This is a genomic window from Herbaspirillum autotrophicum (assembly GCF_001189915.1).
GTDB lineage: Bacteria > Pseudomonadota > Gammaproteobacteria > Burkholderiales > Burkholderiaceae_D > Herbaspirillum > Herbaspirillum autotrophicum.
Map to the genome: position 1 here is coordinate 1 of NZ_LFLS01000043.1, position 42,000 is coordinate 42,000.

Below are 42,000 nucleotides of genomic sequence, written 5' to 3' on the forward strand. Positions count from 1 at the left end.
CACGCTGGCCTTGGGAATCGACCCTACCGGCTTGCCGGTAAACGGATTGATCACATCGATCCGGCGCTCGCTGCCGACCAGCTTGCCGGCAATACGCATTTCCTGATACAGCGGTACCCCATCTCTGATTTTGCTTAATTCGTGCAGCATCGACATTTATGGCTCCTGGTGGCTGGCATGATACGTAAGACTTGCTGACTTATAGTGGCGATGCCGGTTTAAACGGCGGCCTGCATGGCGAAATAAAAAACATCGAAGTTGCGCAGGCGGTGATCGGATGGCGGCGCCTCGATGCGACGGTTGAACATCAATGGCACCCGCTGTTCCGAGATGCCGCCGTGCGAACGCAGCGGCAGTGTCAGTTCGGACAGGTCGTGACGTGCCGTCGAGGTACCGATCACGGTCAGGCGTTCGCTGACAATCACCAGGTCACCGATACGATCCGGCGGCAATTCAAAACGTGCGGCCGCTTCGGCGCGCGTCAATACCACTTCGATGCCTTGCAGCGCGGCTATCTGGCGGCTGACGCTGTCAAGGTTGGCACCGTCGTTGAGGTACACGGTGGCATACGAACCGAGCGCGCCGTGATGCACCACATACGGATCGGTAATCGGCAAGATCACGCGCGTTTTGCCGGCGCCGACGCGGGCGTCGAGCACGTCTTGCAGATAGATCACATTCGGTTTGCCGGCGCTGTCGGTCTTGGCGTTCATGCCATGATCGGCGGTCAGGCCAATCACCGCACCGAGCGCATCAAGCTGGGTCAGGTAGTGATCCATCATGGCGTAGAAGGCATTGGCACCGGGTGTGCCGGGGGCATATTTATGCTGAATGTAGTCGGTGGTGGACAAGTACATGATGTCCGGGCGCTGCGTTTCCAGCAGCTTGACGCCGGCGGCAAACACGAACTCCGACAGCTCGGCGCTGTACACCGATGGCAACGGCATGCCGGTCAGTTCCAGCAGATTGGTAATGCCATTCTGTTCCATCGTTGCCTGATCGGCTTTCTCGGCCGAGAAGCAGATACCGCGCATCTTGTGGCCGAGCAGACTGCGCAGCTTATCCTTGGCGGTGATCACTGCCACCTTGGCGCCGGCATCAGAAAATGCCGCAAACAGGGTGCCGGCGCGCAAATACTTGGCGTCGTTCATCATCACTTCCTGATTGGCCTCGCGGTCCAGGAAATAGTTGCCGCAGATGCCGTGTACTGCCGGCGGTACGCCGGTGACGATGGACAGATTGTTCGGATTGGTAAAGCTCGGCACCACACAATCGCCGCTCCAGGTAGTGCCCTGAGCCGCGATTTTCTTGAGGAACGGAGCGACGCCGGCTTGAATTGCCTGGTTGATATATTCCTGTTCGCAACCATCAACGCACACCACGACGACCGGGTGTTTCATCCACGGATAGTTGCGGCCATTGACCTGCAGAGTTTTGGAGCTGGACATGGGTTTGCCTTTCAGTTTGACTGCGGTTCGATTGAGGTTATGTTTGTGCTTGCTGCGGCTGCATCCAGCGCGCAGTGCATACGGTGACGGCCGGCCATGGCATGCTCGCGCATGAACTGGCCGGCTTGTTGCGGGTTGCCGGTAGCGATGGCATCGACAATCTTGTGATGTTCGGCGGTCGAGGTCGGCAAGCTGCCGGTCTGCGCCAGCGCCGAACGCCGGTAGAGATTCAATTCATTGACCAGCCGCCGGTAGGTGTTGATCAGCTTGTGGTTGTTGGTCATGTTGAGCAACAAATCGTGGAATTGCAGATTGGTCTGCAGATAACCGTCGACGTCGCCGGTGGCGGCCAGATTGTCCATTTGATCGAGCAGGGCGCGCAATGCGCTGACTTGCGTCGGCGTGATGGTGCTGGCCAGCTTGCGCCCGATCAACTCATCCAGCGCGCTGCGTACTTCATAAATATCGTCGGCTTCCGCCAGCGTGATCTGGCGCACGAAGACGCCGCAATTTTTTTCCTGTTGCACCAGACCGACTTGTTCCAGCGCCCGGAATGCTTCCCGCACCGGGCCGCGCGATACCCCCAGCATTTCTGCCAGAACGGCTTCATTGAGCTTGTCGCCGGCGGCCAGATCGCCGTCGAGGATCATGCGCTCAAGCTCTTTCTGCACCAATGATGGCAACGAGTGTTGTTGCAACAGGGCAATTGTGCTCATCGTGCGGTTGGTGGTCATGGTGATCTTTTTATTTATCGAACTTGGTCTGAACGTCCCGTCGCGGCAGTCACATCCTCTGAACACCGCGTACTGCCTGGCTGCCGCACCAGCTGAAACATTTTTTTGCGGTGCTTTATTCAATCAGTGATTGCACTTTAATTTAGTCGGGTGTAGATTGTCAACAATTTACAAAATATATAAATCGGTCACCGGGAAACAATGTTGCCCGGCAGACAGTGGCAGGAGGCAAGGCGTTAAGATGGATCAGGCAGGTGGGTTACGGCAGTAATACCGATTGAATGAGACAACATCTGAGGAGATGACATGAAAATTATAAAGAAGCCCCAATTTTTCCGGTTCTTGCGCAATACCGCGCTCATGAGCGCCATGGCGCTGGTGGCGGGAGCAGCAACGGCGCAGCCGAAAACGGCATTGCTGGTCTACACGGCGATTGAAAGCGACGCCATGAAAGCCTACAAAGATGGTTTTGAAAAGGCCAATCCGGACGTTGAAATCCGCTGGGTGCGCGACTCCACCGGCGTCGTGACCGCCAAGTTGCTGGCGGAAAAGAATAATCCGCAGGCCGATGTGGTGCTCGGCGTTGCCGCCAGCAGCCTGGCCTTGCTGAGTCAGGAAGGCATGCTGTTGCCATACGCACCGACCGGCTTCAAAGATCTGAATCCGGCCTATTCCGATACCGCACGGCCACCGGCCTGGGTCGGCATGGATGTGTGGGGCGCCACGGTCTGCTTCAATACCATCGAAGCCAAAAAACTGAACCTGCCGAAACCGGAAACCTGGAAAGATCTGGCCAAGCCGATTTACAAAGGCCAGATCGTGATGCCACATCCGGCTTCAAGCGGCACTGGTTATCTCGATGTCACCGCCTGGTTGCAGATGTTTGGTGAAGCCGAGGGCTGGAAGTACATGGATGCCCTGCATCAGAACATCGCGCAATACACGCACTCCGGTTCCAAGCCTTGTACCATGGCCGGCACCGGTGAATTCCCGATTGGCATTTCATTTGAATTCCGAGCGCATCAGGTCAAGCGCACCGGGGCACCGGTCGAACTGATCTTCCCGAAAGAAGGTCTGGGTTGGGATATCGAAGCCAGCGGCATCATGAAGGGCACCAAGAATCTGGCAGCCGCCAAGAAGCTGGCAGACTGGATGACCACCAAGGAAGCCAATCAAATCAGCGCCACCTGGTGGGCGATCGTTGCCTATCCGGGCATTGCCAAGAAGGTCGATGGCATTCCTGAAAATTACGAAAAAATGTTGGTGCCGAATAACGACTTCAACTGGTCAGCCAAGAACCGCGCGCGGATTCTGGCCGAGTGGAGCGGGCGTTACAACGCCAAGGCGGAAAAGAAGTAAATCTCGAGCGGCGGCCGGCAGCGCCTGACGGTGCGCGCCGGCGCCGGCAATCATGATCTGATCAAGAGAGGATTTTCCATGCCCAAGCAAAATCAATATCTGGTACTTGAAAACATTTCAAAATCGTTCGGCAGCTTTCATGCGCTGCGCGACATCAATCTGACCATCGCCGAAGGCGAGTTCGTCTGCTTCCTCGGCCCGTCCGGCTGTGGCAAGACCACCCTGCTGCGCATCATCGCCGGTCTGGAAAGCCAGGATCGCGGACAAATCAGTCAGGGCGGCAAAGACATTTCGTGGCTGCCGCCAATCAAGCGCGACTACGGCATCGTGTTTCAGTCGTATGCGCTGTTTCCGAATCTGAGCATTGCCGAAAACGTGGCCTACGGTCTGGTCAATCACGGCAAGTCACGCACTGACATTCGCGCCCGGGTGACCGAGTTGCTGGCGCTGGCCGGCTTGCAAAGCAGTGGCGACAAATATCCGGGACAACTGTCTGGCGGCCAGCAACAACGCATCGCACTGGCGCGGGCGCTGGCCACGTCGCCCGGTTTACTGTTGCTGGATGAACCGCTGTCGGCCCTCGATGCCATGGAACGGGTACGCCTGCGCGGCGAGATCCGGCAATTGCAGCAACGACTCGGCGTCACCACTATCATGGTCACGCACGATCAGGAAGAAGCGCTGACCATGGCCGATCGCATCGTGGTCATGAACAACGGCAAGATCGAACAGATTGGTACGCCGCAACAGGTTTATCTGCAACCGGGCTCACCATTCGTGGCGGCATTCGTCGGCAAGGTCAATATCCTGCAAGGCACTTCGCTCGGCGACGGTCGCTTCCGCATCGGTCAACTGGATTTCCTGAGCGAATCGCGGGTCGATCATATTCCCGCCGGCGATCCGGTCAAGGTGTATCTGCGGCCGGAAGATTTTGTCGTGCGTGACGCCGAAACGCGCACTGCCAACCGCGCCATGGGCGAAGTGCTGAAGATCGAATTCCTCGGTGCCTTCAGCTATCTGACGGTGGCGCTGGCCGGCATGGAACAGCAACCGGTGATTGCATCGATGTCGCTCAACCTGCTCAAAGAGTTGAAACTGACCGTGGGCAGCAAAGTGTTGTACGGCTTGTTGCCGGAACGGATCCGGGTGTACTGTCAGCACGAGCAGGCACCGGCAGCGTCACTTGCATTGGCGGAGGCCGCATGAACCGGGCCGACAATCTCAGCCCGCCGCTGGGCATGACGGCCGGGGCAACGCCGGCGCGCAATGTGCGGGGCCATCAACAGAGTCACTGGCATGACCGCATCGGTCACTTGTTGCTGTTGTTGATGTGCATCGGCCTTGCGGTCTTCTTGCTGATGCCGGTGCTGATGATTCTGATGCATAGTGTGCTGGACGCGCAGGGCCGTTACGTCGGCTTGCGTCAGTTCGCCGAGTACATGTCGACGCCGGCATTACGGCAATCGATTGGCAACACGCTGTTCATTGCCACCTCCGTGACCTTGCTGGTGATCCCGGCAGCGTTCACGTTTGCCTATGCGCTGACCCGCAGCATGATGCCGCTCAAGCGCGTATTCCGCACCATTTCACTGATTCCGATTCTGGCGCCGTCGCTGCTGGCCGCGATTTCCTTCATTCAATGGTTCGGTACTCAGGGTGTGCTCAAGGGTTTGCTTGGCGGGGCCTCGATCTATGGACCGATCGGCATCATCATCAGCGAATGCTATGGCGTCTTTCCGCACGCACTGATGATCATCATCACGGCGCTGACCCTGGCCGACGGTCGTCTGTATGAAGTCGCCGACTCGCTCGGCACCGGCACCATCCGCAAATTCTGGACCATTACCTTGCCCGGCGCCAAGTATGGCCTGATCAGCGCGGCGCTGGTGGTATTCACCTTTACCGTCAATGATTTCGGCGTACCGAAAGTCATCGGCGGTGAATTCAATGTGCTTGCCATCGATGTCTATCAGCAAGTGATCGGTCAGCAAAACTTCAACAAGGGCGCCGTAGTCAGTCTGCTGCTGTTGCTGCCGGCGCTGATGGCATTCGTGATCGACTTCACCATCCGTCGCAAACTGCAATCGCAACTGTCGGCGCGTGCGGTACCGTATGTGCCGAAGAAGAACCGGGTATTCGATGCACTGATGTTCGTCTACTGCGCCATCATCTGCGGCCTGATGCTGGCCGTGCTCGGCATGGCGGTGTATACCTCGCTGATCAAACTGTGGCCCTACAATCTGACGCTCAGTCTGGACCATTATTACTTCGGTCTGGTCGAAGGCGAGATGCTGGAATCGTATCTGAACAGTCTCAAGCTGGCGCTGTACGTAGTGGTGTTCGGTACCACACTGATCTTCAGTACGGCTTATCTGGTGGAAAAGACGCGCGGCATGAATGGCGTGCGTCCCGTGATCCGGATGCTGGCGCTGCTGCCGATGGGCGTGCCGGGCCTGGTGCTGGGTCTGGGCTACATCATGTTCTTCAACGACCCGGCCAACCCGCTGAGCTTTCTGTATCGCAGCATGTTGATTCTGGTGCTGTCGACCATCGTGCATTACTTCACCTCCAGCTATCTGACGGCGGTGACCGCACTCAAGGCCATCGATAACGAGTTCGAAGCAGTGTCGGCCTCGCTCAAGGTACCGTTCTACAAAACCTTTGTGCGGGTGACGGTGCCGGTGTGTCTGCCGGCGGTGCTCGATATCGGCCGTTACCTGTTCATCAATGCCATGACCACGATTTCCACTGTAGTGTTTCTGTATTCGCCCGATACCACGCTGGCTTCGGTCGCGATTCTGAATCTGGAAGCCGAAGGCAAGATCGGACCCGCCACGGCGATGGCGACCCTGATCGTGCTGACTTCGATTCTGGTGTGCGGCCTGTATGCCCTGGTGACCCGCGTGTTGCTGAAAAAAGCCCAGCGCTGGCGCAGCGCCACCTGATTGCAGATGTCGTCGTGATGACTTATCCGAACCAAATTTCGTCTCAATTCAACCACCAAAGGACATGCCATGAGCCTCGTTAGCCGCGATCCTATCCTTCTTACGCCCGGACCTCTGACCACTTCTCTTGCCACCAAGACCGCCATGCTGCGCGACTGGGGATCATGGGATGCCTCGTTCAATGCGATTACCGCCGACGTGCGCCGCATGCTGCTCGATATTGCCAACGCCAAGGAAACCCACGTCTGCGTGCCGATGCAGGGCAGCGGTACGTTCTCGATTGAAGCCGCCGTCAATACCTTGTTGCCGCGCGACGGCCACATGCTGGTACTGATCAACGGCGCTTACGGCAAACGCATGGCCAAGCTGGTCCAGATGATGGGTCGTCAAGTGTCGGTATTTGAAACGCCGGAAGATGTGCCGACCACCGCCGCCGACGTCGACCGCCTGCTGACTGCCGATACCAGCATCACGCACGTCGGCCTGATCCATTGCGAAACCAGCACCGGCATTCTCAATCCCTTGCACGACATTGCCGAAGTCGTGGCGCGTCACAAACGCAGTCTGATCATTGATGCCATGAGTTCGTTTGGCGCCTTGCCGGTGAATGCCAAAGAAGTGCCGTTCGATGCCTTGATCGCGGCCAGCGGCAAGTGTATTGAAGGACCGCCGGGTATGGGTTTCGTACTGGCGCGGCGCACCGTGCTGGAAAAAATGGAAGGCAATTGCACCTCCTTGTCGCTTGATCTGTTCGATCAGTGGACCTACATGGAGAAGACCACGCAATGGCGCTTTACGCCGCCGACCCATATCGTCGCCGCGTTCCATCAGGCGCTGTTGCAATTTGTTGCCGAAGGCGGACAGACGGCGCGGCTGGCGCGCTACCAGAAGAACTATGAAACCCTGATGGCCGGCATGGCGGAACTCGGTCTGAAGCAGTTTCTCGATCCGAAGATCCAGGCGCCGATCATTGTTACGGTGCATGCGCCGGCCAGTGATAACTATGAATTCAAGCGCTTCTACAATCAGGTGCGCGACAAGGGGTATGTGCTGTACCCGGGAAAACTGACGCAAGCGGAAACGTTCCGCGTCGGCTGTATCGGCGCCATCGGTGCCGACGAGATGCGCCAGGCAGTACATGCCATGGCGGATGCCTTGCGGGAAATGGGCATCAGCACCAAGGCGACCAAGGCACCGGCGACGAAAGCCGCAGCGCACGCGCTCTGAACCAGACCTGCATGCAAAACGGCGCCCAGTGATGTGCGCCGTTTTGCTTTGCTCGGCCTTACTGCCGGCATTGTTTAAGTCGGTTTGCTTTACTTGTTCGCCAACCACGGCAACGAATAGAATTTCTTGTTGCGCGCATAAGAAGCATCAATACGGTCACGCACCGCCGGCGATTCCTGATAAATCTTGATGAAACGCAGGATGCGTGGATCCGTGGCGTTGTTGTCGCGCGTAACGAAGTGGATCGCCCAGCGCCGGTCTTCGACCCCGCTGAAAATCAATCCGTGTTTGTCGGCGACATCGGCCTTGCCAGCCGCCACATAGTGCGACGTGACGCCTTGCGCCAGATCGACATCTTCAAGCGAACGCACTAGTTGCGGACCATCGATTTCAATCAATTTGAGCTTCTTCGGATTGGTCACGATATCGTTGATTGTCGCTTTCGCGCCGATCCCGGGTTTGAGCTTGATCACTCCGGCGTGTTCCAGCAACAGCAGGCCACGACCCTGATTGGCGGGATCGCTGGCCACCGCGACCTTCGCACCCTCCGGCAAATCGGCAAACTTGTTGTACTTCAATGAAAACAGACCGACGTTGGGCAGCAAGCCGACGGCAATCGGTTTGAAATGATAGTTGCCGACTTTCTCGGCATTTTCCAGAAACGGCAAATGCTGGAAGTAATTCACATCCAGATCGCCCGCTGCCAGCGCCGTATTGGGACCGGTCCATTCGGTGAATTCAATTACCTTGACGTCCAGCCCTTGTTTGCGGGCTTCTTGTGCGGCGACCTCGATGGAGTCGGCAATCGCGCCGGGCGTGACGCCGATGGTCAGCGGTGCGGCCAGCGCGGCGGTGCCGTTGGCGCAGATGGCGACGGTCAAGGTGGTGAGCGCCAGCAGACGCGGCAGAAATGCGGGGTAATGCATGAAGAAGTCCTTTGTGAAAATGATCAGGCGGCGATATGTGTTGGTTGGTCGGAGCTGGTGTCGCTGCCATCCCGCTGACGCCAGCGTGCCGCACCATGGCTGGCCGGCAATCGATTTCCAGCGCCGAAGAATTTGTTGCGCAACGCGCCTTCGGTATAGGAGGTGCGATAACGTCCGCGGTTTTGCAGCTCCGGGACCACGATGTCGATAAAGTCTTCGTAAGTTTCCGGCACCACGATGCGGGTCAGGTTGAAACCGTCGATATCGCCTTCATCAATCCACTGTTCCAGTTTGTCGGCAACTTGTGCGGCGTCTCCGACGATGGTGTTGTAGCGGCCGCCGAGCTTGTGTTGTTCCAGCAGCTTGCGACGCGTCATCTGGTTTTGTTGCGCCACCTGCGTTGCCGATTGAATCGAATTGGAGGTGCCGTATTCGATTGCTTCGTCCAGACCGTAACGGGAGAAGTCGATGCCGGTGCTGGCGGAAAAATGCGCCAATCCGCCTTCGGCGCTGGCATAGTGCAGATATTCGGCGTGCTTTTCCTGTGCTTCCTTTTCCGTATGACCGGGGATCACGGCGACCCCGACAAATATCTTGACGTCATGCGGATCGCGTCCGGCATCGGCGACTGCCTGACGAATCTTTTTGGCGCTGGCACGCGCCGTGGCCGGGTCGCTGGCATTGATGAAAATGCCTTCTGCATGTTGCCCGGCGAAGCGCTGACCGCGTCCCGACGAGCCAGCCTGAAACAGCAACGGCGTGCGTTGTGGCGAGGGTTCGCTCATGTGATAGCCGCGCGAGCGGTAATAGGGACCGTCATGCGTGATCGAATGGACCTTGGCCGGATCGGTATATATTCTGCGCGCACGGTCCGCAATCACGGCATCGTCTTCCCAACTGCCTTCCCATAATTTGTAGCTGAGTTCGAGAAAGTCATCGGCGCGGTCATAACGCTGATCATGGTCGGCCAGGCCATCCTGACCCAGACCACGGGCGCCGCTGTCGACATAGCCGGTGACGATGTTCCAGCCGATGCGGCCATTGGTCAACTGATCCAGGGTCGATATCTTGCGCGCGAAGGTGTACGGTGTTTCGGCGCTGATGGTGGCCGTCACGCCGAAGCCGAGATGTTTGGTGACGGCGGCCATCGCCGAAACCAGCAGCCACGGATCGTTGACCGGCGTCTGGATCGACTCGCGCAATGTCAGATCGATGTTGCCTTGATAGACGTCGTAATAGCCGATGATGTCGGCGATGAAAATGCCATCGAACAAGCCGCGTTCCAGTATTTTTGCCAGGTTGATCCAATAATCCAGCGTATTGTATTGATGCGACTGATCGCGCGGATGGGTCCACATGCCGTGATGAATGTGGCCGACGCTGTTCATGTTGAAAGCGTTGACGTGGATGATTTTCTTTTGACTCATGACGATGGCTTTTCGTGAAATGGAACGCGTCAGATGGCACCGTGGCGCGGCGGCTTTTTGCCATTCAGGGCATAGTTGCCGATGGCGTGATATTTCCAGCGCACCGGATCGTGCAAGGTATGGGTGCGGACATTGCGCCAGTAGCGATCAAAGCCGTGGCTGGCATCGGTCGCAGCGGTGCCTGCCAGTTCGAACAATTTGCTGGCAGCCAGCAAGCCGGCACTGGTGCTCAGGACTTTGGCTTCGGCCACGGCGACCGAGGCCTCGGCAACGCTGTTTGCATCAGGATTGCGCTGCGCGGCATCCACCAGTCGCGCCGCGCGCCTGATCAAAGCATCGGCCGCCCGCAGGCGCACATGCACGTCCCCGACTTGCTGCAACAGCAGCGGATCATCAGTCGCGCGTTCTACATTGGCATCGATCCACGGCCGCGCGTGCTGGCGCAGATACGGCAGCGTGGCTTGCAATGCGCCGTGTCCGATACCGACGTCAATCGCGCAGTGGATGATCTGGGCGAACGGACCAATGGTAGTCGGTGTATCAAACGAAGCCTTGAATGGCAGAATCCATTCCGGGTCGATGACGACATGATCGAATTGCACCGAGCCGCTGCCGGTAACCCGCTGGCCAAAGCCATCCCAGTCATCGGTGATGTCGACGCCGGCGGCAGTGCGTGGAATGAAAATCAGATAAGAAGTTTCGTCCGCACCTTCCTGCGCTACGGCGAGTACCGGTATCCAATGTGAAAACAGCGCACCGGTGCAATAGAATTTCTTCCCGGTGACGACATGCTGGCCATTTTCACGGGTCAGTGTCGTGCGGCGTTTGTAATCCTTGTGGCCAATCTCGGCCAGCGCATTGCCGAAGCGATCACCTTTGAGAACGCGGTCATAGAAGAAACGCTTCTGCGCTTCGGTACCACCGACGCGTAAAACTTCCAGCGCATAGAAATGGTTTTGTGGAATGTGGCCGAGCGAACCATCGGCAGCGGAAACAAGGGCGATGATTTGCGACAGCGTCCACGACGAAACGCCGGCGCCGCCATATTCGCGCGGCACGGTAATGCCCCATAGGCCGCTGGCGCTGTATTGTTCGACTTCGGCCCAGGGCAGCAGGCGATCACGGTCGCGCAGGCGGTCGTTCAGGGAAAAGTCCTGCGCCAGTTCACGCGCCCGCGCCAGCGCCTGCGCGTCGCTGGTGATCAGCGCCGGGATGCTGGCTGGTGCGGCAGGCGCAACCGGCGCCGCGATGCGCGCACCGGTTGCCGATGAAATGGCTTGCTGTTCCAGCGTGTTGGTTTGTGTCATATACGGTGTTCGCTTTGCTTCTGGAAATCAGGTTAAAACCGGGGTTGAATCAATTCCATTGATGCCGGCGCGGAAACACATCGTTGAGCAGGTAATTGCCGATCAAGTGATATTTCCAGCGCACCGGATCGTGCAGCGTATGTACGCGTGCATTGCGCCAGTGCCGGTCCAGATTGTGGGCGGCGCGCGTGGCAGAAGAACCGGCCAGTTCGAACAGCTTTTCAGAAACGCTGAGCGCCGCTTCGGTCGACAGGATCTTGGCTTCGGCAATGGCGACGGACGCTTGGGCGCTGATCGCTGCGGTGACCGGGTGTCGGCTCAAGTCATCCAGCAGACGCGCGGTCTCCGCCAGCACTTCGTGCGCGGCATGGACATCGATTTGCAGCTTGCCGACTTCCTGAATGATGTAAGGATCTTCGGTGGCGTGTTCGACGTGGGCATCGGTCCATGGTCGCGTCCGCTCTTGCACGAAACGGATGGCGTCGCGCAAGGCGCCTTCGGCGATGCCGACATCGATCGCGGCTTGAATCAGTTGCGATTTCGGACCGGACAGATTGGGAATGTCGGCGAAGCGGCTCAGATGGATGACAGCATCGTCGTCGACCGGCACCTCGTGCAGCAATACCGTGCCGCTGGCAGTGGTGCGTTGTCCGAAGCCGTTCCAGTCGTCAATCACTTGCAGGCCGGGCGCATCGCGCCGTACCCAGACCTGCACCGGCAGGTTGTCGTCATCGACCGAGCGAAACGGAATCCAGTGAGCGTACAGCGCACCGGTAGAGTAGAAGCGGGTACCCGAGACGCGCAAGCCGGCATCGGTCTTTGTCAATCGGGTAGTGGGCGTGCTGACTACCGCGGCCTTGGCTTTGCGCTCCGGACCGGCATTGCCGAGCCGGTAGCCATTCAGTACATCGGCAAACCAACGGGTCTTTTGCGATTCGGTGCCGAGGTCCAGCAGATTCTGAATCAATGCGAAATGATTTTGCGGAATCTGTCCCAGCGAGGGATCGGCGGCGCACAAGATCACAAACACCTCGGCGACCGTTTCATTCGATACTTCGGCGCCGCCGTAGCTGCGCGGAATGGTAATGCCGCCCAGTCCGCTGGCGGTATAGCGATCCAGCTCATCCCATGGCAGGCGGCGTTCGCGATCACGCAAGGCGGCGTCGACCGCAAAGTCGTCCGCCAGTGCGCGCGCGACCCGCAGCGCTTCGGCATCGCTGCCGATGCGGTGCGGTGTGACCGGTGGTGTTGGCAACCGGGCGGTTGCGGTTGGATGCGGTGTGGCAGTCATGAGGATACTTTCGATAGGGTTGCCGATGACGTCAGCGACTTTGCAAGCGACGCACATAAAAGTCGCCGAGCAGTTGCACCACGCTGACCAGTGCGACCAGCACCACGATCACGATCATCATCACTTCGGTATCGAAGCGCTGATAACCATAGCGGATGGCGAGGTCACCCAAACCACCGGCACCGACCGCACCGGCCATGGCCGACGAGCTGATCAACGCTACCAGCGTGATGGTGAAGCCACCGATGATGCCGGGCCATGCTTCCGGCAACAGCACATGCAGAATGATGTCGAGCTTCTTGCAACCCATGGCCTGCGCCGCTTCGATCAGTCCGGGATCGATTTCGCGCAAGCTGACTTCGGCGATGCGCGCAAAGAACGGCGTGGCGCTGATCGCCAGCGGCACGATGGCGGCCCAGACGCCGATGGTGGTGCCGGAGACAAACCGGGTGAACGGGATCAGCGCGACCAGCAATACGATGAATGGCGTGGCGCGAAAACTGTTGACCACCGCGCCGACCACTTTATTGATGCGCGGTGACGCCAGAAAGCCATTGGGCGCGGTGACGATCAGCAGGATCGCCAGCGGAATACCAGCCAGAAAGGCAATCGAACTGGATACCCCGACCATCATCAGGGTATCGAGAAACGCATGCCAGTAACGTTCAAATGACAGGGACATAGCCGATACTCTCGATATGGTGAGCCACTGCGCCGGCTCCGGTGGTTAATGTGGAAAAGTCCGGCAAGACGACGTTGCCCGGCACGGCCACCAGCAGGCGGCCATGGGCGTGGCCCTGGATACGGTCGATGCCGCCATGCAGCAGTTGCACGGAAGTCTGCAAGGCCTGGGTAATTTTGTTGAAATCGGGTTCCAGATAATTCTGACCGTTGAATACCAGTTGCAGCACTTGCTGATAGCGCTGGCCGGAGGCCGGTACTTCCTTGCCGAGACGTTGTTGCAAGTCATCCGGCAAGCCGTGCTGCAATGGTGCCAGCAGCGCCCGGGTGGCTTCGTGTTGTGGCGCGCCAAACACTTTCCATACTTCGCCGCTTTCGGCAATCCGGCCCTTTTCCAGCACCAGTACCTGATCAGCGATTTCCCGGATGACGCTCATTTCATGCGTGATCAGGATGATGGTGATGCCGAGCCGGCGATTGATATCGCGCAGCAATTGCAGAATCGAATGGGTGGTTTCCGGATCGAGAGCGGAGGTGGCCTCATCGCACAACAGGATTTCCGGATCGGTGGCCAATGCGCGTGCAATGCCCACGCGCTGTTTCTGACCGCCGGACAGACGCGACGGATAACTGTCATGCTTGTTTTCGAGGCCGACCAGCGCCAGCAATTCATTGACCCGCTTGGCGACATCTTTCTTGGCGACGCCGGCAACGCGCAGCGGCAGCGCAATATTTTCGTAGACGGTTTTGGCCGACAGCAGATTGAAATGCTGAAAGATCATGCCGATGCGACGACGCAGACCGACCAGATCATTTTCCGTCAGGGTGCTGATATCGACGTCATCGACCAGTACTTTGCCCGCGCTTGGCTTTTCGAGCAGGTTGATGGTGCGCAGCAAGCTTGATTTGCCGGCGCCGCTGCGACCGATGATGCCAAAGATGCTGCCGGCTTCGATTTGCAACGTGATATCGGACAGCGCATGGACCGCGCCAGCCGACGACTGGTAAGTTTTGGCAATGGCCTCAAAGTGCACGGTGCCGGCGCGCCGTGCTCCGACGCTGCGGGTCTGGTCGAGATCAACTGCAACATCGTATTCAGGTTCCCACGTGCGCAGCGCAGCGCGGGATGTCAGCGCCGAGGAGTATGTCATTGCAAAATGCCTTTCCGGATTGAATGCGGTAACAGGGGATGCGAACCGGAACGGCCTGGACGGCCATTCCGGGTCTCCATCATTTTTGCCATGCCAGCGTGTAGAGGCGACTGTCATTGGCGTAAGCCTTCTTGATCGCTTCTTTGACGGCCGGTGAATTCTGATAAATCTGAATGAACTTCTTGACCTCAGGATCGTTGGCTTTCTTCTCGTTCACGACAAAACGGATGGCGAACTTCTTGTCTTCAATGCCCGAGTAAAGCAAACCACTGGATGGGTCGAATGCTTTCGAGGCCACGATGAAGTGCGGATAACCGAGTGCCAGATCGACGTCGGCAGTAATGCGGGCCAGTTGCGGTCCTTCGACTTCAACAAAGGTCAGCTTCTTCGGATTGTCGATGATGTCGTTGAGCGTGCCGAGGAAGCCGACGCCCGGCTTGAGCTTGATGAGGCCGGACTTTTCCAGCAACAGCAAGCCGCGACCCTGATTGACCGGATCGTTGGCGATGGCGACTTTGCCATTGACCGGAATGTCCGAGAATTTTTTGTACTTGAGGGAATACAGACCGACATTGGCCAGAATACCGTTATCGACGCTCTTCAGTTTGAAGCCTTGCTTCTGAATCGCGTTGTCGAGAAAGGGCTGATGCTGGAAATAGTTGATATCGATATCGCCGGAATTCAATGCCACGTTCGGTGTGGTCCAATCCGTGAATTCGACAACTTCGACATTGATGCCTTGCGCCTTGGCTTCCTGGGTCGCGGCCAGAATCGAGTCGGCGTAGGCACCCGGCACGACACCAATTTTCAGGGTGCCGGCGTAAGCCGATGGTAATAGGGTCAGTGCCAGGGCTGCGGTGGCAATGAATTGATGGATATTTTTTTTCATGGTGACTCCCTGAGTGTGAAAGACGATGCGAAAGCGTGATGCAATGAGATGTTGTATGCCGGTCAGGCGGCAGCGCGATGTGGTGTATGCGAGACCCGACATCGTACGGTGCATGGCGATGCAGAAAACGCAGCAATAGCGCGGATCATTTTTTCCATGGCAGGCTGTAGAGTCTGGTGTCGTTCAGATAAAGCGCGGCGATCTTGTCGCTGACGGCTTTGGAATTCTGGTAAATCTTCACGAATTTCTGTACGCGCGGATCATTGACATTGTCTTGGCGGGCAACAAAAAGAATGGTGTAGTCGGTGTCGTTGAGCGTGGTATATACCAGACCCTTGCCGGCGATTTCAGGTTTGCCGGCGGTCACGAAGCGGGCCGGATAACCTTGCGCGATATCGACATCGTCAAGTGCGCGCACCAGTTGCGGCCCTTCGATTTCAATGAACTTGAGTTGCTTCGGATTGCTGACGATATCATGCACCGTGGCTTTGCTGCCGCTGCCGGCCTTCAGTGTGATCAATCCTGCGCTCTGGGCCAGCAGCAAGCCGCGCGCCTGATTGACGGGATCATTGGCGACGGCGACGGTAGCGCCGTTTTTCAATTCCTTGAGCGATTTGATCTTGCTTGAAAACAAACCGATGCTCGGCAAGAATCCTTGGCCGGCGATGGCAAATTTGTATTTGGCCGTTGCCGTCGCGTTATCCAGAAATGCCTTGTGCTGGAAAAAATTCAAATCCAGGTCGCCGGCCTGCAGCGCCACATTCGGTGTGGTCCAGTCGGTGATTTCCACCACTTCCACATCCAATCCCTGGCGCTTGGCTTCGGCTGCTGCAATGGCAACGGTGTCGCCGGTAGGGCCGGGGTTGGCACCGATTTTCAACGGCGCGGCAGAGGCAGTGCCGGCGAGCAGTGAAGCCAGCAGGGTCAGCAAGCCCAAGCCCGGGAACAGGATTTTCTGATGCAGCATGATGGAATTTTCTTTCAGCAGATTCGATGAAATAACGCTGCAATAGCAACGTTTACACACGTCATTAAATCCGTTGCGGCAGGAATTGCATAAGAATTTTTCTGTATTTCGATACGCAAAAAACCTGCTTGATGCCGGTGCTGGCGGCTTTTTCCGGCAGGAATAAGCTCATGCGCAAAACACATATCGCACGCAATGGCCGGGCCGATATGCAGAGCGGCGGTGAGGTGTCCGAGCGCCGGCAGCAATCAGGGATGTTGGCGCGTATACTCTGCGGGCAGAGGGGATGGTTGCGAGACACTGCAACAGTGTGGTGGCTTCGCGTCAATCAATGCAGTTCAAGCAAGGAGTACCACGATGAGCAAGCCAGGCAATGCGATTCATCATGCTGCAGCCGAAGGTTATGTCAGCGCTGCCGACAGTTATGTGCGCGGTCGTCCCGACTATCCGCCCGAAATTGAACACTGGTTGCGCAACGACATTGGCGCTGAGCGCGGCAAAACCATTGTCGATCTCGGCGCCGGCACGGGAAAATTCACGCCGCGTTTGCTGGCCACCGGCGCCAGTGTCATTGCGGTAGAACCGGTGCCACAGATGTTGCGCAAACTGGCTACCGGCTTGCCTCAGGTCAACGCGCTGGAAGGTATGGCGGAATCGATTCCGTTACCGGATGCAGCGGTCGATGCGGTGATCTGTGCGCAGGCTTTCCACTGGTTTGCCAGCAAGGCCGCACTGGCCGAAATTCACCGGGTCCTGAAACCCGGCGGCAAGCTGGGACTGGTCTGGAACATGCGCGATGGCAGCGTCGACTGGATCGCGCGTCTGGATCAGATGGTGAACCGGGTAGAAGGTGACACCCCGCGTTATTACACCGGCGCGTGGCGACAGGTATTTCCGTTTGACGGTTTCGGCCCTTTGCATGAACAGCACTTTTCCCATGGTCACACCGGCACGCCGGAAGACGTGATCGTCAATCGCGTGCGCTCGACCAGTTTCGTGGCCGCCTTGCCGGCAGCGGAGCGGGCGGCAATCGATGCGCAACTGCACGCGCTGATTGCCGGCGAGCCGGCACTCCATGGCAAGCAAACGGTGACCGTGCCCTACGCGACTGCGGCGTTCTATACGGTCAAAGAAGAGACCCAGGCATAGCCGCGTGGGTGTCGCGTTGTGTCAGCGCGGATGGCGAGCATCGATAGGCAATGCTGTTTTGTATTTGACTTGCTTGAGGGCGAAGCTGGAACGGATGTTCTTGATGCCGGGAATTTTGGTCAGGTGTTCAAGAATGAAATATTCCAGCGCCTGCAAATCCGGCACCACGATGCGCAGCAGATAGTCTTCATCGCCGGTCATCAGGTAGACCTCCATCACTTCATCGAAGGCGCTGACGGCACTTTCGAATTGCGCCAGTGCCTGCGATTCCTGCTTTTCCAGACTGACCTTGACGAACACATTGACCTTTAATCCCAGCAAGTGCGGGTTGGCCAGCGCCACATAGCGGGAAATGATACCGTTGGATTCCAGACGCTTGACGCGCGCCAGCGTCGGCGATGCCGACAGGCTGATTTTGTGGGCCAGGTCGAGGTTGCTGATGCTGCCGTTTTCCTGAAGTATGCTCAGGATGCGCAAATCAATGGTGTCGAGTTCCATATGGAGAATTAAAATCTGTATAAATTCAATATTCAGCATTCTATGCTGAATGCAGGGCATTGAGCGATTGATTTCAGTGACTCATGCTGCGCAATAAGGCGTAAATTGATTCCATTATTCAAACGGAGACGTAAAGTGGAAATGTCATCAGCCAGCGGATTCGCCAAAGACATCGATATCGACGCTGAAGAAACCCAGGAGTGGTTGCAGGCGTTGCACGGGGTAGTGGAAGAGGTAGGGCCGGACCGTGCCCGCTTTTTGCTGTCGCGCCTCAGCGCTGCGGCCCAGCAATGGGGCATCAACTGGCGCGATGCGCGCAACACGCCGTACACCAACACCATCCGGCATGAACAGGAACCGCCGTTTCCGGGTGGCTCCGATGCGCAAGTGATCGAAGAGCATCTGGCCAGCGTGATGCGCTGGAATGCGCTGGCGATGGTGGTGCGTGCCAATCGGGCCTATGGCGAACTTGGCGGCCACATCGCCAGCTACGCGTCGGCGGCCGATTTGTTTGAAGTCGGCTTCAACCATTTCTTCCGCGCCCGCGATGCGCAATTCGCCGGCGATCTGGTTTACTTTCAGCCGCATTCGGCGCCCGGTGTCTATGCCCGCGCGTTTCTCGAAGGGGCGCTGACAGAAGATGACCTGACCTATTACCGCCGTGAAATTGACGCCAAGAAACATGGCAAGCAAGGCTTGTCGTCGTATCCACATCCATGGCTGATGCCGGACTTCTGGCAATTCCCGACCGGCTCGATGGGCATCGGTCCGATCAATGCCATTTATCAGGCCCGCTTTTTACGCTATCTGGAGCATCGCGGTCTGTTGCAGGATCAGGGACGCAAGGTGTGGGGCGTGTTTGGCGATGGCGAGATGGATGAGCCGGAATCGCTGGCGGCACTGAGTCTGGCGTCGCGCGAAAAACTGGATAACCTGATCTTTGTGGTCAACTGCAATTTGCAGCGTCTGGACGGACCGGTGCGCGGCAACGGCAGCATCGTCGATGAGCTGGAAACGCTGTTTGCCGGTGCCGGCTGGAATGTCATCAAGTTGCTGTGGGGTTCGGACTGGGATGAACTGTTTGCGCGCGACAAGGACGGCACGCTGGTGGATGCGCTCAACCGCACCGTGGATGGCCAATTGCAAACCTTCGCTGCCAATGACGGCGCTTTCAACCGTGAGCATTTCTTTGGTCAGAACGAAGGCACGCGCAAGATTGCCGCGACGCTGACCGACGAAGAAATCAACCGCTTGCGGCGCGGTGGTCACGATATGAAGAAAATCCATGCGGCCTATCAGGCAGCGGCCAATCATCGCGGTCAGCCGACCGTGATTCTGGCGCAAACCAAAAAGGGTTATGGCATGGGGGCCGCCGGTGAAGGCAAGATGACCACCCACCAGCAAAAGAAACTCGACGAAGACAGCTTGCTGGCGTTCCGCAACCGGTTCAAGTTGCCGCTCAGCGACGAACAATGTACCAGCCTGGCGTTTTACAAGCCGGCTGCCGACAGCGCAGAAATGAAGCATCTGCTGGCGCGGCGTGCGGCACTCGGCGGTTACATGCCGCGCCGGATTGCCGGCAAGGTCACGCGTACAGTGCCGGCATTGCCGGTGCATGCCAAATTTGCACTGGAAGCCGAGGGCAAGGAAATGTCGAGCACCATGGCGCTGGTGCGCATGCTCGGCAATATGCTCAAGGATCCTGAGCTCGGCAAATATGTGGTGCCGATTGTGGCCGATGAAGCGCGCACCTTCGGCATGGCAAATCTGTTCCGTCAGGTCGGTATTTATTCGTCGCAGGGCCAGTTGTATGAACCAGAAGATATCGGCTCGATTCTGTCCTATCGTGAAGCCAGGGATGGCCAGATTCTGGAAGAGGGGATCACCGAAGCCGGTGCGATTTCTTCCTGGACTGCGGCTGCCACCAGTTATTCGGTGCATGGTTTGCCGATGCTGCCGTTCTACATTTATTACTCGATGTTCGGCTTCCAGCGTATTGGCGATCTGATCTGGGCCGCTGCCGATCAGCGCGCGCGCGGTTTCCTGATCGGTGCCACGTCCGGCCGTACCACCCTGGGCGGCGAAGGCTTGCAGCATCAGGATGGCACCAGCCATGTAGTGGCCGCCACGATTCCCAATTGCGTTGCTTACGATCCGGCTTATGCCTATGAAATGGCGGTGATTGTCGATGACGGTATGCGGCGCATGCTGGAGCGCAACGAAGACGTGTTCTATTACGTTACCGTCACGAATGAAAATGAAGCGCAACCGAGCATGCCGGCCGATGTGAAGGATGGCATCTTGCGCGGCATGTATCTGTTGCAAGGCGATGCCGATGCTCAGGTGCGTTTGCTGGCCGCCGGTCCGATGGTCAAGGAAGCGATTGGCGCAGCCACGTTGCTGCAAGAAAAATTTGGCATCAAGGCCGAGGTCTGGAGTGTCACCAGCTATACCGAACTGACACGCGACGGCATCGCTGCCGAACGCTTGCAGCGCATGGGTACCGGCAGCGCCGCGCCGTATGTCACACAGCAATTGCAAGGGAGCAGCGCGCCGGTGATTGCGGTCAGCGACTATGTGCGCAGTCTGCCGGAAGGCATCCGGGCATTCGTGCCGGGGCGCTATGTGACCTTGGGTACTGATGGTTTCGGTCGCAGCGATACGCGTGCCAATCTGCGTGACTTCTTTGAAGTTGATGCGCGCTGGATTGCCTACACGGCGTTGACCGGGTTGCACACCGGCGCCGCTGGCCGCAGTTTCCTGCAAGAGGCGGCAGGCATTCTCGGCGTGGTACTCGACAAGCCGCTGTCGACCACAGTGTAACGGGGTAGCTGCATCAATTGAAAATATCTCACCCCAGAGAAAAATATCTGCTGCTATAGTGAAACGCCATCCATATCGTTACGGTATGGATGGCGTGATTTTTTCAGCCGTGTGCAGCGGGATGCAATTGCCGCATGCGGCCATGGTGCAGACGGGATCCGGTGCGCGGATGGCGATCAGATAACCCGCTGCGAATTGATTACAGAGGAGCAGAGACATGACAGCAGCAAAGAAAATAGCACTCGTCACAGGTGCAGGTTCAGGAATCGGCAAGCAAATTTCGCTGGCGCTGTTGCGTGCCGGTTATGCCGTGGTGTTGGCCGGTCGCCGGCGTGAACCGCTGGAAGCGACGCTGAAAGAAGCCGGTGAATTCGGCGCGCATGCGCTGGTGGTGCCGGCCGATGTCAGTGACCCGGCGTCGGTCAAGAACCTGTTTGCGGAAACCCGTAACAAATTCGGCCGGCTTGATCTGCTGTTCAACAACGCCGGTATCTTTGCGCCGCCGATGTCGATTGAAGAACTGAGCTACGAACAATGGAAATCGGCCGTCGATATCAACCTGACCGGTGTCTTCCTGTGTACGCAGGAAGCGTTCAAGATCATGAAGGATCAATCGCCGCGCGGCGGACGCATCATCAACAACGGTTCGATTTCGGCGCATGCGCCGCGGCCATTCTCGGCTTCGTATACTGCCACCAAGCACGCCATCACCGGGCTGACCAAATCGACCTCACTCGATGGTCGCCGTTACGACATCGCCTGCGGTCAGATCGATATCGGCAATGCGTCGACTGACATGACTGAGCTGATGAAGAAGGGCACCTTGCAGGCGGATGGCTCAACCAAGGTCGAGCCGACCATGGATGCCGCGCATGTGGCGAGCGCATTGCTGTACATGGATAGTTTGCCGCTCGATGCCAACGTCCAGTTCATGACGGTAATGGCGACCAAGATGCCGTTCATTGGTCGCGGCTGAGCAAGCAGAAACGGTGCAGAAGCAAAGTCCGGCTGTGGCCGGACTGCATGACTGAAACTGGTCGTGAATGCCGCGAATCAGGCGGCAGTTTTTTTGAGACCGTTCCAGCGTGGCGTCAGGTCATGCTTGACCGGAAACAGGTCGAGCACGCGCCCCAGTGTGTGGTCGACCATCTCGTCGATGGAGGCCGGGCGGTGATAGAAGGCCGGCAGCGGCGGATAAACGATGCCGCCCATTTCGGTGACACTGGTCATGTTGCGCAGATGCGCCAGGTTGAGCGGCGTTTCACGCACCATCAGCACCAGCCGGCGACGTTCTTTCAGAATCACATCGGCAGCGCGCGTGATCAGATTGTCGGACAGGCCGTGGGCAACGGAGGCCAGGGTTTTCATCGAGCACGGCGTGATGATCATGCCGGCAGAAATGAAGGAGCCGCTGGCAATCGCCGCACCGACGTCGCGCACATTGTGCACAACGTTTGCCAGTGCTTCGACATGCTTGCGGCTCATGTCCAGTTCCTGATGCAGATTCAGTACGCCGGCGTCGGAGACGATCAGATGCGTTTCAATATCGCTGTCGCGCAAGACGCGCAGCAGGCGCACCGCATAGATAACGCCGGTGGCCCCGGTAATGGCGACGATCAGTCGTTGCGGATCAGACATGGCGTGGCTTACCGGGTTGGTGGGTATCAGGCAGAAAGCAGCGTCTTCAGTTCGCCGGATTCATACATTTCATTCATGATGTCCGAGCCGCCGATGAATTCACCCTTCACATACAGTTGCGGGATGGTTGGCCAGTTCGAATATTCCTTGATGCCCTGACGCACGTCCGGGCTTTCCAGCACATTGACGGTCACGATGTTTTCTGCGCCGCTGGCCTTGAGCAACTGAATTGCCTTGCCGGAAAAGCCGCATTGCGGGAATTGGGCAGTACCTTTCATGAAAAGCACGACCGGGTTTTGCGTGACAGTTTCCTTGATCCAGACTTGCACGTCGCTCATGACTACACCTTCAAAAAGTTCACAATGTCGTCATTATATGGAAAAGCGTGCGGCTGCGTTGGAAGAGTGGCGGATTGCCGGGGCATGGTTTCCTGCGGGAAACAAAAACAAGAAAGGGCGCCTCTGCGCCCTTCTTTCTCAGGCCGGCTTGACCGGCGGGGAAGTGGTGTTTACGTAGCTGCCAACGGTTCTTCGGGCAGTCGTTTTGCTATCGAGTGATGGTCCTGCACGCGGTCCTTGTGTTTGATGACCTGGCGATCCAGTTTGTCGATCAGGGAGTCGATGGCAGCATAAAGGTCATGCGCAATACTTTCGACGTGGAGATCTTTTCCTTTGACGTGAACGTTGACTTCAGCTTTCTGCCTTTTTTCCTTTTCTGTCAGTTTGTCTACACTGAGGATGACACTGATGTCGATGACATGGTCGAAATGGCGTTTGATACGAGTAAGCTTGCTTTGCACGTATTCGCGGATGGCTGGGGTTAAATCGAGGTGATGTCCGCTTATGGTCAGATTCATACAACACTCCTATCGTGAGGTCACTGGAGGTTCCTGCGCATTGTCCGGCATGGTCAGAACATGACGCCAGAACACAGCAACTGGTGCAGATTACAACGAAAAAACTTATAAAGATTTGCGTAGATTGACTGGCGGGATTTTCAGTACTTCACGGTATTTTGCAACAGTGCGTCGCGCCACCACCATGCCTTGCTCTGCCAGCATATCTGCAATCTTGCTATCTGAGAGTGGGGTCTTGGGGTCTTCTGCTCCTATCAGTTGTTTGATGAGAGCCCGTATCGCTGTGGAGGAAGCTTCACCTCCGGTTTCCGTTGCGACGTGGCTGCCGAAGAAATATTTCAACTCAAACATTCCATGCGGTGTGAGCATGTATTTCTGAGTGGTTACACGAGAAATGGTGCTCTCGTGTAGACCCAGTGTATCAGCTATTTCGCGCAACACAAGGGGTCTCATTGCGACCGCGCCGTGTGAGAAAAAATTCCGTTGTCGTTCGACAATTGCCTGTGCCACACGCAGGATGGTATCGAAGCGCTGACGCATGTTTTTGATCAGCCATTTGGCTTCTTGCAATTGTGACACCAGCGAGCCTTCGCCCTTGGTTTGCTTGAGCGCATTGGCATACATGGCATTGACGCGCAAGCGCGGCATGACGTCGTGATTGAGCAAAACCTGCCAGCCATCCTTTGCCTGTTTGACAATCACGTCGGGCACTACGTAATCCGAGCTTTGTGGGGCAAACGCTGCGCCCGGGTGCGGATGGCACTGACGGATGACGGTTTGTGCCTCACGCAAATCTTCATCGTCGCAATCGATGGCTTTCTTGATCTTGTTGAAATCGCGTTGTGCGAATAACGGCAGGTAATCTTCAACAATGGTCAGCGCCAGACGACGCGTGACGAATGGTATTTTTGGCAAGCGTTTGACTTGCAACGCCAGGCATTCGGAAGCGGAACGTGCACCGACACCGGCCGGGTCAAAACTTTGTAACAGTTTCAACGCGATGGTCAGTTCATCGGGGTCGATTTCCAATTCTTCCGGCAGCCGCGCATGGATATCTTCCAGCGGTTCTTCCAGGTAACCATGATCATCGAGGGCATCGATCAGCAGTTCCACCAGTGCCCGGTCGCGCAGTTCTCTGACGGTCAGCCGCATCTGCTCCAGCAGATGCTCGCGCAGGCTGGTTTCATGCGCTTCCAGTTGTGGCCGTGAATCTTCGTCGTCCGGTGTTTTGCCGGTACGGGCCACATCGTCGAAGCTCCAGTCGGTATCGCCGCTGACATTGTCGGCCGCCGCCGGGGCTTCCGATTGTTCGAATGCCGCCGCTTCGCCGTCGGCCTCGGCCGGGGTGTTGCTGACATGGGTGTCGGCAGCCTCTGCCAGTTGCGACGGCGACGAACTGATGGCGCCGTCGGCCAGCAGCCGTACCGAATTGTCGAGGGCATCGTCGAGACGTTCCAGCAACGGGTTGTCCGACAGAATCTGCTCCAGTTCCTGATGCAGTTCCAGCGTAGACAATTGCAACAATCGTATCGATTGCTGCAATTGCGGCGTCAGTGCCAGATGCTGGGAGGTGCGTAGCTGGAGGGATTGTTTCATCTATTCTTTTTGCCGCTACATGCGGAAATGTTCGCCGAGATACACGCGTCGTACCGACTCGTTGGCGATGATGTCATCCGGGCTGCCACTGGCCAGCACGGTACCCTGATTGATGATGTAGGCGCGATCGCAGATGCCTAGCGTTTCGCGCACGTTATGGTCGGTGATCAGAACGCCGATGCCGCGTTCCTTGAGGAAGCGCACGATGCGCTGAATCTCGATCACGGCAATCGGGTCGATCCCGGCGAATGGTTCATCGAGCAAGACGAAGCGCGGATCGGTTGCCAGTGCGCGGGCAATTTCAACGCGCCGGCGTTCACCGCCGGACAAAGACAAGGCCTGGCTCTCGCGCAGTTTTTCGATTTGCAGTTCATGCAACAGATTATTCAGCCGGCCTTCGATTTCATCTTTGCTCAGCGGCTTGCCATCTTCCATGCGCAGTTCCAGCACGGCACGGATATTGTCTTCCACGGTCAGCTTGCGAAACACCGAGGCTTCCTGCGGCAGGTACGACAAGCCGAGCGCAGCGCGCTGGTGAATCGGCATGCGCGAAATGGCCGCACCGTCGAGATCGATCTCGCCGCCATCCGATGGCACCAGGCCGACGATCATGTAAAACGAGGTAGTCTTGCCGGCACCGTTGGGGCCCAGCAAACCGACCACTTCGCCGCTTTCCACTTCGAGCGATACATCTCGCACTACCTGCCGTGCGCCATAGCTCTTTTTCAGTCCGCGTACTACCAGAGAACTAATTGCCATCTCAAGGGCCTTTCGGAGTGTCAACGCGCGGCTGGATGATTGCCGTGATGCGACCTGCGCCCGGCTTGCTTTCGCCGCTGCTGGTGTTGTTGACCGAATAGAACTCGGAACGGCTGTCATAGGAAATGAATTCACCGTTGACCTCGTCGGTCACCTTGGTGCCGCTCATGCGTTGCATGTGGGCTTTCGAGAACAGTTTGGTGATCTCGGTTTTCTCGTTGTATTCGATGCGCTCGGCCTGGCCTTCAATCCACAGGTCGGGGCCGCCATCGCGTTTCTGGCGGAAGCTGGTCAACTGGCCCGGCGCTGCATACAGGGTGGCGTATTCGTAACCGGCCGGATCAGTCGTCAGCACCACTTTGCCGGCCTTGATCAGCAAGGTGCCGCGCGTCAGCACCACATTGCCGATGAAGGTCTTGATCTGCTTGACGTCGTCGTACACCATCTGGTCCGCCTCGATACGGGTCGGCTTGGAGGTATCGGCACGTTCGGCATGCGCGATGCCGGTCAGCAACGCGAGAGCCAGCAGCGGCGATAAAAATAGTGGTTTCATAAATTCCTGCACAAAAGGTCTGGCGATGTAATGGTGGCTCGACATTCAGGGCTCGTGATACAAGCCCTAGCGTGTGCGCGGCTGATACAGTCCACGCACATTGTTCAACAACTGCAATTCTTTGGTCGCATTATTGGCGATCATGCCGGTGCCGGTCATGACCGAAGTCCCCATCGTGATTTCTACCGGCTTGTCGGTCTTGATGACATCATCATCCGGCAGCAGCAGCAGATATTCCGATTTCAGATGCAGGTTTTCCGACTTCGCCGTCGCTGCGCGGTTGGCGTTGACGTCGCCGTACATGTGAATCTTGCTGTTGTCATCTTCAATCACGGCCCGTTGCGACCGCAGCGTCATCGGCGGATTGGCCGGGTCCAGCGTGGTGATCACCGGCAGCTCGACTTCAAACGAGTCGGTAATCGGGAAATGAACCATCTTGGCACCCGAAATATCGTAGCGCGGCTGGCCGTTGAGCGCCATTTTGACGTAATTGAATTTCTCGACGAAATAATCCGGTTTGTTGCGCGGGCGATTCGACAGACTGTCGTCGATACTGCGGTGCATCACCTGCAAAAACCAGAAGCTGCCCAAGGCCAGTGCGGTCAGTACCACCACAATGATCAGCAAGCGTACCCGTTGCGCCGAGCGTTCCCCACGGCGGCCGCTCATGCCAGATACGGCGCCAGCGCCGCCTCGTAGTTGCCTTGCGCATGCAGCAGCAAATCGCATAATTCACGCGCGGCGCCGTGGCCGCCGCTGGCCTGGGTAACGTACGCCACACGGCTTTTGACCGCCGGATGGGCATTCGCCACGCAGGCCGGAAAGCCGGCGCGGCACAGAATCGGCAGGTCGATTACGTCATCGCCGAGATAACCGCAAGCGTCGGCGGCGATACCGGTTTGCTGCAACAACTGCTCGAATGCCTGGCGTTTGTCGTGTACTCCCTGAAATACGTGCGAAATGCCGAGATCCTTGGCGCGTCGCAATACGATCGGTGACTGGCGCGCCGTAATGATGGCGGTTGCCACGCCGAATTGCTGAATCAGTTTGATGCCGTGACCGTCGAGTGCGTTGAAACGCTTGACCGGTTCGCCATCGGCACCGTAATACAGCCCGCCGTCGGTCAATACGCCATCGACGTCGAAAATCATCAACCGGACCTGTGCGGCCCGGGCGATCACTGCCGCACTGGCGGCGCTGTAAAAGTCGCTCATCAGATAACCTTGGCGCGGGTCAGATCATGGATATGCAGGGCACCCACCAGCACGCCGCCGGAATCAGCCACCAGCACCTGATTGATGCGGAATTCTTCCATCAGTTGCACCGCATCCACCGCCAGCTGGTCGGGATGGACCGTGCGCGGATTGGCATGCATGACGTCGGCGATGGAAAAACCGCGGAAATCTTCGCCGCGCTCCAGCAAGCGTCGCAAGTCACCGTCGGTAAACACGCCGATGGGTTTGAAATCCTGATCCACGACGGCGGTCATCGCCATGCCCTTGCGCGTGATTTCCATCAACGCCGCAGACAACGACACATCCGGGGTGACCGCCGGAATTGCATCGCCGCTGCGCATGACGTCACGGACATGGGTCAACAGGCGGCGGCCGAGGGCACCACCGGGATGGGAGCGGGCAAAATCTTCTTCGCGGAAACCGCGCGCATCCAGCAGCGACACTGCCAGGGCGTCGCCCATGGCGAGAGTAGCGGTGGTGCTGGCAGTGGGGGCGAGGTTGAGCGTACAGGCTTCTTGCGCAACACCGACATTGAGGTGGACCGCGGCCAGTTGCGCCAGACTGGAGCTGTCGCTGCCGGTCATGGCGATCAGCGTCGCACCCATGCGTTTGATGATGGGCACGATGGCCATCAGCTCGGCGGTTTCGCCGGAATTCGAAATGGCAATGAAGGCGTCGTTCGGGGTTACCATGCCGAGGTCGCCGTGGGCTGCTTCGGCCGGGTGCATGAACAGCGCCGGGGTGCCGGTAGAGGCGAAAGTGGCGGCGATCTTGCGACCGATATGGCCGGACTTGCCGATGCCGGAGACCACCACGCGACCATTGCATTGCAGCAATAAAGCGACGGCCCGGGCCAGCGGCGCATCGGTGCTGTCGGACAGGCGATCTTTCATTGCCAGAATGGCGTCAGCCTCGATCTGCAGAGTTTGACGAGCAAGTTTCAGCGCACGCAACGCGCTTTCTTCAGAAAAAGATTTCGGCAAGATTTTATGTTCGGTTACACTCATAACCGAAGTATAAACGAATTACTAAAGCAAAAAACTTGCCAGATTATTTGGTGCATAGCGACAACGAGGTGAAGCGATTGCACAATTTCCAACACGCGAAGTCGTCATGCCCGGATTTTGGTCGGGGTTTACTGGCATGATTCTGGCTTCGAGTGGCTTGCAGCCTCCATTTCACCCTTATCCTTCGCCCCCGACACCATGTTTTCCGGCCTAGAGCTCACCTTATTTCTGCTTGGCGCTGCCGTGCTGGGCGTGGTCGCCTTCCGCATGATGCATTTGCCGCCGATGCTCGGCTATCTGGTGGTGGGTATCGTGATCGGTCCGCACGGACTGGGCTTCGCCGAAGATAATGCAACCACCCACGCGCTGGCCGAGTTCGGCGTGGTGTTCCTGATGTTTTCCATCGGTCTTGAGTTTTCCCTGCCAAAACTGTCGGCAATGCGCCACATCGTGTTCGGCCTCGGGGTGGCGCAAGTCCTCACCACGATTGCCGTGACCATGGTGTGCGGCTGGGGCCTGGTGTATGTCTTGCCGCAACTGACCAATATCAGCTGGCAAGCGGCATTTGCATTGGGCGGTGCGCTCACCATGTCGTCCACGGCGATTGTCTCGAAACTGCTGACCGAGCGGCTGGAACTGGAAACCGAACACGGCCGTCGCATTCTCGGTATTTTGCTGTTTCAGGATCTGGCGCTGGTGCCGCTGCTGATCATTGTGCCGGCGCTGGCCAAGAATTCCGGCAATTTGCTGGTGACCCTGGCCTGGGCCAGTACCAAGGCAATGGTGGTGCTGGCTTTGTTGTTGTTCTTCGGGCAAAAGCTGATGCGCAGCTGGTTCCAGATCGTCGTCAAACGGCGTTCGCAGGAATTGTTCATGCTGAACCTGCTGATGATTACGCTGGGCGCCGCCTGGATCACCGAAAAGGCCGGCTTGTCGCTGGCGCTGGGCGCGTTCGTGGCCGGCATGCTGATTTCCGAAACGGAATACAAGCATCAGGTGGAAGAAGACATCAAATCCTTCCGCGATGTTCTGCTGGGACTGTTCTTCATCACCATCGGCATGTTGCTCAATGTGCATCTGGTGCTGGAGCACTGGTGGCTGGTGTTGCTGTTGCTGACGGGGCCGGTACTGCTCAAGTTCGGCCTGATCGCGGCGCTCGCCAAACTGTTTGGCGCCTCGACCGGGGTCGCGCTGCGCACCGGTCTGGCGCTGGCGCAGGCCGGTGAATTCGGTTTCGTGCTGTTGAATCAGGCCGGCGGCCTGCAATTGATGGACCCGCTGCTGATTCAGGTGATTCTGGCCTCGATGGTGTTATCCATGCTGGCGGCGCCATTCATCCTGGCCAAATCCGACGCCATCGTCATGAAGCTGTCTTCCAATGAATGGATGCTGCAATCGCTGGCGCTGACGCAACTCGCCACGCGCACCATGTCGACCCAAAAACACGTGATCATCGCCGGCTTCGGTCGCAGCGGCCAAAGTCTGGCCAAGCTGCTGGAAGAAGAGGGCATTCCCTATCACGCGCTGGAACTTGATCCCGAACTGGTGCACGACACGCGAGAAGCCGGTGCCCATGTCTCGTATGGCGATGCAGCGCGGCGTGAAAGTCTGGTGGCGGCGGGTATTCACCGTGCGGCTGCGCTGGTGGTGACCTATGCCAGCACGCCATCGGCGCTCAAAGTGCTGCACCACGCCAATGAACTGGCGCCGGAATTGCCAGTGATCGTGCGCAGTCATGACGACAGTGATCTCGATAAACTGCTGGCCGCCGGTGCCACCGAAGTGGTGCCGGAAGCATTGGAGGGCAGCCTGATGCTGGCCTCACACGCGCTGGTGATGCTCGGTGTACCATTGCGGCGCGTTGTGCATCGGGTACAAACCGCGCGCGACGAACGCTATACCTCGTTGCGCGGTTATTTTCACGGCGTCTCCGACGTCGATGATCAGGGTGAAGCCCTCAATGTGCGGCTGCAATCGGTGCCGCTGATCAATGGCGCCAGAGCGGTCGGCAAGACCCTGGGCGATCTGGCGCTGGACCAGTTCGGCACCGAGGTCACCATGCTGCGCCGGAGCAAGGCGCGCTTGCCGGTACTGCCGGCCACCATTCTGCAGACCGGCGACATTGTCGTGCTGCGGGGGACTGCAGAAAATATTGCACGTGCCGAAAAACACCTGCTGACCTGACAAAATTATGGAAATTATTGAACACATCGGCAGTATCATTCTGCCGGTTTTTGCCATTATCGCGATTGGCTACGGCTATGCCCGCTGGCGCGGCGAGGTGGTACGGTCCGACATGGCATCGGTCAACCGGGTGTCGATGGAGGTGCTGGCGCCGCTGATGGTATTCAGTGCCCTGGCGGCCAAGGATTTCGACCTGCTCCATAACGGCTGGCTGATTCTGGCCAGCGTGCTGATTTCACTTGGCTCTGGCGTGCTGGCATGGCCGGTGGCGCGTCTGCTGGGCTATGACAAGCGCACGTTCTTGCCGCCGATGATGTATAACAACGGCGGCAATATGGGGGTGCCGCTGATGCTGCTGGCCTTCGGGCCGGAAAGCCTGTCGGCGGCGGTGGCGTTGTTTACGGCGGCCACCTTCATCTACTTTTCGGTCGGTGTGAAGATGCTGCAGGCCGGGCGCAATACGCGGCCCGGTTCGTTCCTCAAGTTGCTCAACAGCCCGATCATGATGGCGATGATCCTGGGCGTGCTGTTCGCGCTGTTGCATATTCCGGTGCCCAAACCATTGTTGTCGGCAATGAAACTGTTGGGCGAAGCGAGTATCCCGATCATGCTGTTTGCGCTTGGCGTACGCATGATGGATATCAGTTTCAAAAGCTGGCATATCGGTCTGGTCGGTGCTGCAACTTGCCCGCTGGTGGGGCTGGCGGTGGCATTGGTGCTGGATCAGTTCTTGCCGCTGACGAGTGCGCAGCGTGGACAGATGTTCTTGTTCGCAGCGCTGCCGCCGGCGGTGTTGTGTTTTATGGTGGCAGAGCAATATCGGCAAGAGCCGGATAAGGTGGCATCGATCGTGTTGCTGGGAAATCTGGCCGCGCTTGTGTTTGTACCTGTCGGACTCTGGCTGGGCTTGCCGGCCGGCGCAGGTTAATGCCCGGTTGGTACGGGATATGCTTGTGTCCGGAGGCGGGTCCGGGTAATTCGAATGTCGATAAAGGGAGACATCATGTTTAAAAATTTATCAATCAAGGCGCGTCTGATTTTTGTGATCGGGTTCCTGTCGGTGCTGCTGGCGGCGATGGGACTGGTCGGACTGAACAGTTTGCAAACCACCAACAACGATCTCAAGTCATTGTACGAAGACCGGCTGATCGCCCTGACGCAACTGGGGCAGGTGTCGGATGCCGTGAGCGAAGGGCGCAGCGGTATTGCGCACGCGATCGTGGCTGATCCGAACAAGCTCGACGCCAATCTGGATGCGTTGCAAGCCAAGCTCAAAGCCGGCGAAAAAGTCTGGGCAGAATACATGGCGACTTACCTGACTCCAGAAGAAAAACAGTACGCCGATCAGTTCATCATTCTCAATCGCAAATTTCTGGATGAAGGCGTGAAGCCGACCATCGAAGCCCTGCGCAGCCACGACCTGCCGCTGGCCGGCGATCTGTATAACGGCAAGGTGTTGCAACTGCATGCACAGGCCGACGCCGGCATTACCAAGCTGGAAGCCCTGCAACAAAATGTCGGCAAGGAACTGTATCTGAAGTCGCAGCAACGCTATCAATTGTTCTTGAGCATCACGTTGGCGGCCATCGCGGTAGGCTTGATCGTGGCAGTGACCATGGGTATCTGGCTGGTGAAAGCGATTTCAGGACCGATCAATGCCGCCGTCAAGGTCGCGCAAAGTGTCGCGGCCGGCGATCTGACGCATCCGATCGAAGTACGTTCCAGCGATGAAACCGGACAGTTGATGGCAGCACTCAAAACCATGAGCGACAATCTGCAAAAAATCGTGGGCGAAGTGCGTGCCAGTACCGACACCATCGCCACCGCGTCCAGCGAAATCGCCACCGGTAATCTGGACTTGTCGTCGCGCACCGAGCAGCAGGCCAGTTCGCTGGAAGAAACCGCATCGGCGATGGAAGAGCTGACCTCCACCGTCAAGCAAAATGCCGACAATGCGCGCCAGGCCAATCAACTGGCAGCATCGGCGTCATCGGTGGCAATCCAGGGTGGTCAGGTCGTGAGTCAGGTGGTCGACACCATGGAAGCCATCAACAACTCATCGCGCAAGATTGTCGACATCATCAGCGTGATCGACGGCATCGCGTTTCAAACCAATATTCTGGCCTTGAATGCGGCGGTCGAAGCGGCACGTGCCGGTGAACAAGGTCGCGGTTTTGCCGTGGTGGCTTCGGAGGTGCGCAGCCTGGCGCAGCGCAGCGCGGCAGCGGCCAAGGAAATCAAGAGTCTGATCGATGACTCGGTAGAAAAGGTCGGCACCGGCAGCAAGCTGGTGGGGCAAGCCGGCGTCACCATGGATGAAGTGGTGGCCAGCGTCAAACGCGTGACCGACGTCATGGGTGAAATCACGGCAGCCAGTCAGGAGCAAAGTACCGGCATCGAAGAAGTCAATCGCGCCATTACGCAGATGGATGAAGTCACGCAGCAAAATGCCGCGCTGGTGGAGCAGGCTGCAGCAGCGGCGCAATCCTTGCAAGATCAGGCCGGCCGGCTGGCGACCGTGGTCGGTGTGTTCAAGTTGCATGAAGGGCAGCGCGCCGTCAGCATGGCCGCACCAGTGGTCCGGCCCAGCGTCGATATCACGCCGCGTCCGGCTGCATTGAGCAGCGCCAAACCGCCAGTCAGGAAAATCGCCGCAGCCAAGCCGGCCGCACCGGCGGTCAAGGCCGGGGGCAGTGATGATGGTGACTGGGAACAGTTCTGATTCTGTTCCATAACATCAAATGAAAAAGGGTTTGCGATAGCGGACCCTTTTTTATTTTCGCAAGCAGGCAGATGAAGTCGTGTCGGCGTAATCGAGCGCACTATTTTCCAGTATTGCCGAACTGGTGGTGGGCAGTGTGATCGTTAACGACGACTTCGGCATGCAGAAATCAGATCCATGCATTTCCTTGTCAGTAAATTCCAATTTGATATCGTATTTTTACCGGAAAATTAATGGGTATTTTTTTAAATAAAAATGGATTTTCAGTGAAAAAAATGAATTATTGAATCTGTTTAGAAAAAACTCATGAATTCGGCGGGACTCTATTCTTAATTTGTTGAATAATGCATTTATTGTTTATTTGGCATCATTGTTTTGTCAATGGCGACACCGGTTTGTATCGTCGATACTTGAAAAAATCATTCAATTTCTGCAACGTACTCAACGCACTGTACAGGCACGCAACAGAATCCGGAACGCATTACCATGCCGCTGTTGGCGGCACGATCAATGAAGGAACGTATTTTTGTTTGCCCTTGCAATTGCTGCTCCTGTCCTGTTTCCCATTCTTGGGCGTCCATCTGCCTCCATCGTGACGGTCTTGTTATTGTGGGCTTCTTGTTCGCCGACACTGGCGCGGACTCCGGCCAGTATTGCAGGTGGTGCGCGAGAGTTTCTGCGGCAGCAAGAACGTGAACAGGCGACCCGTCAACAACAGGAAGCTGCAGCCCATGTGCGGCTCTTGCCCAATGCCGGGGCTACGCAATTGACGCCATTGCCCGGCGCGGAAACACCATGCTTTGCTATCAATACGATTGTCTTGCGCGGTGACGCAGCTGAACAATTTAACTTTGCCTTGCAGCGTGTCAGCGCTGGTGACGACCCCGCAATTGGCCGGTGCCTTGGCAAAAACGGTATCAATGCCGTCCTCGGTCGCGTGCAAAATGCAATCGCCAGGCGCGGCTTTGTCACCACGCGCGTTCTGGCCGGCGCACAGCAACTGCAAAGCGGCACGCTGGTGTTGACGTTGGTGCCGGGGCGGGTGCGCAACGTGCGGTTTGCTGCCGATGCCAGTGTGCGCGGCACCAAATGGAATGCACTGCCTGTCAACGATGGCGATCTGATCAATCTGCGCGACCTTGAGCAGGGCCTCGAAAATTGGCGACGCGTGCCGACCGCCCACGCCGACATTCAGATTGTGCCGAGCGACGCTGATAATCCGCAACCCGGCGACAGCGATCTGATCATTCGCTATCAACAGGCATTCCCGCTACGTCTCAATCTGTCGCTCGATAATGGCGGCAGTGATGCCACTGGCCGTTATCAGGGTAGCGTCACCCTGTCGTTCGATAACTGGTGGACCTTGAACGATATGTTTTACGCCAGCTTTACGCACGATATCGGCGGCGGCAGTGGGCAGCGCAGCAAGGCTTATACAGTGCACTACTCGCTGCCGTTCGGTTATTGGACTGCGGGACTGACCAGCAATTCCAGCGATTACTATCAGGTCGTCGCCGGTGTCAGACGGCCCTATATCTACAGTGGTCACAGTGATCTGACCGAGATCAAACTGACGCGCATTTTGCAACGCAACGCTACCGGAAAAACCAGCTTGTCGCTACGTGGCCTGTTGCGTGGCTCCCGCAATTTCATTAACGATGCCGAAATCCGAGTGCAACGGCGACGTACGGTCGCGTGGGAACTTGGCGTGCAGCATCGCGAATATGTCGCTAACACCACACTTGATCTGGGTTTGGCCTACCGACGTGGCACCGGCGCTCTTGGTGCATTGCCGGCGCCGGAAGAAAAATTCGGCGAGGGCAGCGCGCGCTTCAGGATCATTACTGGCAACCTCAATTTGATCCTGCCGTTTCAGCTCACCATGCCGTGGGGCCGGCAGGATTTTCGCTATGGCTTGCATGGCCGCATGCAATGGAATGAGACGCCATTGACGGCACAAGACCGCTTTGCCATCGGTGGCCGGCATACGGTGCGCGGCTTCGACGGTGAAATGAGTTTGCTGGCCGAGCGTGGCTGGTTGCTGCGCAATGATGTCGGAATCTCCCTCGGCATGCACGAAGCCTATCTCGGGTTGGATTACGGTGAAGTAGGCGGTCCGACGGCAATTCGCCTGCCCGGCACCCGTCTGGCAGGCGCCGTGGCCGGGGTGCGCGGCCAATTGCGGCAACTGAGTTACGACTTCTTTACCGGCACACCGTTATCCAAGCCCGATCACTTTGCCACTGCCAGTCTGACGGCGGGCTTTCAACTGCATTACGCGTTTTGAAATCTCTTGTGGAGTCATCATGGATCAGCAAAATTATCGTCGCCGGTTTCTCCGGGTTGGCACGGCACTGAGAGTCCATCAAAGTGTAGTACCGTTTGTCACGGGGGGCACCACAGTGCTGCTGTTGGCAGCCAGTCTCATGGCAGGCACGGCGGTGCTGGCCCAAGCTGTAGTTGATACCGCAGTTGACACCCATATCAGCGCCCATCCACAGGCACCTGTGACACAGCAGGCAGAGATTCTCAATACCGCTAACGGCCGGACCCAAGTCAATATTCAAACGCCCAGTACGGGCGGAGTATCGCACAATATCTTCGAGCGCTTTAATGTCGGTCCTGAAGGCGTCATTCTGAATAACTCCCGTACCGACACCACCACCCAGCAAGGCGGCTGGATTCAGCGCAATCCGCATCTGGTCAACGGCAGTGCCAACGTCATTCTCAATGAAATCTGGTCCAGCAATCCCAGCCGTTTGCGTGGATTCATTGAGGTCGGCGGCGATCCCGCTCAGGTGGTGGTGGCAAATCCTGCCGGCATTTCCTGTGATGGCTGCGGCTTTATCAATGCCTGGCGCAGCACGCTCACGACTGGTGTGCCGGTTCTCAACAACGGCAGTCTGGAATCGTATCTGGTACAGCGCGGCAAGGTCAGTATCGAAGGTGCCGGCCTGGACGGCCGTCAATCGGATTTCACGGAAATCATGGCGCGCGCCGTGCAAGCCAATGCCGGCATCTGGGCGAGGAAATTGAAAGTGACGGCGGGCACCAACCAGATCAATGCTGCCCATACCCAAGTCACGCCACTGGCTGCCACCGATACTGCACCGCAATTTGGCATTGATGTCGGCCAACTGGGCGGCATGTATGCCAACCAGATCATGTTGGTCGGCACCGAGGCTGGGGTCGGTGTGCGCAATGCCGGGCATATCGGTGCCAGTGCCGGCGAAGTTGATATCACGGCCGACGGCATGCTGCTCAACCGTGGTCAGATCAGTAGCACAGACATGATGAACCTGCAGGTCAACGCGATAGATAACCAGAGCGGTAATATCCTGGGCGGCAACGATCTGACGTTGAGCGCCGAGACCATTCGCAATAATGGCACGATCCACGCTGGAGGCACAAATCGGATCAATACGCACGCGCTCGATAACGCCGACAAAGCTAGCATAGAAGGAAAAGAGATCGACATCGACGCCAGCACAGTCAATAACGAGGGTGGCGAAATCATAGCAGGTGATGACGTGAACATGAGCGCCGACATCATCCGCAACAGTGGTGCGATTCGCAGCAGCAAGATGCGCATCGACACACAAACGCTGGACAATCTTGACGGCGGCCGGATCAAGGGCGACGAGGTCAACATTGATGCGGACACTATCAATAACGAAGATGGCGAGATCATTGCCCGCGATAACCTGAGCCTGAATGCAGCGACCATCAATAACCAAGGTCTGCTCAGCAGTGATGGGAAAACGCTGATTAACGCAGAAACGCTGAACAACGTCGGCGACGGACGCATTTATGGCGACCAGGTGGCAATTGCCGCGACCACGCTCAACAATGAAGTGGCCTTGCGTGCAGAGCGGATTGCCGCCGCCGTGATCGCCGCCAGAGAGCGTCTCGATCTTGGCGTGACTACACTCAACAATCGTGAACAGGAGGCGGTGCGTGCACTGCCAAGCGACAGGGACCGCCATGGAAAACCTGTGCCGCGCGCACAGGCATTGTTGTATTCGGGCGGTGATTTGATCATGGGGGGAGAGCTTGATGCGCAGCATCGTGCCAGCGGCAGCGCCGATCTGGTCAACAACCGCAGCGCCACCATCGACGCCGATGGGAAGCTCGATATCACGGCGCGCCAGATTGACAATATCAACTTGCACTACGCCACTAGCAAGCCGCTTGATCCCACCCAAGGCGGTGCGAGGGAAGAGTATATGGCGCGTAGCGGAGGCCCTCTGTATCGCCGCGACGAGATCAGCCTGCCGGATAACGGCAGCACCTACAGTATGTACGTTAAACAGACCGGTGCGCTCCATTCTGATTTTTACCGTTACAAGTACCAGCAGCAGGTTTATCGCACAGTGATTGATGAAACTGTACCGGCCCGCATGCTATCCGGCGGTGATATGATCTTGCGCGGCAAGATCAACAATGACAAGAGCCACATGCTGGCCGGTGGCCGCTTCGAGGGGGATTACGCCGGCGATGATGTGGCTGGCGAAAACACGGTCCACCGCACCGGGCAGACCATGTACCACACCACCGAATCATGTGGTCTCATGGGCAGAAAGACCTGCAACGTTGAGCAGCACAGCCCCTATTCGTGGTCCCCGCTGACCACCACCTTTCCGCTGAAACTGGAGCGCCAGCAAGAATATGTCGTAGCGCCGGGACGCATGCCGTCTGCTCTCCCGCCCGCCACGCATGAAGCCGTGTCTGACAATGCCACTGACCGCGCTATCCGCGATGTCGCTGGTCGCGTCATACGCAGCATTGGCAAGAACGATGTGACTGCCGGCCAGCAATGGAACAGCCTGTTCCGCACGCCAGCGGATCCAGCCGCCACTTACCTCATTGAAACCGATCCACGTTTTACCCATCGCCAGCGCTGGTTGTCATCTGACTACATGTTGCGGCAACTGAATGTGGATCCGGCCTTGACGCAAAAACGCCTGGGCGATGGTTTTCACGAACAGAAACGGATACGTGAACAAGTCGGAAAATTGACCGGGCGGCGCTTTCTGCAGGGCTATGCCAATGATGAAGCACAATATCGCGCGCTGTTGGATCAGGGCATTACCTATGCCAAGACATGGCAACTGACGCCAGGTATTACCCTCAGTCCGGCTCAGATCGCGCAACTGACCAGCGACATCGTGTGGCTGGAGGAGCGCGACGTCATGCTGCCGGATGGCACAAAAGTCCGGGCACTGGTGCCGCAACTCTATGTGCGGCTGCAGCCGGATGATATTGATGGTAGCGGTACCGTATTGTCAGCCGCAACGGTCGCGATCAGCAGTGATGACGACATCATTAACAGTGGCACCATCGCCGGCCGCGATCTGGTGGCAATCAATGCCAACTATATCCGCCACATTGGCGGTCGCATCAGTGCCGCAGAAGTGCACGTCGAGGCCCGCAACGACATCGAGATCCATGGCGCTGATATTGCCGTTACCGAGAAGCTGCGTCTGCAAGCAGAACGTGATATCAAGATTCAAGCCAGCCGTCGCGACACCGAAGTCGCCCATGCCCGGCGCAGCAATATCAACCGCGGTGCGGCATTGCTTGCCAGTGGTAAAGACGCTGTGCTGAACATTACCGCGCAGCGCGACTTGCAGATGGATGCTGCCGAGATCAATAATGCCGGCAGCAACGGCAACACTACACTGAGTGCAGGTCGCAACCTAGGGCTCGGTACCGTCAGCGAAAGTCATCAGCGCAGCACCATTTGGGACCACAATAACCAATTGACACAAAGCGATACCCAAGAAATCGGCAGTAGCATCAATAGTGCCGGAAACCTGGAACTGCGTGCCGGGAACAACGTGCAAATACGTGCCGCTGACATCGACAGTGATGGTAATCTGAGCGTTACCGCTGGCAACAAGCTGACGCTGGAAAACGGTGTCGCCAGCAGTCAGCTCGACAGCCGTCATCGGGTCGACAGCAATCATGTCGTTTCTTCCAGCTCGGTCAGCACGGTGGACCAGGTCGCTACCACCAGCGCCATCGCCAGCACGCTGACCGGCAATCGCATTGATCTGGCCGCGGCCGGCGATATGCGCGTGCAAGGCAGCAACGTCATCGCGGTCGATAGCGTCACCCTGGGGGCTGGCAAGCAAATGCAGATCGAAGCTGCCGTCAACACCCGGCAAGAACATCATGAACGTCACGAACGCCAATCCGGCATCATGAGCGGCGATGGCGGGCTATCCATTGGCAGTCGTTCGCAAAAAAGTCGTGCCGATGGCAACGAACGCACGCAAAGCGCCAGCCGCAGCGTGGTCGGTGCCACCCAAGGCGATGTCAAGATCCGTGCCGGCACTAACGCCGCTATTGTTGGCAGTGACATCATCGCCGGTGCAGCCGCCGATGGCAGCGGTGGCAATATCGCCATCGCCGCGCAAGAGATCCGTATCACCCCCGGTCAGGACCAGATGGCGCTGACGACAAGTAACAGTAGTCGTGAACGTGGCATCGGTATTGGACTGGTCGGGACCCCGCTCGATACCTTCCGCAATCTGCAAAGCACTTCGCGCAGCAACGGCAGCCGTACGCAAAAGCGCAAAGCCATGGCTGAAGAGATCGGCGCTGCTGCCGGCACCGTGCCGCAAGTGGCGGTTACCATCGGCAATCGCAGCAGCAATAGTGATACCGCGACCGCGAGCGTCAGTCACAGCGGCAGTGCTTTGAGCGCGGCCGGCAATATGGACCTGACAGCCAGCGGCGATGGCAGCAAAGAGGCTGATGGCAAGGCGCGCAATGGAGATATCGACATCATCGGCAGCACCCTGGTCGCCGGTGGCAACGCTACAGTGGAAGCTGCACGCCATGTCAATCTCAACACCGTCACCGACAGCTTTAGCCAACAGCATCGCAGCGACAGTAAAAGCAACAGCCTGACCAGTGCTGTCGCCAGTCCCGGTGATGCGGCGCGCAGTATCTCCGGCGGTCCCAACAATAGCGGTGTTGGCATCGTGCCGTTTCAAAAAGAAAACGCAGAGCACAATGCCAATCTGCACGCCACGACCCAGCAAGGCAGCAGCATTGCCGCAGCCAACATTGCCATCACCAGCAATGATGGCAATATCAAGCTGAGCGGTGCCGATGTCAGCGCCGAGCACAATGTCACGCTGCTGGCGCGTCAGGGCGCAATCGACATTGACGCCGGTCGCAGTACCTTGCGCCAGACCCGCACCAACAGCGGCAAGAGTATCGGCAATCTCGGCAGCAGCAATCACGGCACCGCTTCCAGCAGCGGCAGCCGCATCACCGACGACAGCCTCGACGCTGAGCAAGACTTGAACAGCGACAACCGCAGTCAGGTGACTGCACGCCAAGGTGATTTGCGCATGACGGCGCAACAAGGCCTCCAGGTCAGCGGCAGCGATTTACTGGCCGGCAACGACATGACCCTGACGGGCAGCAATATCGCGCTGTCTCCCGGCACCGACACCAGCCGCCGCCGCGCCACCAGCAACAGCAAGCAAGTCGGTGTCACGACCTCGATTGGTGGTATCGCCGGTCAAGCCATGCAAGCCGCCAATCAGGCGCTCGAAGCACAAGCCAATGGCGATCAGCGTCTGGCCGGATTGTACGGCACCAAGGCCGCGCTGAACGCGCTCAACGCCCTCAACGCCCTCAAGAAAATTCCCACCACCGGTACTGCGCCACAATTGGTCAAGGTGACTGTAGCCGCGGGCATGCAACGCAGCGACAGCAGCAGCACCGCCAGCGCCAGTCAAGAACATGGCAGCACACTGCAAGCCGGTGGCAAGCTCAGCGTGCATGCGGTGGGCAATAACGCTACTGACGATAAGAAAGAAAACAGCGAGGACAACGGCAACATCAAGTTGCGCGGTAGCCGACTTACGGGTAACGATATCGTGCTCAATGCACTGCGCGACCTTGATATCGACAGCAGCCAGGACACCACGTCCCACCGCAGCAACAGTCATAGCGGCGGTGGCTCGGTTGGCGTCGGCTTTGCCCTCGGCGGTGAACAAAACGGTTTCACGCTAGAGCTGGGCGCCAATATCGCCAAGGGCATTGCCAATGGCGACAGCACCACCCAGCGTAACAGCGAAGTGATTGCCACCAACACCCTCAATAGCGTCAGCGGCCGCGACACCAATCTGCGCGGCGGCACTATGCGCGGCAATACCATCAACAGCAAAGTCGGCCGCAACCTCACCATCGAAAGCCGGCAAGACAGCGAGGTCTACGACAGTGAGCAAAGCAGTTCCGGCTTCGGCGTCAGCCTGTGCGTGCCGCCATTCTGCGTTGGTAATACGGTGTCGGCGCAAGCCAGTGCCGAAGACGCTAATACCAACAGCGAATTCCACAGTGTACGAGAACAAAGCGGCATCGTCGCCGGCGACGGCGGCTTCAACATCCAGGTCAACAACCACACCGACCTCACTGGCGGTGTCATCGACAGCAGTGCACCGAAAGAAAAAAACCAGCTGCTCACCGGCACCCTCACCACAAGTGACATCGACAACAAGGCATCCTACAACAGCGACAGCAGCAGTATCTCGGCCAGCGTCGACAGCGGCCAAAGTCTGGCGCAAAACGCCCTCGTCAATGCCGCAAAAAATGCCGCTGGCAATT

33 protein-coding genes are annotated in these 42,000 nt (G+C 57.6%); 12 read left to right on the plus strand and 21 right to left on the minus strand.

The annotated features are described in order from the left end of the window. Positions 1-218: 218 nt before the first annotated feature. The gene (phnA, locus tag AKL27_RS24045) at positions 219-1,448 is read right to left on the minus strand and encodes a phosphonoacetate hydrolase (protein ID WP_050465415.1); all 1,230 of its coding nucleotides are present in this window, start codon (positions 1,446-1,448) and stop codon (positions 219-221) included. Between the two features lie 11 nt (positions 1,449-1,459). Beyond that, entirely contained in the window at positions 1,460-2,182 is a 723-nt protein-coding gene (locus AKL27_RS24050; protein ID WP_050465416.1) for a phosphonate utilization associated transcriptional regulator, read from the minus strand. A 306-nt stretch (positions 2,183-2,488) separates the two neighbouring features. Here AKL27_RS24050 and AKL27_RS24055 point away from each other — a divergent pair, with 306 nt between their 5' ends. The 4 genes from AKL27_RS24055 (at position 2,489) to AKL27_RS24070 (ending at position 7,713) form a co-directional block, all read left to right on the plus strand. Next, the gene (locus AKL27_RS24055; RefSeq protein WP_050465417.1) at positions 2,489-3,541 is read left to right on the plus strand and encodes a putative 2-aminoethylphosphonate ABC transporter substrate-binding protein; all 1,053 of its coding nucleotides are present in this window, start codon (positions 2,489-2,491) and stop codon (positions 3,539-3,541) included. 78 nt (positions 3,542-3,619) lie between these two features. Beyond that, positions 3,620-4,747: a putative 2-aminoethylphosphonate ABC transporter ATP-binding protein gene (locus AKL27_RS24060; protein ID WP_050465448.1), complete on the plus strand. Its 1,128-nt coding sequence runs from the start codon at positions 3,620-3,622 to the stop codon at positions 4,745-4,747. 32 nt (positions 4,748-4,779) lie between these two features. After that, complete coding sequence (locus tag AKL27_RS24065) at positions 4,780-6,486, plus strand: putative 2-aminoethylphosphonate ABC transporter permease subunit (protein ID WP_050465450.1); 1,707 nt, start codon at positions 4,780-4,782, stop codon at positions 6,484-6,486. Between the two features lie 69 nt (positions 6,487-6,555). Continuing rightward, entirely contained in the window at positions 6,556-7,713 is a 1,158-nt protein-coding gene (locus tag AKL27_RS24070; protein WP_050465418.1) for a 2-aminoethylphosphonate--pyruvate transaminase, read from the plus strand. A gap of 89 nt (positions 7,714-7,802) precedes the next feature. Here the strand turns inward: AKL27_RS24070 and AKL27_RS24075 are convergent, their stop codons facing one another. From AKL27_RS24075 to AKL27_RS24110, 8 genes are all read right to left on the minus strand, one after another. After that, a complete protein-coding gene (locus tag AKL27_RS24075; RefSeq protein WP_050465419.1) occupies positions 7,803-8,639 on the minus strand; it encodes a MetQ/NlpA family ABC transporter substrate-binding protein in 837 nt (278 codons plus the stop codon). A 23-nt stretch (positions 8,640-8,662) separates the two neighbouring features. After that, complete coding sequence (locus AKL27_RS24080) at positions 8,663-10,066, minus strand: LLM class flavin-dependent oxidoreductase (RefSeq protein WP_050465420.1); 1,404 nt, start codon at positions 10,064-10,066, stop codon at positions 8,663-8,665. A gap of 29 nt (positions 10,067-10,095) precedes the next feature. Beyond that, positions 10,096-11,373, minus strand: a complete 1,278-nt coding sequence (locus AKL27_RS24085) for an SfnB family sulfur acquisition oxidoreductase (protein ID WP_050465421.1) — start codon at positions 11,371-11,373, stop codon at positions 10,096-10,098. 49 nt (positions 11,374-11,422) lie between these two features. Beyond that, positions 11,423-12,664 (minus strand): SfnB family sulfur acquisition oxidoreductase, encoded by a 1,242-nt coding sequence (locus AKL27_RS24090; protein ID WP_050465451.1) that lies wholly within the window; start codon positions 12,662-12,664, stop codon positions 11,423-11,425. Positions 12,665-12,695: 31 nt separating this feature from the next. Then, positions 12,696-13,346: a methionine ABC transporter permease gene (locus tag AKL27_RS24095; protein ID WP_050465422.1), complete on the minus strand. Its 651-nt coding sequence runs from the start codon at positions 13,344-13,346 to the stop codon at positions 12,696-12,698. Then, a complete protein-coding gene (locus AKL27_RS24100; RefSeq protein WP_083439265.1) occupies positions 13,330-14,496 on the minus strand; it encodes a methionine ABC transporter ATP-binding protein in 1,167 nt (388 codons plus the stop codon). The genes AKL27_RS24095 and AKL27_RS24100 overlap by 17 nt, the downstream gene beginning before the upstream one ends. A gap of 79 nt (positions 14,497-14,575) precedes the next feature. Continuing rightward, on the minus strand, positions 14,576-15,385 hold the full coding sequence (locus tag AKL27_RS24105; protein ID WP_050465423.1) for a MetQ/NlpA family ABC transporter substrate-binding protein: 810 nt from the start codon (positions 15,383-15,385) through the stop codon (positions 14,576-14,578). Between the two features lie 145 nt (positions 15,386-15,530). Further along, on the minus strand, positions 15,531-16,352 hold the full coding sequence (locus AKL27_RS24110; RefSeq protein WP_050465424.1) for a MetQ/NlpA family ABC transporter substrate-binding protein: 822 nt from the start codon (positions 16,350-16,352) through the stop codon (positions 15,531-15,533). Positions 16,353-16,709: 357 nt separating this feature from the next. Between AKL27_RS24110 and AKL27_RS24115 the strand changes: the two genes are divergently transcribed. Next, positions 16,710-17,501 (plus strand): class I SAM-dependent methyltransferase, encoded by a 792-nt coding sequence (locus AKL27_RS24115; RefSeq protein WP_050465425.1) that lies wholly within the window; start codon positions 16,710-16,712, stop codon positions 17,499-17,501. A gap of 21 nt (positions 17,502-17,522) precedes the next feature. On the opposite strand, the gene AKL27_RS24120 is transcribed toward AKL27_RS24115, so the two are convergent. After that, positions 17,523-17,999, minus strand: coding sequence for an Lrp/AsnC family transcriptional regulator (locus AKL27_RS24120; protein ID WP_050465453.1), 477 nt, complete (start codon positions 17,997-17,999; stop codon positions 17,523-17,525). Between the two features lie 141 nt (positions 18,000-18,140). Here AKL27_RS24120 and mdeB point away from each other — a divergent pair, with 141 nt between their 5' ends. Together mdeB and AKL27_RS24130 are read left to right on the plus strand one after the other, a co-directional pair. Next, positions 18,141-20,822, plus strand: a complete 2,682-nt coding sequence (gene mdeB / locus AKL27_RS24125; protein ID WP_050465426.1) for an alpha-ketoglutarate dehydrogenase — start codon at positions 18,141-18,143, stop codon at positions 20,820-20,822. Positions 20,823-21,039: 217 nt separating this feature from the next. Then, positions 21,040-21,798 carry an SDR family oxidoreductase gene (locus AKL27_RS24130; protein ID WP_050465427.1) on the plus strand — a complete coding sequence of 253 codons (759 nt, stop codon included), beginning with the start codon at positions 21,040-21,042 and terminating at the stop codon, positions 21,796-21,798. Positions 21,799-21,875: 77 nt separating this feature from the next. On the opposite strand, the gene AKL27_RS24135 is transcribed toward AKL27_RS24130, so the two are convergent. The 9 genes from AKL27_RS24135 to AKL27_RS24175 form a co-directional block, all read right to left on the minus strand. Next, the gene (locus tag AKL27_RS24135; RefSeq protein ID WP_050465428.1) at positions 21,876-22,460 is read right to left on the minus strand and encodes a UbiX family flavin prenyltransferase; all 585 of its coding nucleotides are present in this window, start codon (positions 22,458-22,460) and stop codon (positions 21,876-21,878) included. 26 nt (positions 22,461-22,486) lie between these two features. Beyond that, complete coding sequence (gene grxD / locus AKL27_RS24140; RefSeq protein ID WP_050465429.1) at positions 22,487-22,798, minus strand: Grx4 family monothiol glutaredoxin; 312 nt, start codon at positions 22,796-22,798, stop codon at positions 22,487-22,489. Between the two features lie 170 nt (positions 22,799-22,968). After that, on the minus strand, positions 22,969-23,316 hold the full coding sequence (hpf, locus tag AKL27_RS27315) for a ribosome hibernation-promoting factor, HPF/YfiA family (protein WP_083439266.1): 348 nt from the start codon (positions 23,314-23,316) through the stop codon (positions 22,969-22,971). A 105-nt stretch (positions 23,317-23,421) separates the two neighbouring features. Further along, complete coding sequence (locus AKL27_RS24150; protein WP_050465432.1) at positions 23,422-24,912, minus strand: RNA polymerase factor sigma-54; 1,491 nt, start codon at positions 24,910-24,912, stop codon at positions 23,422-23,424. A gap of 15 nt (positions 24,913-24,927) precedes the next feature. Beyond that, positions 24,928-25,671, minus strand: a complete 744-nt coding sequence (gene lptB, locus AKL27_RS24155) for an LPS export ABC transporter ATP-binding protein (RefSeq protein ID WP_050465433.1) — start codon at positions 25,669-25,671, stop codon at positions 24,928-24,930. 1 nt (position 25,672) lies between these two features. Further along, positions 25,673-26,224, minus strand: coding sequence for a lipopolysaccharide transport periplasmic protein LptA (gene lptA, locus AKL27_RS24160; RefSeq protein ID WP_050465434.1), 552 nt, complete (start codon positions 26,222-26,224; stop codon positions 25,673-25,675). 66 nt (positions 26,225-26,290) lie between these two features. Continuing rightward, positions 26,291-26,893, minus strand: coding sequence for an LPS export ABC transporter periplasmic protein LptC (gene lptC, locus AKL27_RS24165; protein WP_050465435.1), 603 nt, complete (start codon positions 26,891-26,893; stop codon positions 26,291-26,293). Further along, positions 26,890-27,438, minus strand: a complete 549-nt coding sequence (locus AKL27_RS24170; protein ID WP_050465436.1) for a KdsC family phosphatase — start codon at positions 27,436-27,438, stop codon at positions 26,890-26,892. Before AKL27_RS24170 ends, lptC begins: the two co-directional genes overlap by 4 nt. Next, positions 27,438-28,466 carry a KpsF/GutQ family sugar-phosphate isomerase gene (locus tag AKL27_RS24175; protein WP_050465437.1) on the minus strand — a complete coding sequence of 343 codons (1,029 nt, stop codon included), beginning with the start codon at positions 28,464-28,466 and terminating at the stop codon, positions 27,438-27,440. Before AKL27_RS24175 ends, AKL27_RS24170 begins: the two co-directional genes overlap by 1 nt. A gap of 198 nt (positions 28,467-28,664) precedes the next feature. On the opposite strand from AKL27_RS24175, the gene AKL27_RS24180 reads away from it, so the two are divergent. The 3 genes from AKL27_RS24180 to AKL27_RS24190 all read left to right on the plus strand — a co-directional run bounded on the left by AKL27_RS24180 (position 28,665) and on the right by AKL27_RS24190 (position 33,372). Further along, positions 28,665-30,650, plus strand: coding sequence for a cation:proton antiporter domain-containing protein (locus tag AKL27_RS24180; protein ID WP_050465440.1), 1,986 nt, complete (start codon positions 28,665-28,667; stop codon positions 30,648-30,650). Between the two features lie 7 nt (positions 30,651-30,657). Further along, complete coding sequence (locus tag AKL27_RS24185) at positions 30,658-31,578, plus strand: AEC family transporter (RefSeq protein ID WP_050465442.1); 921 nt, start codon at positions 30,658-30,660, stop codon at positions 31,576-31,578. Between the two features lie 75 nt (positions 31,579-31,653). Next, a complete protein-coding gene (locus tag AKL27_RS24190; protein WP_050465444.1) occupies positions 31,654-33,372 on the plus strand; it encodes a methyl-accepting chemotaxis protein in 1,719 nt (572 codons plus the stop codon). Positions 33,373-33,791: 419 nt separating this feature from the next. Here AKL27_RS24190 and AKL27_RS27970 read toward each other — a convergent pair whose 3' ends face one another. Next, positions 33,792-33,953: a hypothetical protein gene (locus AKL27_RS27970; protein WP_157057077.1), complete on the minus strand. Its 162-nt coding sequence runs from the start codon at positions 33,951-33,953 to the stop codon at positions 33,792-33,794. Between the two features lie 11 nt (positions 33,954-33,964). Between AKL27_RS27970 and AKL27_RS24195 the strand changes: the two genes are divergently transcribed. Next, positions 33,965-35,659, plus strand: a complete 1,695-nt coding sequence (locus AKL27_RS24195; protein WP_232311090.1) for a ShlB/FhaC/HecB family hemolysin secretion/activation protein — start codon at positions 33,965-33,967, stop codon at positions 35,657-35,659. Between the two features lie 19 nt (positions 35,660-35,678). Continuing rightward, positions 35,679-42,000 (plus strand): hemagglutinin repeat-containing protein (locus tag AKL27_RS24200; protein ID WP_157057078.1); only part of this gene is annotated, 6,322 nt, incomplete at its 3' end.

Coding starts and splice junctions, on each gene's coding strand:
- phnA (WP_050465415.1), bottom strand. CDS start 1,448: ATGTCCAGCTCCAAAACTCTGCAGGTCAATGGCCGCAACTATCCGTGG.
- AKL27_RS24050 (WP_050465416.1), bottom strand. CDS start 2,182: ATGACCACCAACCGCACGATGAGCACAATTGCCCTGTTGCAACAACAC.
- AKL27_RS24055 (WP_050465417.1), top strand. CDS start 2,489: ATGAAAATTATAAAGAAGCCCCAATTTTTCCGGTTCTTGCGCAATACC.
- AKL27_RS24060 (WP_050465448.1), top strand. CDS start 3,620: ATGCCCAAGCAAAATCAATATCTGGTACTTGAAAACATTTCAAAATCG.
- AKL27_RS24065 (WP_050465450.1), top strand. CDS start 4,780: ATGACGGCCGGGGCAACGCCGGCGCGCAATGTGCGGGGCCATCAACAG.
- AKL27_RS24070 (WP_050465418.1), top strand. CDS start 6,556: ATGAGCCTCGTTAGCCGCGATCCTATCCTTCTTACGCCCGGACCTCTG.
- AKL27_RS24075 (WP_050465419.1), bottom strand. CDS start 8,639: ATGCATTACCCCGCATTTCTGCCGCGTCTGCTGGCGCTCACCACCTTG.
- AKL27_RS24080 (WP_050465420.1), bottom strand. CDS start 10,066: ATGAGTCAAAAGAAAATCATCCACGTCAACGCTTTCAACATGAACAGC.
- AKL27_RS24085 (WP_050465421.1), bottom strand. CDS start 11,373: ATGACACAAACCAACACGCTGGAACAGCAAGCCATTTCATCGGCAACC.
- AKL27_RS24090 (WP_050465451.1), bottom strand. CDS start 12,664: ATGACTGCCACACCGCATCCAACCGCAACCGCCCGGTTGCCAACACCA.
- AKL27_RS24095 (WP_050465422.1), bottom strand. CDS start 13,346: ATGTCCCTGTCATTTGAACGTTACTGGCATGCGTTTCTCGATACCCTG.
- AKL27_RS24100 (WP_083439265.1), bottom strand. CDS start 14,496: ATGACATACTCCTCGGCGCTGACATCCCGCGCTGCGCTGCGCACGTGG.
- AKL27_RS24105 (WP_050465423.1), bottom strand. CDS start 15,385: ATGAAAAAAAATATCCATCAATTCATTGCCACCGCAGCCCTGGCACTG.
- AKL27_RS24110 (WP_050465424.1), bottom strand. CDS start 16,352: ATGCTGCATCAGAAAATCCTGTTCCCGGGCTTGGGCTTGCTGACCCTG.
- AKL27_RS24115 (WP_050465425.1), top strand. CDS start 16,710: ATGAGCAAGCCAGGCAATGCGATTCATCATGCTGCAGCCGAAGGTTAT.
- AKL27_RS24120 (WP_050465453.1), bottom strand. CDS start 17,999: ATGGAACTCGACACCATTGATTTGCGCATCCTGAGCATACTTCAGGAA.
- mdeB (WP_050465426.1), top strand. CDS start 18,141: ATGTCATCAGCCAGCGGATTCGCCAAAGACATCGATATCGACGCTGAA.
- AKL27_RS24130 (WP_050465427.1), top strand. CDS start 21,040: ATGACAGCAGCAAAGAAAATAGCACTCGTCACAGGTGCAGGTTCAGGA.
- AKL27_RS24135 (WP_050465428.1), bottom strand. CDS start 22,460: ATGTCTGATCCGCAACGACTGATCGTCGCCATTACCGGGGCCACCGGC.
- grxD (WP_050465429.1), bottom strand. CDS start 22,798: ATGAGCGACGTGCAAGTCTGGATCAAGGAAACTGTCACGCAAAACCCG.
- hpf (WP_083439266.1), bottom strand. CDS start 23,316: ATGAATCTGACCATAAGCGGACATCACCTCGATTTAACCCCAGCCATC.
- AKL27_RS24150 (WP_050465432.1), bottom strand. CDS start 24,912: ATGAAACAATCCCTCCAGCTACGCACCTCCCAGCATCTGGCACTGACG.
- lptB (WP_050465433.1), bottom strand. CDS start 25,671: ATGGCAATTAGTTCTCTGGTAGTACGCGGACTGAAAAAGAGCTATGGC.
- lptA (WP_050465434.1), bottom strand. CDS start 26,224: ATGAAACCACTATTTTTATCGCCGCTGCTGGCTCTCGCGTTGCTGACC.
- lptC (WP_050465435.1), bottom strand. CDS start 26,893: ATGAGCGGCCGCCGTGGGGAACGCTCGGCGCAACGGGTACGCTTGCTG.
- AKL27_RS24170 (WP_050465436.1), bottom strand. CDS start 27,438: ATGAGCGACTTTTACAGCGCCGCCAGTGCGGCAGTGATCGCCCGGGCC.
- AKL27_RS24175 (WP_050465437.1), bottom strand. CDS start 28,466: ATGAGTGTAACCGAACATAAAATCTTGCCGAAATCTTTTTCTGAAGAA.
- AKL27_RS24180 (WP_050465440.1), top strand. CDS start 28,665: ATGTTTTCCGGCCTAGAGCTCACCTTATTTCTGCTTGGCGCTGCCGTG.
- AKL27_RS24185 (WP_050465442.1), top strand. CDS start 30,658: ATGGAAATTATTGAACACATCGGCAGTATCATTCTGCCGGTTTTTGCC.
- AKL27_RS24190 (WP_050465444.1), top strand. CDS start 31,654: ATGTTTAAAAATTTATCAATCAAGGCGCGTCTGATTTTTGTGATCGGG.
- AKL27_RS27970 (WP_157057077.1), bottom strand. CDS start 33,953: ATGGACGCCCAAGAATGGGAAACAGGACAGGAGCAGCAATTGCAAGGG.